General features: G+C 42.8%; 49 protein-coding genes, 5 tRNA genes, 6 rRNA genes, 1 other RNA gene and 1 other annotated feature (1 of these 62 running past the window's edge). Of the genes, 7 read left to right on the top strand and 54 right to left on the bottom strand.

The window, feature by feature from the left end; all coding sequences use genetic code 11:
- The 10 genes from purR to metG form a co-directional block, all read right to left on the bottom strand.
- On the bottom strand, positions 1–749 hold the 5' portion of the coding sequence (gene purR, locus MHI23_RS00305) for a pur operon repressor (RefSeq protein ID WP_024425638.1). 85 nt of this gene lie to the left of the window's left edge; only the first 749 of its 834 coding nucleotides appear in the window; it begins with the start codon at positions 747–749; its stop codon lies beyond the left edge, outside the window.
- Positions 750–804: 55 nt separating this feature from the next.
- Positions 805–1674, bottom strand: coding sequence for a 4-(cytidine 5'-diphospho)-2-C-methyl-D-erythritol kinase (gene ispE / locus MHI23_RS00300; protein ID WP_019743558.1), 870 nt, complete (start codon positions 1672–1674; stop codon positions 805–807).
- 146 nt (positions 1675–1820) lie between these two features.
- Positions 1821–2006: a small, acid-soluble spore protein, alpha/beta type gene (locus MHI23_RS00295; protein ID WP_017366434.1), complete on the bottom strand. Its 186-nt coding sequence runs from the start codon at positions 2004–2006 to the stop codon at positions 1821–1823.
- Between the two features lie 163 nt (positions 2007–2169).
- The gene (locus MHI23_RS00290; protein ID WP_024425637.1) at positions 2170–2427 is read right to left on the bottom strand and encodes a Veg family protein; all 258 of its coding nucleotides are present in this window, start codon (positions 2425–2427) and stop codon (positions 2170–2172) included.
- A 213-nt stretch (positions 2428–2640) separates the two neighbouring features.
- Entirely contained in the window at positions 2641–3525 is an 885-nt protein-coding gene (gene yabG, locus MHI23_RS00285; RefSeq protein WP_125587541.1) for a sporulation peptidase YabG, read from the bottom strand.
- 134 nt (positions 3526–3659) lie between these two features.
- Positions 3660–4538 (bottom strand): 16S rRNA (adenine(1518)-N(6)/adenine(1519)-N(6))-dimethyltransferase RsmA, encoded by an 879-nt coding sequence (gene rsmA / locus MHI23_RS00280; protein ID WP_025093515.1) that lies wholly within the window; start codon positions 4536–4538, stop codon positions 3660–3662.
- Positions 4531–5091 (bottom strand): ribonuclease M5, encoded by a 561-nt coding sequence (rnmV, locus tag MHI23_RS00275; protein WP_017359323.1) that lies wholly within the window; start codon positions 5089–5091, stop codon positions 4531–4533. The genes rsmA and rnmV overlap by 8 nt, the downstream gene beginning before the upstream one ends.
- A gap of 161 nt (positions 5092–5252) precedes the next feature.
- Positions 5253–6455: a G5 and 3D domain-containing protein gene (locus MHI23_RS00270; RefSeq protein WP_125587540.1), complete on the bottom strand. Its 1203-nt coding sequence runs from the start codon at positions 6453–6455 to the stop codon at positions 5253–5255.
- A gap of 244 nt (positions 6456–6699) precedes the next feature.
- The gene (locus MHI23_RS00265; protein WP_125587539.1) at positions 6700–7467 is read right to left on the bottom strand and encodes a TatD family hydrolase; all 768 of its coding nucleotides are present in this window, start codon (positions 7465–7467) and stop codon (positions 6700–6702) included.
- An 81-nt stretch (positions 7468–7548) separates the two neighbouring features.
- Positions 7549–9549, bottom strand: a complete 2001-nt coding sequence (gene metG, locus MHI23_RS00260) for a methionine--tRNA ligase (protein ID WP_125587538.1) — start codon at positions 9547–9549, stop codon at positions 7549–7551.
- 520 nt (positions 9550–10069) lie between these two features.
- On the opposite strand from metG, the gene MHI23_RS00255 reads away from it, so the two are divergent.
- Complete coding sequence (locus MHI23_RS00255) at positions 10070–10360, top strand: AbrB/MazE/SpoVT family DNA-binding domain-containing protein (protein ID WP_087975202.1); 291 nt, start codon at positions 10070–10072, stop codon at positions 10358–10360.
- A 44-nt stretch (positions 10361–10404) separates the two neighbouring features.
- Here MHI23_RS00255 and rsmI read toward each other — a convergent pair whose 3' ends face one another.
- The 25 genes from rsmI to tadA all read right to left on the bottom strand — a co-directional run bounded on the left by rsmI (position 10405) and on the right by tadA (position 29450).
- Positions 10405–11286, bottom strand: coding sequence for a 16S rRNA (cytidine(1402)-2'-O)-methyltransferase (gene rsmI, locus MHI23_RS00250; RefSeq protein ID WP_024425632.1), 882 nt, complete (start codon positions 11284–11286; stop codon positions 10405–10407).
- Positions 11261–11560 carry a GIY-YIG nuclease family protein gene (locus MHI23_RS00245; protein ID WP_041105706.1) on the bottom strand — a complete coding sequence of 100 codons (300 nt, stop codon included), beginning with the start codon at positions 11558–11560 and terminating at the stop codon, positions 11261–11263. Before MHI23_RS00245 ends, rsmI begins: the two co-directional genes overlap by 26 nt.
- Positions 11547–12290, bottom strand: coding sequence for a tRNA1(Val) (adenine(37)-N6)-methyltransferase (locus tag MHI23_RS00240; RefSeq protein WP_024427205.1), 744 nt, complete (start codon positions 12288–12290; stop codon positions 11547–11549). The genes MHI23_RS00245 and MHI23_RS00240 overlap by 14 nt, the downstream gene beginning before the upstream one ends.
- A gap of 55 nt (positions 12291–12345) precedes the next feature.
- Positions 12346–12699 carry a DNA replication initiation control protein YabA gene (gene yabA, locus MHI23_RS00235; RefSeq protein ID WP_024425629.1) on the bottom strand — a complete coding sequence of 118 codons (354 nt, stop codon included), beginning with the start codon at positions 12697–12699 and terminating at the stop codon, positions 12346–12348.
- Positions 12700–12713: 14 nt separating this feature from the next.
- On the bottom strand, positions 12714–13541 hold the full coding sequence (locus MHI23_RS00230) for a stage 0 sporulation family protein (RefSeq protein ID WP_024425628.1): 828 nt from the start codon (positions 13539–13541) through the stop codon (positions 12714–12716).
- 2 nt (positions 13542–13543) lie between these two features.
- The gene (gene holB, locus MHI23_RS00225) at positions 13544–14533 is read right to left on the bottom strand and encodes a DNA polymerase III subunit delta' (RefSeq protein WP_024425627.1); all 990 of its coding nucleotides are present in this window, start codon (positions 14531–14533) and stop codon (positions 13544–13546) included.
- Positions 14534–14544: 11 nt separating this feature from the next.
- Complete coding sequence (locus tag MHI23_RS00220; RefSeq protein ID WP_024425626.1) at positions 14545–14985, bottom strand: YaaR family protein; 441 nt, start codon at positions 14983–14985, stop codon at positions 14545–14547.
- Positions 14986–14997: 12 nt separating this feature from the next.
- Positions 14998–15327: a cyclic-di-AMP receptor gene (locus MHI23_RS00215; protein WP_024425625.1), complete on the bottom strand. Its 330-nt coding sequence runs from the start codon at positions 15325–15327 to the stop codon at positions 14998–15000.
- A gap of 79 nt (positions 15328–15406) precedes the next feature.
- The gene (gene tmk, locus MHI23_RS00210) at positions 15407–16045 is read right to left on the bottom strand and encodes a dTMP kinase (protein WP_024427207.1); all 639 of its coding nucleotides are present in this window, start codon (positions 16043–16045) and stop codon (positions 15407–15409) included.
- Positions 16042–17451 (bottom strand): aminotransferase class I/II-fold pyridoxal phosphate-dependent enzyme, encoded by a 1410-nt coding sequence (locus MHI23_RS00205; protein WP_342492190.1) that lies wholly within the window; start codon positions 17449–17451, stop codon positions 16042–16044. The genes tmk and MHI23_RS00205 overlap by 4 nt, the downstream gene beginning before the upstream one ends.
- A gap of 77 nt (positions 17452–17528) precedes the next feature.
- Complete coding sequence (locus tag MHI23_RS00200) at positions 17529–18593, bottom strand: toxic anion resistance protein (RefSeq protein WP_342492189.1); 1065 nt, start codon at positions 18591–18593, stop codon at positions 17529–17531.
- An 18-nt stretch (positions 18594–18611) separates the two neighbouring features.
- Positions 18612–19226 (bottom strand): 5-bromo-4-chloroindolyl phosphate hydrolysis family protein, encoded by a 615-nt coding sequence (locus MHI23_RS00195; RefSeq protein WP_024427210.1) that lies wholly within the window; start codon positions 19224–19226, stop codon positions 18612–18614.
- Positions 19227–19354: 128 nt separating this feature from the next.
- Positions 19355–19546 (bottom strand): sigma factor G inhibitor Gin, encoded by a 192-nt coding sequence (locus tag MHI23_RS00190; RefSeq protein ID WP_024425620.1) that lies wholly within the window; start codon positions 19544–19546, stop codon positions 19355–19357.
- 172 nt (positions 19547–19718) lie between these two features.
- Positions 19719–19834 (bottom strand): 5S ribosomal RNA (gene rrf, locus MHI23_RS00185).
- Positions 19835–19895: 61 nt separating this feature from the next.
- A 23S ribosomal RNA gene (locus tag MHI23_RS00180) occupies positions 19896–22826 on the bottom strand.
- A 98-nt stretch (positions 22827–22924) separates the two neighbouring features.
- Positions 22925–23000 (bottom strand) — tRNA-Ala (locus MHI23_RS00175).
- Positions 23001–23014: 14 nt separating this feature from the next.
- Positions 23015–23091 (bottom strand) — tRNA-Ile (locus MHI23_RS00170).
- 95 nt (positions 23092–23186) lie between these two features.
- Positions 23187–24735: ribosomal RNA gene (locus MHI23_RS00165) — 16S ribosomal RNA — on the bottom strand.
- The 16S, 23S and 5S rRNA genes sit together here with 2 tRNA genes alongside, the layout of an rRNA operon.
- 319 nt (positions 24736–25054) lie before the next feature.
- The gene (locus MHI23_RS00160; RefSeq protein WP_024425765.1) at positions 25055–25318 is read right to left on the bottom strand and encodes a pro-sigmaK processing inhibitor BofA family protein; all 264 of its coding nucleotides are present in this window, start codon (positions 25316–25318) and stop codon (positions 25055–25057) included.
- 66 nt (positions 25319–25384) lie between these two features.
- Complete coding sequence (locus MHI23_RS00155; RefSeq protein WP_024425764.1) at positions 25385–25609, bottom strand: YaaL family protein; 225 nt, start codon at positions 25607–25609, stop codon at positions 25385–25387.
- Between the two features lie 18 nt (positions 25610–25627).
- Positions 25628–26224, bottom strand: coding sequence for a recombination protein RecR (recR, locus tag MHI23_RS00150; RefSeq protein ID WP_003218094.1), 597 nt, complete (start codon positions 26222–26224; stop codon positions 25628–25630).
- A gap of 15 nt (positions 26225–26239) precedes the next feature.
- Positions 26240–26563: a YbaB/EbfC family nucleoid-associated protein gene (locus MHI23_RS00145; RefSeq protein ID WP_008342011.1), complete on the bottom strand. Its 324-nt coding sequence runs from the start codon at positions 26561–26563 to the stop codon at positions 26240–26242.
- Between the two features lie 26 nt (positions 26564–26589).
- The gene (dnaX, locus tag MHI23_RS00140) at positions 26590–28302 is read right to left on the bottom strand and encodes a DNA polymerase III subunit gamma/tau (RefSeq protein WP_342492188.1); all 1713 of its coding nucleotides are present in this window, start codon (positions 28300–28302) and stop codon (positions 26590–26592) included.
- Positions 28303–28632: 330 nt separating this feature from the next.
- Positions 28633–28897, bottom strand: an RNA gene (ffs, locus tag MHI23_RS00135) — signal recognition particle sRNA large type.
- Between the two features lie 76 nt (positions 28898–28973).
- On the bottom strand, positions 28974–29450 hold the full coding sequence (tadA, locus tag MHI23_RS00130) for a tRNA adenosine(34) deaminase TadA (RefSeq protein ID WP_024426741.1): 477 nt from the start codon (positions 29448–29450) through the stop codon (positions 28974–28976).
- 79 nt (positions 29451–29529) lie between these two features.
- Here tadA and MHI23_RS00125 point away from each other — a divergent pair, with 79 nt between their 5' ends.
- From MHI23_RS00125 to MHI23_RS00110, 4 genes are all read left to right on the top strand, one after another.
- Positions 29530–30084 carry an isochorismatase family cysteine hydrolase gene (locus MHI23_RS00125; protein WP_024426742.1) on the top strand — a complete coding sequence of 185 codons (555 nt, stop codon included), beginning with the start codon at positions 29530–29532 and terminating at the stop codon, positions 30082–30084.
- A gap of 45 nt (positions 30085–30129) precedes the next feature.
- Positions 30130–31431, top strand: coding sequence for a glycoside hydrolase family 18 protein (locus MHI23_RS00120; protein ID WP_025092701.1), 1302 nt, complete (start codon positions 30130–30132; stop codon positions 31429–31431).
- 85 nt (positions 31432–31516) lie between these two features.
- Positions 31517–32140, top strand: coding sequence for a deoxynucleoside kinase (locus tag MHI23_RS00115; RefSeq protein ID WP_342492187.1), 624 nt, complete (start codon positions 31517–31519; stop codon positions 32138–32140).
- Positions 32137–32796, top strand: coding sequence for a deoxynucleoside kinase (locus tag MHI23_RS00110; RefSeq protein WP_003218104.1), 660 nt, complete (start codon positions 32137–32139; stop codon positions 32794–32796). Before MHI23_RS00115 ends, MHI23_RS00110 begins: the two co-directional genes overlap by 4 nt.
- Positions 32797–32886: 90 nt before the next feature.
- On the opposite strand, the gene MHI23_RS00105 is transcribed toward MHI23_RS00110, so the two are convergent.
- The 5 genes from MHI23_RS00105 to pdxS form a co-directional block, all read right to left on the bottom strand.
- A tRNA-Ser gene (locus MHI23_RS00105) sits at positions 32887–32979 on the bottom strand.
- Between the two features lie 325 nt (positions 32980–33304).
- Positions 33305–34135 (bottom strand): methyl-accepting chemotaxis protein, encoded by an 831-nt coding sequence (locus MHI23_RS00100; protein ID WP_326136798.1) that lies wholly within the window; start codon positions 34133–34135, stop codon positions 33305–33307.
- Positions 34136–34236: 101 nt separating this feature from the next.
- Positions 34237–35511, bottom strand: a complete 1275-nt coding sequence (gene serS / locus MHI23_RS00095) for a serine--tRNA ligase (RefSeq protein WP_342492186.1) — start codon at positions 35509–35511, stop codon at positions 34237–34239.
- A gap of 49 nt (positions 35512–35560) precedes the next feature.
- Positions 35561–35777: a binding site (T-box leader), on the bottom strand.
- A gap of 53 nt (positions 35778–35830) precedes the next feature.
- Positions 35831–36421 carry a pyridoxal 5'-phosphate synthase glutaminase subunit PdxT gene (gene pdxT / locus MHI23_RS00090; RefSeq protein WP_025092700.1) on the bottom strand — a complete coding sequence of 197 codons (591 nt, stop codon included), beginning with the start codon at positions 36419–36421 and terminating at the stop codon, positions 35831–35833.
- A 20-nt stretch (positions 36422–36441) separates the two neighbouring features.
- Positions 36442–37326, bottom strand: coding sequence for a pyridoxal 5'-phosphate synthase lyase subunit PdxS (gene pdxS / locus MHI23_RS00085; RefSeq protein WP_024425756.1), 885 nt, complete (start codon positions 37324–37326; stop codon positions 36442–36444).
- Between the two features lie 246 nt (positions 37327–37572).
- Between pdxS and MHI23_RS00080 the strand changes: the two genes are divergently transcribed.
- A complete protein-coding gene (locus MHI23_RS00080; RefSeq protein ID WP_024425755.1) occupies positions 37573–39051 on the top strand; it encodes a PLP-dependent aminotransferase family protein in 1479 nt (492 codons plus the stop codon).
- A gap of 42 nt (positions 39052–39093) precedes the next feature.
- Here the strand turns inward: MHI23_RS00080 and MHI23_RS00075 are convergent, their stop codons facing one another.
- Both MHI23_RS00075 and guaB read right to left on the bottom strand, forming a co-directional pair.
- Positions 39094–40419 carry a D-alanyl-D-alanine carboxypeptidase family protein gene (locus MHI23_RS00075; protein ID WP_342492185.1) on the bottom strand — a complete coding sequence of 442 codons (1326 nt, stop codon included), beginning with the start codon at positions 40417–40419 and terminating at the stop codon, positions 39094–39096.
- A gap of 160 nt (positions 40420–40579) precedes the next feature.
- Complete coding sequence (gene guaB, locus MHI23_RS00070) at positions 40580–42046, bottom strand: IMP dehydrogenase (RefSeq protein ID WP_025092697.1); 1467 nt, start codon at positions 42044–42046, stop codon at positions 40580–40582.
- Positions 42047–42167: 121 nt separating this feature from the next.
- On the opposite strand from guaB, the gene MHI23_RS00065 reads away from it, so the two are divergent.
- Entirely contained in the window at positions 42168–43136 is a 969-nt protein-coding gene (locus MHI23_RS00065) for a YaaC family protein (protein ID WP_025092696.1), read from the top strand.
- A gap of 11 nt (positions 43137–43147) precedes the next feature.
- On the opposite strand, the gene rrf (MHI23_RS00060) is transcribed toward MHI23_RS00065, so the two are convergent.
- The 12 genes from rrf (MHI23_RS00060) to dnaA form a co-directional block, all read right to left on the bottom strand.
- Positions 43148–43263: ribosomal RNA gene (rrf, locus tag MHI23_RS00060) — 5S ribosomal RNA — on the bottom strand.
- A gap of 61 nt (positions 43264–43324) precedes the next feature.
- Positions 43325–46255 (bottom strand): 23S ribosomal RNA (locus tag MHI23_RS00055).
- Between the two features lie 98 nt (positions 46256–46353).
- A tRNA-Ala gene (locus tag MHI23_RS00050) sits at positions 46354–46429 on the bottom strand.
- A gap of 14 nt (positions 46430–46443) precedes the next feature.
- A tRNA-Ile gene (locus MHI23_RS00045) sits at positions 46444–46520 on the bottom strand.
- A gap of 95 nt (positions 46521–46615) precedes the next feature.
- Positions 46616–48164, bottom strand: a 16S ribosomal RNA gene (locus MHI23_RS00040).
- A 364-nt stretch (positions 48165–48528) separates the two neighbouring features.
- The gene (gene gyrA, locus MHI23_RS00035) at positions 48529–51033 is read right to left on the bottom strand and encodes a DNA gyrase subunit A (protein WP_285706748.1); all 2505 of its coding nucleotides are present in this window, start codon (positions 51031–51033) and stop codon (positions 48529–48531) included.
- Positions 51034–51265: 232 nt separating this feature from the next.
- Entirely contained in the window at positions 51266–53182 is a 1917-nt protein-coding gene (gene gyrB / locus MHI23_RS00030; protein ID WP_024424077.1) for a DNA topoisomerase (ATP-hydrolyzing) subunit B, read from the bottom strand.
- A 57-nt stretch (positions 53183–53239) separates the two neighbouring features.
- On the bottom strand, positions 53240–53485 hold the full coding sequence (locus tag MHI23_RS00025) for an extracellular matrix/biofilm biosynthesis regulator RemA family protein (RefSeq protein ID WP_056766786.1): 246 nt from the start codon (positions 53483–53485) through the stop codon (positions 53240–53242).
- A gap of 17 nt (positions 53486–53502) precedes the next feature.
- Entirely contained in the window at positions 53503–54615 is a 1113-nt protein-coding gene (gene recF, locus MHI23_RS00020; protein WP_056766784.1) for a DNA replication/repair protein RecF, read from the bottom strand.
- Between the two features lie 16 nt (positions 54616–54631).
- Positions 54632–54847 (bottom strand): S4 domain-containing protein YaaA, encoded by a 216-nt coding sequence (gene yaaA / locus MHI23_RS00015; protein WP_008360916.1) that lies wholly within the window; start codon positions 54845–54847, stop codon positions 54632–54634.
- A 150-nt stretch (positions 54848–54997) separates the two neighbouring features.
- Entirely contained in the window at positions 54998–56134 is a 1137-nt protein-coding gene (gene dnaN / locus MHI23_RS00010) for a DNA polymerase III subunit beta (protein WP_024424074.1), read from the bottom strand.
- Between the two features lie 196 nt (positions 56135–56330).
- Complete coding sequence (dnaA, locus tag MHI23_RS00005) at positions 56331–57671, bottom strand: chromosomal replication initiator protein DnaA (RefSeq protein ID WP_024424073.1); 1341 nt, start codon at positions 57669–57671, stop codon at positions 56331–56333.

Raw genomic sequence — 57671 nt, 5'->3', positions numbered from 1 at the left:
AACAACGAGACATATTCATCGACAAGACGTTCATCTACGCCTTCATCTTCTAAAAGAACACCGATCCCTGCAACATTTGCATTAAATTCCTCAAGCAAATTCATCATGCCGTTAATGGTTCCGCCCGCTTTCATAAAGTCATCAATGATCAACACATTGGAGCCTTTATCTAAGCTTCGCTTTGCAAGGGACATGGTTTGAATTCGGTTAGAAGAACCTGACGCATAATTAATACTGACAGTTGATCCTTCGGTTACCTTATTATCTTTTCTAACGATCACAACAGGCACATTTAAATAACCCGCAACAGAATAGGCAATCGGAATACCTTTTGTCGCAACGGTCATGACGACATCAATCGCACGGTCCGCAAAGATGGTCGCAAACAGCTTACCGATTTTCGCAAGTATCGATGGATTGCCTAAAACATCGGTTAAATATAAATAACCGCCAGGAAGTACACGTTCAGGAGTTGATAATGCCTCTCCGATATCGTTTACTACGTCATCTGCTTCTTTTAGGTGTATTTTTGGAATATATTTCACTCCGCCAGCAGCGCCAGGTACAGTAAGCAATGTGCCTATTCCCTGCTGTTCGAAGGTCTGTTTGATAATCGTTAAGTCTTCACTAATGGAGGACTTTGCAGATTGATATCGCTCTGCAAAAAAAGTTAAAGGTACTAGTACGTGCGGGTGGGCTAACAAATAATTTGTTAAGTCCACCAATCTGCCGCTTCGACGAAACTTCATGAACTTACCCCCAGAACCCGAATAATTTATGAATAATATAACTTAATATACGGATTTAATCAAGGGCATTTTGTTCGCCGATCATGCGGACAGCGTATACTTGATCACAAAATCCTCTCAGTCCGTTATATATTCTTTGTACCTTCGATTCATATTGAATCAAGCCAAATACCGTTGGGCCGCTTCCACTCATTAATACAGCATCAGCACCGAAACGCTTCATCTGTCTTTTGATCATATCTACTTCTGGATACATCTTTAATGTCACTGACTCCAGAACGTTACCGAGTGAGCCGCACATCTCTTTATAATCTTTCGCTTCAATGGCTTCAATCATACGCTGTACATTTGGATGTTCTACTTTGCTTGCGTCATATTGTCTATAAACTTCAGCTGTAGATACCCCAATCACCGGCTTCGCTAAAATCACCCAGCAATGCGGCGGTGTCGCGATATGCTTCAGTTTTTCTCCACGTCCTGTCGCTAGTGCTGTGCCTCCGTGTACACAAAAAGACACATCTGAGCCGATCTCCGCTCCAAGCTCAGCCAGTTCATCTAACGTGAGATTCAACTTCCACAAACGGTTTAAACCGCGAAGCGCTGCGGCAGCATCACTGCTGCCTCCAGCTAAACCTGCTGCAACAGGGATTGCTTTTGTGATGACAATCGATACTCCTTTTTGAATACCGAACCTTGTTTTGAGTAATTTAGCTGCCTGATAAGCCAAGTTACGCTGATCATCTGGCACAAATCGATTATGAGATGATACACGGATTTCGTCTTTATCCAGCTCCGTCAGCTCAAGTCGATCTGCAAGGTCTATTGTTGTCATCACCATCTCTACTTCGTGATATCCATCCGGTCTTTTTCCATGGACATCAAGTGAGAGATTAATTTTTGCCGGTGCTTTTTCTAAAATACGCAAACATTTCACCTACTTCTCCATCTAAACATAAGTATCAATATTGTATCACATTTGATGGATCTGATGAATATTGGCTTTTACGCCCAGCACACTGACTTTTCCAACAAAAAAAGCCAGAGACACCTGAGGTATCCCTGACCATTTTTCTATCGTTGATTCTCTTCCTGAGCCATGTGCTGCTGAGCTAATTCGATGGCACGTTTGACCATATTCCCTGCGTCACGCGCACGAATTTCTCCCCAGCCTCCATTTTTGACGGTATCATAAAATCCAAGATCCTTCGCCAGCTCGTATTTGAACTCATCTGACATAATGCCTCGGCGTCTACCCAAACGAAACAGCCCCTTTAGTCGAGAATTCGAATCAGTGCCACTGCTTTTGTGGCTTTCTTATTTTGTATCGAATCTTTTCTTTTACCCCTTTCAAAAAATGGACAGACTCCCATTCAGAAAAAAAGGCAAAACAAAAAGCAGTAAACAAGAAGTTCACTGCCCATTAATAGGCGACTGAGCTAGCGGCATCATCGAACGTTAATTCGACCGTCTCAGTCAGTATATCTGCATAACTGTAAGAAACTCTTTCAAACGAATTCTCATCTTGATCTAATTGAATCACAAATACAGAAGGGTACGTTTCAGCTAAAATGCCCGAACGCTCAATTGTTTTACGGCGGCCTCCGTTAGCCTTTAACGTCAAACGTTTACCTAAGTTACCATCAAGCGATCTTTTGATGTCGGACAAAGTCTTCGCCATTGCATCCACCTCACTGAGATAATTATACAACAACGGCCCATTTTTGTCAAATAAAAATTAAATTATATCAACCAACACGAGCCATTGTCAACAAAATAATTTTGACAAACTTCTACCTTTTCTCCTCCCTATTTTTCTCAAATTCCGGTGAAATATGTATCCGTTTGAAATTTCTTTTTACACATAAAAAAAACCAGACTGAAATCAGTCGGGTTATGTCGATTCATGGTCTTTTTTATATGGCATACCTACCCTTAAAACACCCTTCGTCTCGATGCCTCCGAGACCTTTTTCTCTTGTTAATGTATTACGAAGCACATCCCATACGTTGATTCGATCTACAAATGGAGTGAAGCTGATCTTCGCAACGATATAGACGGGATCGAGCGCATGGATGTTCACACGTGAAGGTGAGCTTGCAAAATTGGCACCTGCTTGGATCAATGATTCGAAATGAGATTGACAGGCGCCTGCAAAGATCACAAGCTGATCTAAATGAGGAATTTTCTTTCTTGCTTTTTGAACCGTCTCAACGAAATGACGAGAATGGCGATAGGCACCGATATCATTTACGCCGCCCTTTTGCTTGGAATACGCATCATGCCCTGTAATGACCAAAATATCAGGCCGATATTGATCAAGTAACGAATCGATCACGCTTGGCATTTTCTTCTCATGGCAATGCACTCCATATACAGGCACACCAATTCGTTCATATACATCTAAGCATTTCTTTAAGTATGAAGCATCTCCATCTAAATGAAGGACCCTTCCAGGCATGTGAAAATACTGCTCCTGATGCTGATATTGTCCAGAAGTATAATACTCTTGTTTTTCACGCAGCAGCTGATAATCCTGTCTTAGTAAGTCGAGCGATTCGTTAATTTTCCGTTCGTCGTCCTTCTCCCTTGTCAGCTGCTCCTCTTTTTGAATCAAGACGAGATCCGACATCTTAGCATCAGCAATCAGCCTTACTTCATTCCCATGCAATATGGCAGTGGCTTCGTGCTGATCTGTCTCATCAATTCGTATGATTCGAAACATAATATCCATTTGATAGGATGCCCTCGTCACCATATCTCCTATTTGAAATTGCATGCTGTTCACTCCACAATCAGGCTCATATCCTGTTGGTATCGTCTTGCACTACACATGGTCGTCTTTCATATGTGCTGTTCTTTCTAGCCTATGCCCGAACAGTTGAAGTGGTGAAAAACAAAAGAAAAAAGCCCTTACGAAAGGGCTTTTTGTAAAACATTCGACAAACGGGCAAATTCCTCAATGGATAATGATTCTCCGCGGCGCTTTCCATCAATATCTGCTGTTTGAAGTGCTTCTTCGATGATCGCTTTATGTTTTTTTCCATCAGGTAGATTATTCATCAAATTATTCATCAATGTTTTCCGGCGCTGGCCAAAGCTCGCTCGGATCAATTGAAAGAAAAACGCATCATTTTCTACTGAGACAGCAGGCGTTTCACGAACAGTCAGCTTAATCACAGCCGAATCGACATTTGGCTGAGGAACAAAAACCGTTTTAGGCACAACCATCACCGTTTTTGCTTCTGTGTAAAATTGAACTGCGATAGACAGTGAATTGTATTCCTTAGATGAAGGGACAGCTGCCATACGATCTGCTACTTCTTTTTGCAGCATGACCACAATCCCTTTCAATGGAAGGTTTTCTTCAAGCAATTTCATAATAATCGGTGTTGTCACATAATATGGAAGGTTGGCTACGACCATCACTTCTTTACAGTCAGCAAAATTTTCCTCGATGACCTTTCTCACATCCGCCTTTAATACATCTTGATGAATGATCGTGACATTATCATATGGAGAAAGCGTATCGTTTAAAATAGGCAATAAACGCTGATCGATTTCAAAAGCGGTGACTTTCTTTGCACGTTTAGCGAGCTGCTCTGTCAATGCGCCGATACCAGGCCCAATTTCAATGACGCCGGTCTCATCTGTAACCTCTGCGTGATCGACAATGCGATCTAAAATATTTGTATCAATTAAGAAGTTCTGCCCTAAGCTCTTTTTAAAAGAGAAACCGTACTTCTTCAGTATTTCCTTCGTTCTGACGGGTGTCGCAATATCTTTATTCATCGGCTTCCTCCTGCATGACGGTCTTTAAGGCCGCAATAAAATCATGTTTGGTTATTTGGAACATGTGAAGGCGCTTTTGCAGCTGCTTCGCATTGGTGTATCCTATATTTAAAAGCACTCCTAGTCGTTCGCGGCGGCGTTTCGATGCTTCGCCTCCGATAAGGCCTGCGTCAAATAAGTCGTCTAATGTAATGTCACTTTCCGATTCTTCCATTTCTTCATGGACATGGGCAAGACATTCCCGAATACTGTCCAGGGAAGCATGCTCGACACCAATTCCTTTATCCCGCTTCGCCTTCGCAAGATGTTTTGGCAAAAAAGCGTGCTTACAGCCAGGAACTGCCTCTGCGATGGTTTTACGGATCTTCTCACCAGGAAAATCAGGATCTGTTAAAATAATGACCCCTCTCGTCTCCTGCGCAAGACGCACTTGTTGAATGACTGTATCGCCAATGGCGGATCCGTTTGTTTCGATCGTATCTGCATCAACCGCCATCTTCACTCTGGCAGTGTCATCACGACCCTCCACCACAATGATTTCTTTGATTTTCATGTATTCCTCCGCTTGCAAAAACAATCTACATTTTTTGGTTAAAAAAACGAAACCTTTCATGCTGCTTTTGCGTCTAATTAATTAGAAAACAGTGCTTCTATTATAACCAAAAAAACAGAGGGTGCGCAAAGCCCTCTGTTCATATAAATGATTTGATGTGTTTATTTGAGTACTCTAATCTTCACTCGTTTATTTCCCCATTGATAAGCTGCCGACTTACTTGGGACGAACACATCAATTTTATTCCCTTTTATAGCAGATCCAGTGTCTGATGCAACGGCATATCCATAGCCTTCCACATACACTTTTGAGCCCAGCGGAATGACACTCGGATCAACTGCTATAACCTTTGCACCTGGATTTGCTTTTAAATTAAAGCCTGTAGACGTTCTGCCCGTACATCCAGCACAGCTCGCTGTATAGGCTGTTGACGCCACATAAAATTCTTTTCCTGACGATTCATTGCTTCGTGAAACCGCAGGGGACGCTGTAGGCTCCTTTTTGGCCACTTGTGTACCAATAGCCACTAATCGGTCCTTACTATCTTTTTCGGTCACTTCTTTAATCAATTCTTTAGACACCACTTTGCCGTTTTCTTTCACAATGGCATAGTGCTTCTTCAATTTACCTTCTTCACCTTTTTTAAGTACCTTCTCTTTCCCTTTTTCAAGAGAATGATCCTTTTTATGTTTGGTATCAAAAGCAATTTTCTCTTCCACTACATCGGTGACTTTTTCCACCCGAGTGATCTTTATATCTGCGCTCTTTTTAGAAAGGTTACTATGTAACGCAGGCTTGATCTTATCGTGCTTCTTGAGCTTTAGCTCTTGTTGCTTTAAAAAGTCAGCGACCGTAGTCGAAGTGGTCCACACTTTTTTATCTTTTCCTCCATCATTTAAGCTGACCTGGAAGGCCTGCTGAATCACAAGATTCATATCCTTTGTTAACTTGTCATTCTTTCCTGGAGTTACTTGATCGTGCTTCCCAATATCTATTTTCTCATTCTTCAATAATGCTCCAACCGTCTGATCTGTTGTCCATATCGTTTTCTCTTTCCCGTCTAGGGTCAGATGAACCGGTATAGCCGCATCATACACAATGTTCATGTTGTCTTGAATCTTTGTATTTAGACTTGGAGAGATATGATCCTCCGCCTTGGTCCTTATGCCAAGGTCTGAAAGCAGCTGAGCTACTGTCTCTTCATGTGTACGAATTGTCTTCTCTTTACCATTGATTGAAATGGTAATAGACTGCTTAGTGAGCTCATGCGCACCGTAAGCCGTTCCAGTTCCAGCTAAAAGCAAGCAAACAACGAGTAATAAAATCTTGCCTTTTCCTAGCTTCACAGAAAACAGATTTTTCATTTTTTGTACGATGAAAAACGCCTCCTTCTCCTCGGAGAGATTATATAGAGTATCTCAAAACCTGTCAACCCTTCCACCCACTGTACAAAAATGCTCGATTGTAAACCTATTATGGGAGATTTATGGAAGGAAGGGAAGAAAGACTTATCGACAACTTATCCTATGAGGAGGCGCAAACGTGTAGAACTTTTTCGTTATGTTTCACAATTGGACAAGCTTAAACAAGGATTGACATCATATACTGTCAGTTTATACGGAAAACTTTTTTTGCATTTATTGTTGTCAATTCAGCAAGCTCTTCAAAGCTGATTTCTCTCAGCTCCGCAATCTGTTCTGCAATATATTTGACATAACTTGGCTCATTACGTTTCCCTCTAAATGGCACTGGCGTTAAGTATGGGCAGTCTGTTTCAATCAAAAGCTTGTCACTCGGTATCTCCTTTACAACTTCCTTTGGCTTTTTGGCATTTTTAAATGTCACGGGTCCACCGAATGAAATATAAAAGTTCATCTCCATACACGCTTTTGCAGTTTCTAGACTGCCAGTAAAGCAGTGCATAATACCTCCAACTTCAGCTGCTCCCTCTTCCTTTAAAATCGTCACGACATCTTCCGTTGCGTCACGATTATGAATAACGATTGGAAGATTCACTTCCTTCGCAAGAGCAATTTGGCGTCTAAAGACTTCCTTTTGCACATCTTTTGGCGACTTGTCCCAATAGTAATCCAGACCCATTTCACCAATCGCAACCACTTTTTCGTGTTGAGATAAATCTTTGATCCAAGCCAAATCCTCATCTGTCATATCAATAGCATCGACTGGATGCCAGCCGATAGCTGCATATATGAAATCATACTCTTCAATCAATTCCATCGCTCTCGTAATTGTTGGGCGGTCAAACCCTACCACCACGATTTTCTCAACTTTTTCGCTTTTCGCTCTTTCGATCACCTGTTCTAAGTCTTCATTGTATTGTTCTGCATTCAAGTGGGCATGTGTATCAAATAACATGGTTGATTGCTCCTTTCGACAATTCTGCTAAAAAACAAAAGGTGTTCGACGAAATGTTACACGTGGAACACCTTTGTTGATTTATAAAATTTTTGTTCCATTTGCTAGAGTTTGATCTACTTCAAGAACCTGCAATTTCCCGCCTGTTTCTCCAGTTAAAATCATTCCCTGGGAAATTTCCCCTCTGAGTTTAACTGGGGTAAGATTTGCTACGCAAACGAGCTTTTTCCCTACTAATTCTTCTGGTTGATAGTGCTTGGCAATCCCAGAGACGATTTGTCTTTTTTCAAATCCAAAATCAAGCTGAAGCTTTAAAAGACGATCGGCTTTTTTCACTGGGGCTGCTTCCAATACCTGTGCAACTCGAAGATCAACTTTTGAGAAATCATCAAATGCAATTTCTGCTCCCAGCTCAGGTAATTCCGTTTCTTCGATTTCCACTTTCTCTTCTTCTACCTTAGGTGCACTTCCCTGCATTTTTTCTTTAATGTAGGCTACTTCTTCTTCAACCTCTAAACGCGGGAACAAAGGCTCTCCCTTTTGTACCGTTGCTTGTTGAATCGCACCAAATGATAATATACTATCCCAGCTTTTGAGCTTATCTTCTTCAATTCCAAGCTGGAAGAAGATTTTCTCAGGTGTTTTCGTTAGGAACGGCGTTAAGAGTACTGCAGTGATTCGAAGTGATTCTGCTAAATGATACATAACAGAATGCAATTCTTTTCGTTTTGTTTCATCCTTTGCCAGCACCCACGGAGCTGTTTGATCAATATATTTATTGGTTCTGCTGATTAATGTCCAAACATTTGAAAGAGCCACAGAGAATTCAAGATTTTCCATCGCTTCTTCATAGGCTTTGACTGTTTGTTCAGCTACTGCTTTCAGCTCTTCATCGAACTCATTAACAGGGCCTTTATAGCTGCTTAATGTGCCGTCAAAATATTTTTGGACCATCGCAACTGTACGATTAAGCAAGTTACCTAAATCATTGGCAAGGTCATAGTTTACACGTTCCACGAATCCTTCTGGTGTAAACACACCATCTGCACCAAATGGTACTTCGCGAAGCAGGTAATAACGAAGGGCATCGAGGCCATAGCGATCAATTAATGTGACCGGATCTACCACATTCCCTTTTGATTTAGACATTTTGCCATCTTTCATGAGCAGCCAGCCGTGTGCGAAAATTTGTTTCGGCAGAGGCAGATCTAATGCCATCAACATAATCGGCCAATAAATCGTATGGAAGCGTACAATTTCTTTTCCTACGAGATGTACGTTGGCAGGCCAATATTTTTTATATTTTTCATCTTGATCTGTTCCATAGCCAATCGCAGTTAAATAGTTGAATAACGCATCAATCCATACATAAATGACGTGCTTTGGATTGTTAGGAACTTTAATTCCCCAATCAAAGGTTGTTCTTGATACTGCTAAATCCTCTAAACCTGGTTTAATGAAGTTATTAATCATTTCATTCTTTCTTGATTCAGGCTGAATAAACGATGGATTCTTTTCGTAATAATCGAGCAAACGATCCGCATACTTACTCATACGGAAGAAATAGGATTCCTCTTTAATTAATTCAACGGGGTGGCCGCTGTCAGGGCTTTTCCCGCCAATGACTTCCCCTTCCTCATTACGCTCAACATCAACGAGCTGTGTTTCTGTATAGAATGTCTCATCAGGAATACTGTACCAGCCCTCATATTGATCTAAATAAATATCGCCTTGATCGAGCAGTTTTTGGAAGACTTGCTCAATGATTTTCGTATGTCTTTTTTCTGTTGTACGGATGAAGTCATCATTCGAAATGTCGAGTTTCTTCCATAATGATTTAATGTCTTCAACGACTGGATCTAAATACTCGATCGGTGTGATATTTTGTTCTTCAGCTTTTTGCTGAATTTTTTGTCCGTGCTCATCTGTACCTGTTAAATACATCACATCATAGCCTTGAAGACGTTTATAACGAGCCATAGCATCTCCTGCTACTGTCGTATAAGCATGTCCAATATGTAATTTTCCGCTCGGATAGTAAATAGGTGTTGTCAGATAAAACGTTTTTTTCTTTTCCGGCATGTCGGAACCTCCTGCGTGTGTGTAAATGTCAAAAACTCCCGCCCAATGGACGAGAGCGGTTATCATCATTACATGAAAATGTGTCAGATCAATTCATTCAATTTTGCACTTGTGCTTTCTCTATGATACCATCTTAGCCTTTAAGATCAAGCATATATACATAGAACAAGCTGAAATGATCGAAAAAGATGAGTTTTTCGAAAAAAACGACAAACCCGTCGACATTTTGTCGAATATTGTCGTATGAAATCTATTTCCAGATTTACAATTGGCTAAATTAGGGCAAAAGTCTTGTTAATCTGATCTCGTCATTTCTTATATTTTCATAGGAAAAGCCTACAAAATCCTTATACACCAGTAGTTTCAAGGTCTTTTGACTTTAAGAGTCATATTTTACAAACAATAGTAAACAAAATGATTGACGATTTATGGAAACCTTGTTATGCTAGGAATGTAAGGAATTTGTCGAATAATGACGAAGATAATATTATTTTAAGAATAAGAACTTTTTGGGAGGAGAATGAAGATGAAATCTACAGGTATTGTACGTAAAGTTGACGAATTAGGACGCGTGGTGATTCCAATCGAACTTCGCCGTACGCTAGGAATCGCTGAAAAAGACGCTTTGGAAATTTATGTTGATGATGAAAAAATTATCTTAAAAAAATATAAACCAAACATGACTTGCCAAGTAACAGGTGAAGTATCAGACGATAACCTTAAGCTTGCTAATGGTAAATTAGTTCTTAGCCGTGAAGGTGCAGAGCAAATCATTAACGAAATCCAAAACCAACTTCAATCACAAAAATAAGGTTCATATAAAAAGGTTCTTGCACCGTTTGCAAGAACCTTTCTTTATTGTTCAATATGATAGGCATCGTATATCGTGCGCTTTGGCACACCACGTTCGACAGCTGTACGTTTAATGGCTTCCTTCGACGTTAATCCTTCCTCTATGTAATGGATCACATGTTCTTTTTCAGATAAGGACGTCCACCAAGCTTCTTCATTCAGCTCTTCTTCAGCTTGATCATTTCCTTGTACCACAAGACAGAACTCACCTCGAATTTGATTCTCCGCAGCCCATGTCAGCACAGATTCTAAATCCCCACGAATAAACTCTTCGAATTTTTTCGTCAGTTCTCTCGTAATCGCGATGTTCCGATTCCCCCACACTTCCTTCATTAAAGTCAGCGTTTCTTTTAACCGATGGGGCGCTTCATAGAAAATGATCGTTTCTTGACGTTTTTTCAAGGCTTCAAGCTGCTTTTTCTTTTCTTTTTTTTGACGGTCGAGAAAACCATAAAAGAAAAATGGCTGAGGTGCGATTCCTGATGCAATGAGTGCCGTTAGTGCAGCATTTGCGCCAGGTAACGGAATGACATAGCCTCCGATGCTAGTAAAATCTCGAACCACTTCAGCCCCTGGATCTGAAATCGTCGGTAAACCGGCATCACTCACGAGTGCGATACTTTTCCCTTCTTTTAGCCATTCGATTAACTTGTGGCCGCTGCTGTCTTTGTTATGCTCATGATAACTGGTTAAGGGTGTATCAATTTCGTATACATGACAAAGCTTTTTTGTTTGCCTTGTATCTTCTGCGGCAATATAGTCTACATCTTTTAATGTTTGTATCGCTCGGAACGTCATATCTTCTAGATTTCCGATCGGGGTTGGGACAAGATAAAGAATACCCATGCCAGATTGACCATCAAAGCTTTTCTGTGTCTTTTTCATGTGCCGCCTCCTTTTCCATTCGCATTTCTTCTATATAAATGTCTTTCTTTTTCCGCGTCCACGTTTTGAAACGATATTCTTGCTGCATGGCTTCTCTTTTGGTTGCAAAACATTCATGATAAAAAAGCTCAACCGGCCGTCTCGCTCTTGTATACTTTGCTCCCTTTCCACTATTGTGGGTCATCAATCTCTTTTGTAAATCATTTGTATAACCCGCATACAGGCTGCCATCTGCACATTTTAATACATAGAAGTAATGATTATGCTTCTCCATACAGTATCGTCCTGATTTCATCTGTATACTCCTGGTCTTCCCCATAAACAAAAAGAGGCGGGAGAATTTTCAGATCTGGTTTTCCATCTTTTATGCCTTCTACCAAAATGGTATTGGCTTCTTTCCCTTGTTTGGGATAAACAAATTGAATTCGTTTCGGTTCAATTCGGTATTTTTTCATTAATTCCACAATCTCAAGCAGCCGTCCTGGTCGATGAACCATCGCCAATTTCCCCCCTTGCTTTAGCAGCGTGGAAGAAACACGAATAACATCTTCTAATGTACAATGAATTTCATGCCGTGCAATCGCCAAATATTCATTTTCATTGATTTCATCCTTAGAAGGTGTTTTAAAATATGGCGGATTACATGTAATCACATCAACTTTATGGTTGCCGTAGCGTTCCGGCATATCATTCAAATCACCATGAATCAATTCGATCTGGTGCGCAAGTTGATTATACTCCACACTTCTTTTTGCCATATCAAACAGCCGTTCTTGAATTTCAACACCCGTAATCGAGGCCTTAGATCGAGTTGAAAGCAGTAATGGCACGATGCCATTTCCGGTACAAAGATCAATGATCTCTCCTTTTTGGATTGGCACATACGCAAATTTAGCTAATAACACCGCGTCCAATGAAAAGGCAAACACCGTTTTACTTTGAATAATCTTCATATCTTCGGCGAGCAGGTAATCTAAACGTTCATCTTCTCTTAACGAAACCATGATGTATCCTTTCTTTTCCTGTGAAAAAGGCTCCCGATTCAGCGGAAGCCTTTTCTCATTTTTTATTTAAAAATGACAGACAGAACAAACAGTCTCCCTCTTTACGAATGCTCCCATAATGTACATTACAAATATGGAAGCCCTCCTGATATAACCGGGCCAGGTTATCATGACCTTCTCCTATATCAGAATGACTTGGCTTCTGGGCAGAATCATTCTCTGCCTCAGACGATTTGTCTCGATCGGACTGATCCAGACGTTCACGCAAGTGCTGATTCTCCATCTGCAGCTGATGATTTTCTTCAATCACTTCACCGATATGATTTTTCAAATCACCTAACTGGCGATAAAGAGAACCGATTTGTTCTTCTAAATTAATCACCGTATCAAATAGTTCCTTTTTATCCAAGGTGGCACACCTCGTTACTCAGTTGTTTGTGCAGATACAACGCCTTCTTGTAATAATTCTTCCCATGTATATTCTATCACTTTTTCTTGCCCGGTTAATTCAACTTGCAAAATTCGTTCTAAAATATTGAGCCCTACTACCTTTGCAGAGCCATTAGACGTCTGAATCGTTTCACCGATATCCGGTAATTGTTCCTTCGCTGTTTCATACTCATCATTCTCATATTTCAAGCAGCACATCAAACGGCCGCATAGTCCTGAAATTTTTGTCGGATTTAACGACAGGTTTTGATCCTTTGCCATCTTAATAGACACTGGTTCAAAGTCTCCTAAGAATGTCGAACAGCAAAGCATTCGCCCGCAAGGACCAATACCGCCAAGCATTTTTGCCTCGTCTCTTACGCCAATCTGGCGAAGTTCAATTCTCGTTTTGAAGATTGATGCAAGATCCTTCACTAGCTCACGGAAATCAACTCTGCCATCTGCTGTGAAGTAGAAGATGACCTTGTTTCGGTCAAATGTAAATTCAACATCAACCAATTTCATTTCTAGCCCATGTTCACTTACCTTCTGAAGACATGTATCAAAGGCTGTCATCGCTGCTTCTTTGTTTTCCTCAACGATGAGCCGGTCTCGTTCGTCTGCTACACGAATGACTTTACGCAGAGGGAGAACCACATCGTGTTCATCTACTTTTTTGTTGGCGATGACCACTTGTCCGTACTCAACCCCTCTGACCGTTTCTACAATGACACAACTATCATTTTCTATATGAAATCCATTAGGATCGAAATAATAGATTTTGCCCGCTTTTTTAAAGCGAACACCAATTACGTTGTACAAGCTTATCCCTCCTGCAACATCAACACCAATTGCTCCATCAGCCCTTGGGCATTCACGTTGGATTGAAGTCTCTTTTTCGCTTCTAATACAGCAAGGATCTGGCTGGTCACCATCTGCTGTGTGGAATGCAGCGCATGCTGCTTCATTGTCTGGAATAAGTCTTGATAAATGACTTTATCTTCATTTCCTATTTGAATCGACAATACATCACGATATATAAATAAAAGCATATCCAGACCTGTTTCTTGAAGGTCTTTCTCTTTGAAAAAAGGCATCCATTGATCCTGTATATAAAAAAATGCATGTTCTTTTCGCTGGTGTAAGACTTCATACAATTTTATCACTTTCGCTCTAGACTCTGCAAACTGATCATTTCGACTTAATTCGAGTGCTTCTGCTAAATTATTGGTTAAATTCGACAAAAGCCTTGCGAGATGCTGAGATACGCCTTCTTGTAAAAGCTGCTGCTCTAAGGATTGTGGCTGCAGCGGCTGAAAGCTGAGCATCTGACATCTTGAAATAATCGTATCCAGCATTTTATGCGATTGCTCAGTGATTAAAACCGCCATCGTTTCCCGATTAGGCTCCTCTAGGAACTTCAATAAACTGTTCGCGGCATTGACCGTCATTTTGTCCGCATGAAGAATAATATACATTTTCCGGTGAGATTCTACACCTGCTTTTGTAAATTCCTCTTGCAATGCCTGCACTTGCGCCTTTTTAATTGATTGGCCATCGGGCTGCACAAGATGTAAATCGGGATGGTTTCCTGATGCAATCCTTTTGCAGTTTTGACAGGATTCACATGGTTTCACTCCTGATTCCAAACAAAAAAAGCTCTTAGCCAAAAGCATCGCTGCATCCAGTTTTCCGGTTCCTTTTTTTCCTTCAAATAAGTAGGCGTGCGCAAGTCGGTCTTTATCAATACTATTAAAAATCAGCCGCATGACGCGCGGCTGCAAATCATTCATGTCATCCCAGCTAATTGCCATGTTATCACTCTCTATGTGTAAAGGTTAATCAATAAACCTTTTATTTCTCCAATACGTTCAAGCAAATCAATAGATGGTTTCTCTTGATCCATCATTTCCTCGGTTAATTCAATCAGCTTTTCATCTAAGGCTTTGACCAAAGCAAGTGTACGTGTGTTGCCATAAATGTCAAAGCTCCTTGATGTTTCTATATTTAGTCCATTATCGACTGTCTCTTTCACAAAGCGCTTCACCAGTCCTTTAAACCTAGCCAAATCCTTTAGGTTTCGTGACTTTGCGAGCTTTTTTCCGAACACTTCGATATCACTCAGCATGACCGTCAGCTGTTCTAAGCGCAGTTTGCCGCTTTGCGTTTCCATCGAAGCTTTAAAGGAGGCAGATGTCTGGCTTCCTTTCATCGCTTGAAGTTCACGCTTTTCTAAACGCAGCCGCATATCTTGATTAATTTTCACAGCAACCCATCCTTAAAATTGATGAAATTGTTCAACTGGCAGAATAAAAACAGTAGCTCCGCCAACTTCAACCTCAACAGGGTATGGTACGTATGAATCTGCATTTCCGCCCATTGGGGAGACAGGCGCGATCATTTGATCACGTTTACGGCAATTTTCTTTTATAAGCTGTAATGCTTTATCCACCCGGACATCATCACAACCAATAATAAAAGTCGTATTCCCAGACTTTAAAAACCCACCAGTTGAAGCTAATTTTGTCACGCCGAAATGATGTTCAGTCAATATTTTCAACAACTTGCTGCTATCTTGGTCCTGTACAACGGCAACAATTAATTTCATTTGATTGGCCTCCTTTATTTTAGGCACAGATGACATGCCGATGTCTTCCTCTATATTATAACAACGATTGGGAATTAGGTCATATTTGATTTTGCTTTAATGTGTCCTGAATCAATTGAAGGACTTCTTCATAGACAGCCTGCATCGGCTGAGACGCATCCACTACACGGAATCGTTCTGGCGATTGTGCAATAAGCAGTTCATAGCCTTCTCTGACAAGCTGGTGGAAATTCAGCGTCTCCATGTCTAATCGATTCTTTTCTCTTCCCTGGTTGGCATCAATTCGCTTTAGCCCTTCCTCAGGTGTAATTGAAAAATAAATGGTCATTTGCGGCATCGTGCCATTGATAGCAAAGTCGTTAATTGACTTTACTTCTTCAATCCCAAGCCCTCTCGCATAGCCTTGATAAGCAAGGGAGCTATCGACAAAACGATCACATAAAACCGTCTGCCCGCGCTGTAATGCCGGTTCTACCTTCTCAGCCAAATGCTGCCTTCTTGCGGCTGCATACAGCAAAGCTTCTGTTTTCGCATCCATTTTTGTGTTTTTTTCATTTAAAATGACTTCACGAATCTGCTCTGCTATGTCAATGCCGCCAGGCTCACGTGTCGCCATCACTGCATATCCTTGGCGTTCCATTTCTTCATACACTTTTCGAATCACTGTCGTTTTTCCAGCACCCTCTGGCCCTTCAAACGTAATAAACATACCGCTCATAGTGTCTCCTCTTCTATATAAACATATAATTTTCTCTGATGAATCACCTGACTGGCTTGAACATGAACCTGATGTCCAAGCAAACGGCTTAAAGCCGCAATCTGATCGATTTCAATACGCTCTCCCTTAACGATCAAAGGAATACCCGGTGGATATGGAATCACCGATTCTGCACTAACCCGTCCTGCTGCATGTTCAAATGGGACGGCTTCTATATCCTGTCTATGCTCCTCGTTGTCATCAGCCAGCGATTCTCTTTGGAAATGATCTTTTCCTTTGAGCAATGAATTGCTTTGATTAAGGGCCTGCTCTATCCGTTTAAAAGGGATATCCTTCTTCTGTTCTAAACCAAAGACAAGTAAAACCTGATGTTCGTCCGCAAGCTCTGGGTGAACCTCCACTGATTCAAGTACTCGTTTTAGTTCATAACCAGTCAGTCCTTTTGTTGATCGAATCACACATTTTAATGGATCGTTAGAAAGCAATTCAGACTCGACCACTTCAAGCTGAGGTATACGATTGAACTCATTTTTCAGCTCTGCCAGCCCTTTCATGATTCCATCCAAAATCCCTTTTTTCTTGATCTCCTCGACATAGGCCCTTGCCACATCTAATGAGGCCATAATTGGATAGGATGGAGAACTGCTTTGAAGCATCGTGAGGAATGTTTTCAAACGTTTGGCATCCATTCGCCCTCCCTGTAGATGAAGGTAGGATCCCATCGTCATGGCCGGAAGGGTTTTATGTGCTGATTGTACCACCACGTCAGCTCCATAGGAAAGAGCAGATGGAGGAAAAGCGCCGCCTAATACAAAATGTGCCCCATGTGCCTCATCAACTAAAACGATCATGCCTGCTTCGTGGCACATGTCAATCAGCTTTGATAAATCAGCTGCATGTCCGTAGTAGTTTGGATAAGTCAAAACGATCGCCCTGCAATTAGGATGTTTGGCAATGGCTTTTTTGACTGTTTCATCCGTCACATGTGTTGGAACATGCAGGTGTGGATCTACCTCAGCTTCTACCATAATAGGCGTTGCTCCTGCAAGCTCAATCGCATGGTAAACAGACTTATGACAATTTCGCTGGACGAAAATCTCATCTCCCGCACGACAGGCTGCCATCACCATCGCTAAATTTCCGACAGTTGTCCCATTCACAAGAAAAAAGCTATGATCTGAACCATATAGCTTTGCCAATAAATGTTCAGCCTCTTGAATCACACCAGTTGGATGATGGAGATCATCTAACCCTTCAAGTTCTGTTACATCCAGCTGAAGAATTGAGTCATAATAAGTCCGTGCCTCATCAAAAAAGACATCTCCATTGTGATGTCCTGGAACGTGGAAAGAATAAGGTTTCTTTTCCGCATGTTGTGCTAATGCTGTATATAAAGGTGTTTTCAAACAAATCGACCCTTTTCACTTTAACGATATCTTATGTCTATTATAACGTTCATACAAGGGAACCGAAAGATGGATTCTCATTCCTTTATTGGCTGGTGATTTGCCAGCTGCTGTTCTGCCTCATACATACTGTTTTTCAATTGGGCTCGCTCTTGGCTTCCATGCTCTTTCACCTGTAACGTTTCCTGTAAGGTTTCAGCTAATTGGCGTTGAACCTTTTTCAACGTATCTATAGGTGCAAAAGCTGCCTCTTCAAGAAGCTCCCCCTGCTGCTTTGATACCTTTTCATATGTTTTTTGGATTCGATTCTCAAGAGCTGAATTGGCACGCTGTTGAATATGCGTTAATGCAATCGACATTTGGTTAATCCATAGAGGAATAGATGCAGAAACTGTTGATTGAATGTGATTGGCCAATGTATGATTCGTATGCTGGATCATTCGAATTTGGGCATTACATTGCAGCGCAATTTGCCGGCTTAGCAGCAAATCATATTTCCGTTCTTTCAACCTCTCCATATATTCTTCTGCATTGACTTCCTGACTCATCAATTGCTCCTCTATAGTCCGATTACCAATCTGCTCCGCTTCTGATATGATCTGCTTCTCTAAAGTGGTCATTTTCGCTTCAACTGCTGCAACCTGCAGTGTCATCTCTTGGAAAAAAGTTTGATTTTCTTCAAATAAACGCTCTAATAACATATGATCCGAAATTAATCCGCCTTTTGCGTAACGAAGCCTTGCTGATAATCTCTCGATCTGTGATTTTGCATGTTGAAAACGCGAGATGATTTCCTGAGTAGAACGCTTCTCCCGCCGAAATAACGTCGAAAAAAAGCCCTGCTTCTTTGGCAGTAAGTCCTCCGGTTCTACTACATGTAGCTGGTGCAAAAAGGCCTCAAGCACGTCTCCTATTTGATCGATATCTTTTTTCTCAACATATTTCATCATTTGTTGTGATTGTTCCAATAATCGTTCCTGCACACGTGTACCATAGAAAAGCAGCTTTTGCGGATTGTCAGGGATCTGCTCAGCACGCTGCAAGGCTTCTTGTTTCTCCTCATCAGATAAGGTATCAAACACCTGAAACTGAAGATCTGTAGTGGAAGCAGATGATGTTGGGATGTGATCTTCTGGTTTCATTACGTTTGACTCCTTTCATTATTTCTTTATCATCTTATCTGCCACTTCAAGCTCAATATGAAGGGCTTCTATGTCTCTTCCTAATACTTGCTGCAAATCATTCGTCAATTGCTTTTGCAGTTCTGTCAGCGTCACTCGAGTTTGACTGAGTGTCATTTCCAGCTCATGACTGCGATCAGGCTGATTATACAATAGTGCATATTTTTCAGTTAGTTCAACGACAGAATCCAAGCTTTCAAAATAAAAACGCTGTGCATCATAAAATCGGGTCGGCTCTTTTTTTGTAATCGTATAGATTCGCCGTGCAAGTCGGAGAATTTCATAATTATGTTTGATCGTCTGTACGTTCTTCACAGCAAATAAAGCCTTCTTTAAACGTACGAGCTTTTGTCCTGCTTCTTTTAAATGCTGTTTGATATATACATAATCACTACGAGACAGTCCGTGTTTCTTTAAAAACAACTGGAAAGCAATCCATCTGCTCCCTGCAAACATCACGCCCCACCCCACCATCGCATACAGTATCGATAATCCAACATGATGATGGAAAACCCCAATACTGACGGTTAAAATCACAAGCGAAAAAAAAGTAGAGAGGATGGCCCATATAAATGTATAAAAGATTGATTTCATGTTCATCGACTCCTATGAATAATCAGGCTCTCTGTTTATCTTATTATTAATTACGGATGATGTCCAAACTAAGTTCCAAAAAACAGGCCCAATCCTCCATAGCTCATAAAAAAAGACCATCTAATGGTCTATGAATACAAAGGCGGCGTATGAAGATTTTTTAGCTTTCTAACATAATCAGCATAGCTAGGATCCGAGGTCGATGTAGAAATTAACTTTCTCTCACATTCTCGGCACAAAAACTGATGATATAAATAAATTCCCTTTGTTTTTTTCTCTTCACAAATCAAACAAATCGCTTCTCGCTCTTTTTTGCTCATTGTGACACCTCCACTTATAGCTTCAGTATGCCCTAGCGCTTTCAATTGTATACAAAATTAAGAATGTTTTAGATGGTAGTTTAGTATATGTATCCATGTCAGATCGAGTGTTTGTTCCTTTTCTTAAAAAAACAAAAAAGACCAGTTCCGACTGGAACTGATCCTTATAGAAGCTTGGCGGCGTCCTACTCTCACAGGGGGAAACCCCCAACTACCATCGGCGCTGAAGAGCTTAACTTCCGTGTTCGGTATGGGAACGGGTGTGACCTCTTCGCTATCGCCACCAAACCTGATGGAGAGAATGTTCTCTCAAAACTAGATAACAATGTTCATGCTTCACATTAGAATATAGGTTAAGTCCTCGATCTATTAGTATCTGTCAGCTCCACGTGTCACCACGCTTCCACCTCAGACCTATCAACCTGATCATCTTTCAGGGATCTTACTTCCTTGCGGAATGGGAAATCTCATCTTGAGGGGGGCTTCATGCTTAGATGCTTTCAGCACTTATCCCGTCCGCACATAGCTACCCAGCGATGCCCTTGGCAGAACAACTGGTACACCAGCGGTGCGTCCATCCCGGTCCTCTCGTACTAAGGACAGCTCCTCTCAAATTTCCTGCGCCCGCGACGGATAGGGACCGAACTGTCTCACGACGTTCTGAACCCAGCTCGCGTACCGCTTTAATGGGCGAACAGCCCAACCCTTGGGACCGACTACAGCCCCAGGATGCGATGAGCCGACATCGAGGTGCCAAACCTCCCCGTCGATGTGGACTCTTGGGGGAGATAAGCCTGTTATCCCCGGGGTAGCTTTTATCCGTTGAGCGATGGCCCTTCCATGCGGAACCACCGGATCACTAAGCCCGACTTTCGTCCCTGCTCGACTTGTAGGTCTCGCAGTCAAGCTCCCTTGTGCCTTTACACTCTGCGAATGATTTCCAACCATTCTGAGGGAACCTTTGGGCGCCTCCGTTACATTTTAGGAGGCGACCGCCCCAGTCAAACTGCCCACCTGACACTGTCTCCCTGCCCGATAAGGGCAGCGGGTTAGAAGGTCAATACAGCCAGGGTAGTATCCCACCGATGCCTCCACCGAAGCTAGCGCTCCGGTTTCCAAGGCTCCTACCTATCCTGTACAAGCTGTACCAACATTCAATATCAGGCTGCAGTAAAGCTCCACGGGGTCTTTCCGTCCTGTCGCGGGTAACCTGCATCTTCACAGGTACTATAATTTCACCGAGTCTCTCGTTGAGACAGTGCCCAGATCGTTGCGCCTTTCGTGCGGGTCGGAACTTACCCGACAAGGAATTTCGCTACCTTAGGACCGTTATAGTTACGGCCGCCGTTTACTGGGGCTTCAATTCGCACCTTCGCTTACGCTAAGCGCTCCTCTTAACCTTCCAGCACCGGGCAGGCGTCAGCCCCTATACTTCGCCTTACGGCTTCGCAGAGACCTGTGTTTTTGCTAAACAGTCGCCTGGGCCTATTCACTGCGGCTTCTCGGGGCTTTAACACCCTAAGAAGCACCCCTTCTCCCGAAGTTACGGGGTCATTTTGCCGAGTTCCTTAACGAGAGTTCTCTCGATCACCTTAGGATTCTCTCCTCGCCTACCTGTGTCGGTTTGCGGTACGGGCACCTCTCACCTCGCTAGAGGCTTTTCTTGGCAGTGTGGAATCAGGAACTTCGCTACTAAATTTCGCTCGCCATCACAGCTCAGCCTTTATGGGAAACGGATTTGCCTATTTCCCAGCCTAACTGCTTGGACGCGGATATCCAATACCGCGCTTACCCTATCCTCCTGCGTCCCCCCATTGCTCAAATGGTGAGGAGGTGGTACAGGAATATCAACCTGTTGTCCATCGCCTACGCCTTTCGGCCTCGGCTTAGGTCCCGACTAACCCTGAGCGGACGAGCCTTCCTCAGGAAACCTTAGGCATTCGGTGGACGGGATTCTCACCCGTCTTTCGCTACTCATACCGGCATTCTCACTTCTAAGCGCTCCACCAGTCCTTCCGGTCTGGCTTCACAGCCCTTAGAACGCTCTCCTACCACTGTTCGTAAGAACAGTCCGCAGCTTCGGTGATACGTTTAGCCCCGGTACATTTTCGGCGCAGAGTCACTCGACCAGTGAGCTATTACGCACTCTTTAAATGGTGGCTGCTTCTAAGCCAACATCCTGGTTGTCTAAGCAACTCCACATCCTTTTCCACTTAACGTATACTTTGGGACCTTAGCTGGCGGTCTGGGCTGTTTCCCTTTCGACTACGGATCTTATCACTCGCAGTCTGACTCCCAAGGATAAGTCATCGGCATTCGGAGTTTGACTGAATTCGGTAACCCGGTAGGGGCCCCTAGTCCAATCAGTGCTCTACCTCCGAGACTCTTACCTTGAGGCTAGCCCTAAAGCTATTTCGGAGAGAACCAGCTATCTCCAGGTTCGATTGGCATTTCACCCCTACCCACACCTCATCCCCGCACTTTTCAACGTGCGTGGGTTCGGGCCTCCATTCAGTGTTACCTGAACTTCACCCTGGACATGGGTAGATCACCTGGTTTCGGGTCTACGACCACGTACTCATGCGCCCTATTCAGACTCGCTTTCGCTGCGGCTCCGCATCTTCTGCTTAACCTTGCACGGGATCGTAACTCGCCGGTTCATTCTACAAAAGGCACGCCATCACCCGTTAATGGGCTCTGACTACTTGTAGGCACACGGTTTCAGGATCTATTTCACTCCCCTTCCGGGGTGCTTTTCACCTTTCCCTCACGGTACTGGTTCACTATCGGTCACTAGGGAGTATTTAGCCTTGGGAGATGGTCCTCCCGGATTCCGACGGAATTTCACGTGTTCCGCCGTACTCAGGATCCACTCTGGAGAGAACAACATTTCAGTTACAGGGCTGTTACCTTCTTTGGCGGGCCTTTCCAGACCTCTTCGCTTATATCGTTCCTTTGTAACTCCGTATAGAGTGTCCTACAACCCCAAGAGGCAAGCCTCTTGGTTTGGGCTGTTCCCGTTTCGCTCGCCGCTACTCAGGGAATCGCATTTGCTTTCTCTTCCTCCGGGTACTTAGATGTTTCAGTTCCCCGGGTATGCCTTCTCATACTCTATGTATTCAAGTATGGATACTACTCCATTACGAGCAGTGGGTTTCCCCATTCGGAAATCTCCGGATCAAAGCTTGCTTACAGCTCCCCGAAGCATATCGGTGTTCGTCCCGTCCTTCATCGGCTCCTAGTGCCAAGGCATCCACCGTGCGCCCTTTCTAACTTAACCATTTCTTACTTTAGAAAGAATCACTATGTGTGATGAACTTTGCATTGCATTCAATGTGAATGTATTACTTATTGTTATCTAGTTTTCAAAGAACACGTTGGTGGAGCCTAGCGGGATCGAACCGCTGACCTCCTGCGTGCAAGGCAGGCGCTCTCCCAGCTGAGCTAAGGCCCCGATTTAATAGAAGATGGTGGGCCTGAGTGGACTCGAACCACCGACCTCACGCTTATCAGGCGTGCGCTCTAACCAGCTGAGCTACAGGCCCATCTTTCATATCGAAGATATGATGTTGTAGGATCTTTTGCAAGTTCCTTCAAAACTAAACAAGACGAAAACGCACGCTGCTCCATATATCCTTAGAAAGGAGGTGATCCAGCCGCACCTTCCGATACGGCTACCTTGTTACGACTTCACCCCAATCATCTGCCCCACCTTCGGCGGCTGGCTCCATAAAGGTTACCTCACCGACTTCGGGTGTTGCAAACTCTCGTGGTGTGACGGGCGGTGTGTACAAGGCCCGGGAACGTATTCACCGCGGCATGCTGATCCGCGATTACTAGCGATTCCAGCTTCACGCAGTCGAGTTGCAGACTGCGATCCGAACTGAGAACAGATTTATGGGATTGGCTAAACCTTGCGGTCTTGCAGCCCTTTGTTCTGTCCATTGTAGCACGTGTGTAGCCCAGGTCATAAGGGGCATGATGATTTGACGTCATCCCCACCTTCCTCCGGTTTGTCACCGGCAGTCACCTTAGAGTGCCCAACTGAATGCTGGCAACTAAGATCAAGGGTTGCGCTCGTTGCGGGACTTAACCCAACATCTCACGACACGAGCTGACGACAACCATGCACCACCTGTCACTCTGTCCCCGAAGGGAAAGCCCTATCTCTAGGGTTGTCAGAGGATGTCAAGACCTGGTAAGGTTCTTCGCGTTGCTTCGAATTAAACCACATGCTCCACCGCTTGTGCGGGCCCCCGTCAATTCCTTTGAGTTTCAGTCTTGCGACCGTACTCCCCAGGCGGAGTGCTTAATGCGTTAGCTGCAGCACTAAGGGGCGGAAACCCCCTAACACTTAGCACTCATCGTTTACGGCGTGGACTACCAGGGTATCTAATCCTGTTCGCTCCCCACGCTTTCGCTCCTCAGCGTCAGTTACAGACCAGAGAGTCGCCTTCGCCACTGGTGTTCCTCCACATCTCTACGCATTTCACCGCTACACGTGGAATTCCACTCTCCTCTTCTGCACTCAAGTTTCCCAGTTTCCAATGACCCTCCCCGGTTGAGCCGGGGGCTTTCACATCAGACTTAAGAAACCGCCTGCGAGCCCTTTACGCCCAATAATTCCGGACAACGCTTGCCACCTACGTATTACCGCGGCTGCTGGCACGTAGTTAGCCGTGGCTTTCTGGTTAGGTACCGTCAAGGTGCGAGCAGTTACTCTCGCACTTGTTCTTCCCTAACAACAGAGCTTTACGATCCGAAAACCTTCATCACTCACGCGGCGTTGCTCCGTCAGACTTTCGTCCATTGCGGAAGATTCCCTACTGCTGCCTCCCGTAGGAGTCTGGGCCGTGTCTCAGTCCCAGTGTGGCCGATCACCCTCTCAGGTCGGCTACGCATCGTCGCCTTGGTGAGCCATTACCCCACCAACTAGCTAATGCGCCGCGGGTCCATCTGTAAGTGACAGCCGAAACCGTCTTTCATCCTTGAACCATGCGGTTCAAGGAACTATCCGGTATTAGCTCCGGTTTCCCGGAGTTATCCCAGTCTTACAGGCAGGTTACCCACGTGTTACTCACCCGTCCGCCGCTAACATCCGGGAGCAAGCTCCCTTCTGTCCGCTCGACTTGCATGTATTAGGCACGCCGCCAGCGTTCGTCCTGAGCCAGGATCAAACTCTCCGAGGTATGCAGGATGCATATCACACATGCGTTGCTACACGATGTAGCGAACTTAGCATGTGATCATTTCCTGCCTCGCCAGTTTGACTGACTACCTATGAAGTATCATAGGATTTTTTATAAAAAACTCGAATTAACAGGTACGTTTTGTCTTGTTTAGTTTTCAAAGAACTTGTTTACCGCTTCAGAAGCGACTAGAACATCTTATCACATCCAAGTTGTTAGTGTCAACAACTTTTTTATTGTTATGTTTTTTCGTTTCTTCGTCATCAGCGACGTATATTAATTTACCACCCTATCGAATCAAAGTCAATAATATTTTTCATTAAATAATAAACTTTTCAATAACGATTAAAGCTGCTACGCCCGGAATACCCAATAAACCACTAATTCCACTCGTTACAGGGTTAATAGAGACATGTAATCCTAGACTCTCGCCAAATAGGTTGAGGCAAAATAAAAAAAGAGCACCTGCTATAAACTTCACTCCGATAAGCCCTAACCATTTGAATGGATTCGCCTGCACACCTGACATAAACAACAATAGCACAGCTAGCAAAATTGACCCGATCACAATAACAGGTTCCATAATCCTCTCATCTCCTCTTCATATGAATAGTACAAGCATATGAGAGGACTATGTATAATAGACCTGCTATTTCCAGTTGTTTAAACGTAAATTCCTCTTTTTCGCTTCTCTCAGATAGAAAAAGTACTTCGCTTGAGCAAGCTTTAATTCGAATAGAATGTCCGGTGAAGGCTCAACGCTATTTGCGACAAGCTTTTTTTGTCTGTTCCATTCTTCCTTTTGCTTAAAAAGCTGTTGAATTAATTTCTCATCGAATTCTTTTCGAATTGATTTTCTGCGAAGAAAACCCATGTACCGTACTTCTCCTTCCTACATCTCACGTCTGCCTTCTAGAGCCTTAGACAGTGTAACTTCATCCGCATACTCTAAATCCCCGCCTACTGGAAGTCCGTGAGCAATGCGAGAGAGTTTAATTCCTGATGGTTTTAACAATCTGGAGATATACATGGCTGTTGCTTCTCCTTCAATGTTTGGATTGGTTGCAAGGATCACCTCTGTCACTTGATCGTCTTGCAATCTTTTTAATAGGTCAGGAATTTTAATATCCTCTGGGCCAATTCCGTCCATTGGCGAAATGGCACCATGAAGCACATGATATAAGCCGTTGTATTCTTTCATTTTTTCCATTGCGATTACATCTTTTGGATCCTGCACTACACAGATAACAGATTGATCTCTTCTTGTATCTTCACAAATATAGCAAGGATCTTGGTCTGTGATATGACCGCATACCGAACAATAAGTTAAATTACGCTTTGCATTTACAAGCGCCTTAGCAAAATCTAGTACGACATCTTCCTGCATACTAAGAACAAAAAAAGCCAGACGGACCGCAGTTTTCGGTCCGATTCCTGGCAATTTCATAAAGCTGTCAATCAGCTTTGATATTGGTTCAGGATATTGCATCTTCAGTTATTCCTCCTAGAATAAACCTGGCATGTTCATTCCTTTTGTGAATTGACCCATCGTTTCATTCGTTAGCTCATCGACTTTTTTCAATGCATCGTTTGTCGCAGCAAGTACAAGATCTTGAAGCATATCGATATCTTCTGGATCAACAACTTCTTCATTAATTGCTACATCAACGACTTCTTTTTGTCCATTTACTTTGACAGTGACCATACCGCCACCAGCTGTACCTTCAAGAACTTTTTCTGCTAGCTCTTCTTGAGCCTTCGCCATATCCTTTTGCATTTTTTGCATTTGTTTCATCATTTTTTGCATATTTCCCATTCCACCGCGCATATGAACACCACTCTCTTTCATTTTTATTAATCTTTAATTTCAATTAAATCAGTTCCTACTAATTTTTTTGCTTCCGCAATCAATGGATCCTCTTCAGTAGAAGTTCCCTGACCATCTGCTTGTTCATCCGGCTGATGATCTCTTAAAAATTCTTCTCTTATTTTACCCCATTGAGCGTCAGGAACGCCAACTAATTCCACTCTTTTTCCTAACATAGACTCTAGCAGTTGTTCAAGATTGGTCCGAACACCGCTTTTATCTTCAGCAACCATTTTACAATGTATTTCAAATTTGAATTTTAAAACAAAGGCATGCGAAGCAGCCGCAACTGGCTCACTGTCCGTTAATAACGCAGCGTGAGACACCTTATTCTGCTGTTTCAACTGGGCAAGAAGCTCTCCCCATTTGCCTTTAATTTTTTCTAACTCAGTCCGTTTCGCTTCTTTTAGAATCTCATGAATTCGGCCGACAGGAGCACGATAGCCATTTTTGTTACTCGTTTGTGGTCGAGGCGCTTCCTTTTTTTCTTGAGGGCTATGAGATGGAGACATTGGTACACCTTCGGCTCTTAGCCTCGATAGTTCCTGTTCCAGCCTGTTTATTTTATCTGTTAGCGCCGTTAAATCAGCGTCAGCATGGCCTTGTGTCAATCCTGCTGTTGACTGACACAGCTTTACAACAGCTACCTCAAAGAAAATCCTTGGATGATTTGTCCATTTCATTTCTTGGTGGCTTTTATTCAGGACTTCAATGGTTTCATACAGAAACTGAGGTGTCACACGATCTGACAGCGCCACGAAACTTTCGTCGACCTTTACCTTTTCAAGGACCCCCTCGAGATTTGGTGCCGTTTTATAAAGCAGCATATCTCTAAAGTAAAAAATCATATCCTCTATTAATTTAGCAGCATCTTTCCCCTGCTGGAGCAATTCATTTAATGTATCTAACGCTGTGGCAATATTTTGATCAAAAATTGCTTCAGCAAGCTGACTAATGAAATGCTGAGATACAGCACCTGTAATGAGCAGCGCATCATCAATTGTCAATTGTTCACCACTAAATGAGATCGCTTGATCCAAGAGACTTAGTGCATCACGCATACCGCCATCAGCTGCACTAGCAATAATCTCGAGCGAACCCTCCTGTACGTCAAGGCCTTCTGCATCTACAATTTTCTCCATTCTTCCAACAATATCTTTACTCGTGATTCGTTTAAAATCAAATCGCTGACAACGAGATATGATGGTAAGAGGAATCTTATGGGGCTCTGTGGTAGCCAAAATAAAGATACAATGAGCAGGCGGTTCTTCCAGCGTTTTAAGGAGAGCATTAAATGCACCGATAGAGAGCATATGTACTTCATCTATAATATAAACCTTATATGTAACCGCCGAAGGAGCAAATTTCACTTTATCACGTATATCCCGGATTTCATCTACCCCGTTATTCGAGGCAGCATCTATTTCAATCACGTCTGAAATTGAACCGTTTGTAATCCCTTTACAGGCATCACATTCATTACACGGCTCGCTAACAGGTGACTTTTCACAGTTCACTGCCTTAGCAAAGATTTTGGCAGCACTTGTTTTACCTGTTCCTCTAGGACCTGAAAATAAGTAAGCATGAGAAAACTTTTTCTGCAAAAGGGCATTTTGCAACGTTTTTGTGATGTGTTCTTGTCCAACAACATCCTCAAAAACTTGAGGTCTGAACACTCGATATAAAGCTTGATAACTCACAAATACGCCCTCCTCCATTTATCATCCTTTTCATTATACATGATGCACCGATCAATTCAAAAGCACACCTTTATTTTCTAATATGCCAAAAAGATGATTTCAACTAGAGATTTTCTACTTTCTATGTATTAAAAACGTATTTTCTAGCTTTGTAAAAAGACCTGAAACTCCAAACAGAACAGCAGTTCTTTTTGCGGTTAGTGAAAAAAACAAATGGCTCCAAAAAGACTTTTTATCTATTTGTATAACCAAAGCAGTTAAGCTATTCTTTGAACAGCAACAAAAAACTCACCTAGTTAAACTAGATGAGTTACATTTAATATTGATTTACCGTGCACCTTCTGTCGATTCGCTACCCCAAGCGTTACTTAAACAGTTAGCTCGGCCCAGGCAACCCTGCGGCACATGAGAGGTTTCACTTAATGCTGCTTCCTTCCGGACCTGACATGGTTCATGAATTCCCATTGCGCAGGACCCAGACGTCAACACCACTTATTTAAGGCAGACCTTGAAGTAAACGAACCTCGAGAAGGGATTCGGCCTCGCTAGAGCGGATTGCGAGTACAGGGCACCGCTACCTCCCCGCTTAGCACGGCAAAATGAATATTAAATTGTTAGTGACGCAGACATAAGTATACCTTCTTATAGCTCAAATTGCAAACGACATCCATTCATTTACTTTTGGCTTGTTTCTTTCGCTGACGGAGATTTCGGAAGAACTGACTTAACAGCTCACCACACTGATTTTCAAGTACACCACCGATGACCTCAGACTGATGATTGAACCGTTCATCATCCAGTAAATTCATTAAAGTACCTGCGCATCCACCTTTTGGATCGTATGCACCAAAAACGACCTTTTTCACTCTAGAGAGAACAATAGCACCCGCACACATTGGGCATGGCTCAAGCGTAACGTAAAGCACAGCATCTTCTAAACGCCAGCTCCCTGTCGCTTTACATGCTTCATCAATAGCAAGTAATTCTGCATGTGCAATCGAACGCTGCTCACTTTCCCTTAAATTATGAGCCCGGCTCACGATTTGATCATCAACAACAATGATCGCACCAATCGGCACTTCCCCTATTTGTTCTGCTTTTAAGGCTTCAGAAATGGCTTCTTGCATAAACTTTTCATCTTTCGTCATGGCACGGCTCTCTTTTCATGTTTTTTAAAAGGAAATTGAGGTTAACATATTATCACAATCTTTTAAAGGGGGTCTTATTTTGTCAAAGCAAAAAAAGGCGCTGCTTATTATCGACATGATTAATGATTTTGATTTTGAAATGGGACATGTGCTTGCAGAAAAAACAGAGCAAATGACCAATAAAATTTTAGCTCTTAAACAACATGCTTTCAAGGAAAATTGGCCAATCATTTATATCAACGATCACTACGGACTTTGGAAGGCTGATATCCAAGCTGTTATGGAAACATGCAAAAACGAAAGAAGCGCTCCTATTTTAGAGAAAATGACACCATCTAAAGATAATTACTTCTTAATTAAACCTAAGCATTCTGCCTTCTACGGTACTGCACTAGAGACACTCTTAAATGAATTAGGTGTTGAGGACATTATTCTAACCGGGATTGCCGGAAACATTTGCGTTTTGTTCACTGCAAATGACGCATACATGCGAGAATACAATCTAATTGTACCTAAAGATTGTATCGCTTCAAACGACGACAGAGATAACGACTACGCTTTAACGATGATGGAGAACGTTCTTCTAGCCAAAATCACTACCGCTAAGGAAATCACGAATGAAAATCAAACATGATTTAGCTATAACCCTCATAAATTGTTAGCAATAACAAAGGGGGCGTTGACTATTCAAATTTATGTTGTCAAAAGAGGAGATACTTTAAACGACATTGCTATGCGTTTTAAAACGACAGTCAATGAAATCATCCGTACTAACGAAATCGAAACACCAAATCAACTCGTCATTGGACAAACAATTGTCATTCCAATTAGAGGTCAATTTTATGAGGTCAAACAAAATGACACACTATATCAAATTGGTAGACGGTTTCAAATCTCAGTGGAAGAATTGGCACGCGTGAACAGAATTCGGCCTGAAGCGATACTGCCTATTCGTTTCTTGCTCTATATTCCACAAAGACCGAAAAGGAACATTAATTCCAATGCTTATATTGAACCACGGGGAAATCAAGTCAGTGAAAACTTAAAGCAGGCAGCTAGAGAGGCCTCCCCATACTTAACCCATTTAGACGTCTTTAGTTTTCAAGCACAAAGAGATGGGACACTGCGAGAACCACCGTTAGACCAACTACCCCAGATTGCCGCTCAGAACAGAACTGTATTAACCATGGTGGTGACAAATCTAGAGAATGAAAAATTCAGTGATGAACTTGGGCGTATTCTTTTAACTAACCAATCTGTCAAAACGGCATTTTTAAATGAAATTGTTCGTGTTGCCAAAAAGTATCAATTCAAGGAAATCCATTTTGATTTTGAATATTTACGCCCTGCTGATAAAGACGCTTATATTCAATTTTTAAGAGAAGCAACAGCCCGTTTCCATCAAGAAGGATGGACAATATCTGTTGCACTTGCACCAAAAACAAGTAGTCAGCAAAAGGGCAAATGGTATGAAGCCCATGACTATGAAGCGATCGGTAAGATCGTCGATCACGTTGTATTGATGACCTATGAATGGGGGTACAGCGGCGGCCCTCCACAAGCTGTCTCTCCAATTGGACCTGTCCGCCAAGTCATTGAATATGCACTAACTGTCATACCTGCCAATAAAATTGTAATGGGGCAGAATTTATACGGCTATGATTGGACACTTCCTTTCGTCCAGGGCGGTCCCATAGCCAAAGCCGTCAGTCCTCAACAAGCAATTGCACTTGCTAGAGAGCACAATGTCTCTATCTTATACGACGAAACAGCACAAGCACCCCATTTTCGTTATACAGATGCCAACAACAAAGAGCATGAGGTCTGGTTCGAAGACGCTAGATCAATTCAAGCAAAGTTCAACCTCATCAAAGAGCTAAATTTGAACGGCATTGCTTATTGGAAATTAGGTCTATCTTTCCCACAAAATTGGCTCTTATTATCAGATCAATTTAATATTGAAAAAAGAACGACATCGTAATCCATTCACTCTATCTATTAGAAGGGGTATGGTACAATATACATTGGTTTGACAACTTTAACTTTATAGATAGAGGAGAACGCCTATGTATCCTGCCCCTTTTATTGCAGTGGAAGGCCCGATTGGAGCCGGAAAAACAACTTTGGCTACAATGCTTGCGAAGGAATTTCGATTTCCTTTAGTAAAAGAGATTGTAGAAGAAAATCCATTCTTAGATAAATTTTATGAAGATATGGAACAATGGAGCTTTCAGCTTGAGATGTTCTTTTTATGCAATCGGTTCAAACAGTTAGAATCAATTGAAGAAAACTATGTGAATAAACAGCAGCCAGTTGTCACTGATTATCACGTCTATAAAAATATGATATTTGCAGATAGAACATTATCAAAAAAGCACATGGATAAATACAGAAAGATCTATCACCTGCTAACAGACGATCTTCCTAAACCAAATGCCATGATCTATATAAAAGCCAGCCTTCCCACCTTACTTGAAAGAATACAGATGAGAGGACGCTCTTTTGAAGAAGACATCGACCCAGCTTATTTAAAAACACTCATTGAAGATTACGAGCTGGCTATTGAACATTTAAAACAGACTGAGCCAGGGCTTCCTATCATTACAATTGAAGGAGATCATACAGACTTCGTTTCCTCACAGCAAGATTACCAGCAAATTGTACAGAACATAAAGGAGCAAGTGCTATGAACAATATCGAAATACCAAAGGACGCAGTCATCACAATTGCCGGGACTGTTGGTGTCGGCAAATCAACTATGACCAAAACAATAGCGGACAAGCTAGGGTTTCAAACCTCTCTTGAAAAAGTAGATGATAACCCATATTTAGAGCCTTTTTATTCAGATTTCCAAAGATGGAGCTTCCACTTACAGGTCTATTTCCTAGCTGAGCGTTTTAAGGAGCAAAAGCGGATTTTTGAATCTGGCGGAGGATATGTACAAGATCGTTCCATTTATGAGGATACTGGCATTTTTGCAAAAATGCATGCGGACAAAGGTACGATGTCTGAGGTTGATTATGAAACGTATACAAGCCTATTTGAGGCGATGGTGATGACACCTTACTTCCCTCACCCTGATGTCCTCATCTATCTACACGGGGATTTAGATCATATTTTACATCGTATTGAGGAACGCGGCAGAGAGATGGAAACTCAAACTGACCGGGCTTATTGGGAAGAAATGTACACTCGATACACGGAATGGATCGAACAATTTGATTTATGCCCAGTGATTAAAATTAATATTGAAGATTACGACTTACTTCATGATGAAAGCTCACTTGATCCCATTCTTCATGAAATAGCTTCTGTTATTCAAAAAAATCGCTCTAAAACAAAATAAAAAAAACCGCTGCATTCGCGAAATGCAGCGGTTTGACAATTTCCAATTTTTATGCTTGCGTTCAATTCAACTAAGGTAAAAAAATCAATATGGCGGAGGAAGAGGGATTCGAACCCCCGCGGGCTTTGACACCCCTGTCGGTTTTCAAGACCGATCCCTTCAGCCGGACTTGGGTATTCCTCCGTATCGACAAGAATTAATATACCATATCATTTTATTTGAAGTCAACATCTTTTCGAAAAAAATTTCAATATGTGATTTCGGCATGATATTTGCCTATAAAAAAGCAGCCATTGATGGCTGCTCCAGATTGTTGACAAAGGGCTAAAATGATTTTGATTTTAGCCCTTTGTCTTCTTTTCAGCGTGATAGAAAACCTTTGCAGTCTACGAAGGGCGAGCACCGGAGCGGAGCGAATTTGACATTCGTGAGCACCGAAGCGCAGACCTGACAACGAATGCGAGGGTTTGTCTACACGCTGAAGCAGCCATTGACGGCTGCTCTTGATCTATTTCGTATCCTGTCTAATTTCTTCAATAAACTGATTCATCTCTACTTTAAACTCATTTAATGACTCGATAATCTTCGTAAAGTCTGTCACTTGTTTGGCTTGTTCATTTGTTGAACTGCTGATTTGTGAGATGTTTTCAGACAAAGTGCCAATGCTGTCTTGGATTTCTTTTAAAAATGTATTAATGGTTTCAGCCGCTTCCTTCGAGCCATCTGATAATTTGCGAACTTCATCAGCAACGACAGCAAACCCTTTTCCGTTCTCGCCTGCTCTTGCGGCTTCAATTGCAGCGTTTAAACCGAGCAGATTTGTTTGTCTAGCGATCCCGCCAATGGTTTTGACGACTTCTTCAATATTCGCAGATTTCTCTTCCGCTCTGCCTGCCTGTTCGCTTATTTCTAAACTTGTGGCAGCCAGTTCTTGAGAATGTGCAGCAATTTGCTCAATTCCACCTTGGAGTTCTTTCGCTACTTTATTGATTTGCTCCATATAACCGCTTAATTTCTTTTCACGATGATGTGAAAATGCCACTAAAAAAGAGCCAATTACTTTTCTCTCTTCATCAAAAATCGGGTAACCTTTTACAGCAATTTCATAGCCATATAAATGCTCTGGTAAATGACCGTCATATTCTTGTCCTCTTAATGTCGTCGCCACATTTTGGTCTTCTGGGTTCAATGGGTCTCCAACTTTCATACCAAAATCTATTGTGTTAGACGGGTAATAACAAAGTATCTTCTCTGTATCTGTGATGCCGAAAAGAATACTTTCATCTAGTACCTTTCTAAGTAAATGAGCCATTTCAACATAATAGTCAAGCCTATTCAAGGTTATTCCTTCTTTCCTAGAAGCTTTTAATTTTTTTATCGGCTAAATTTAGGAAAACTGTAGGACTTTTGGTAAAAAGAAAAAGATGCCTTGACGGCATCTTATTTCATCACTTCTTTATTTCCCATATAAGGACGCAGTACTTCAGGAATGATCACTGTGCCGTCCTCTTGTTGATAGTTTTCTAAAATAGCCGCTACGGTTCTTCCTACCGCTAATCCAGATCCATTTAATGTGTGGACATGTTCTGGCTTCGCTTTAGGTTCTGGACGGAAACGAATGTTTGCACGTCTTGCCTGGAATGCTTCGAAGTTACTGCAAGAAGAAATTTCACGGTACGTATTCTGGCTCGGAATCCACACTTCGATATCGTATTTCTTCGCAGCTGTGAATCCTAAATCTCCCGTACACATGCTCATGACACGGTATGGCAGGTTCAATAGCTGAAGAACTTTTTCTGCTTGATTTGTTAGTTTCTCTAATTCTTCATAAGAATCTTCTGGTCTGACAAATTTCACAAGCTCTACCTTGTTAAATTGATGCTGACGGATGAGTCCACGTGTATCTCTTCCAGCAGATCCAGCTTCTGATCTAAAGCAAGCACTGAATGCTGCATAGTTGATTGGCAGCTGTTCACCTTCGAGAATTTCGTCGCGATGCATGTTCGTAATTGGCACTTCAGCTGTTGGAATGAGGAAGTAATCTTCTTCACGTATTTTAAAGGCATCCTCTTCGAATTTTGGAAGCTGACCAGTTCCTGTCATGCTTGCTCTGTTGACCATATAAGGTGGAAGCACTTCAGTAAAACCAAACTCATCCACATGTAAATCGAGCATAAAGTTATACAATGCGCGCTCTAAGCGGGCGCCAAGCCCTTTATAAAAAACGAAACGGCTTCCTGTCACTTTTCCTGCACGTTCAAAATCAAGGATTTTTAGTTCATCAGCTACGTCCCAATGTGGTTTTGGCTCAAATGAGAAGGCTGGCTGTTCGCCCCATTTTCTCACTTCCACGTTGTCGTCTTCTGTTTCACCAACTGGTACAGAGTCATGAGGGATATTTGGAATTGAGAACAGGATGTGCTGCAGGCTTTCTTCTACTGTTCTTAGCTCTTCATCCAGCTTCTTGATCTCATCTCCTACCTCACGCATTTCTTGAATAATGTGATCGGCGTCTTTCTTTTCTCTTTTTAGAACGGCCACTTGCTGTGATACTTCATTTCTTCGGCTCTTTAATTCTTCTGTTTTCCCGATTAATTCTCTTCTTTTTTGATCTAGCTCACCAAACTTATCAAAATCCGCTAAATCTTCGCCTCGGTGTGCTAATTTTTCTTTGATTTGATCAAAGTCCGTGCGCAGTTGTTTAATATCAAGCATGTGTAACACTCCTTTTTTTATCGAAAAATAAAAAGAGCCCTCATCCCATGAAAGGGACGAGAGCTCTCGCGTTGCCACCCTGATTGAAAACATGCAGAAGCACGCTTTCCTCTTTCCTCTGTAACGGTATCACCGTAAATGCTTACTTCTCGTGTTTCAGCATTTCGCTCAAGGATGGATTCAGAATGCATCTTTCACCGATTCTCACCAACCATCGGCTCTCTGAGAAAGAGGGGCTTCTTACTATTTCCCGTCAACGCTTTTTCGATCTTTGATTGTGATTTTAATGTACTATAAGTTTTACCTCTTTTCAACCGTTTTATACAGCAAGCTTCGTTTTGTAGGACTTCACCATGTCTACAAACAGCTGTGTTAACCGGTGATCGTCTGTCAGCTCTGGATGAAAAGAGCAGCCTAAGATATTGTTTTCTTTCGCCATCACAATCCTGCCATCATATTCAGCCATGATTTCTACGTCATTATCTGCGCTGATGATATGAGGCGCACGGATGAATACCCCTGTAAACGGCGCATCCAGTCCTTTTACTTTTAAATCTGCTTCAAAACTGTCTACCTGTCTGCCAAAAGAGTTCCGTGCAACAGATACATTTAACAGGCCAAGATGAGCATCTTCTCGATCTTCGATATGCTTAGCCAGCATAATCAAACCGGCACATGTCCCGAAAATCGGTTTCCCTTTAGCAGCGAACGCTTTGATTGGTTCAATGAATTGATACGTATCCATAAGTCTCCTCATCGTCGTACTTTCTCCACCAGGGATAATCAAACCGTCAACGGATTCTAGCTCTTCTACACGTTTGATGATCTTTCCTTCTGCGCCGCAGGCTTCAATCGATTGAATATGCTCTCTCACCGCTCCTTGAAGCCCAAGTACACCAATTGTCAGCATGTTCGTTTGCGCTCCCTTAATTACCAGCCACGCTCTTGCATACGTTCTTCTGGCAGTAGATTTGAAATTTCAATTCCTTTCATAGCTGTTCCAAGCTCTTTTGAAAGGTCTGCAATGAGACGGTAATCAGTGTAATGAGTCGTTGCTTCAACAATTGCTTTTGCAAATTTAGCTGGATTGTCTGATTTGAAAATACCAGATCCGACAAATACACCGTCTGCTCCAAGCTGCATCATTAACGCAGCATCTGCTGGTGTCGCAACGCCTCCTGCAGCAAAGTTCACAACTGGCAGCTTGCCATCTCTTTTGATTTGCAGCAATAATTCATAAGGCGCGCCAAGATTCTTGGCTTCTGTCATCAATTCATCTTCACTCATAGCCGATACTTTACGAATCTGAGCATTGACCTTTCTCATATGACGCACAGCTTCTACGATGTTGCCTGTCCCAGGTTCTCCTTTTGTACGAAGCATAGAAGCGCCTTCTGCGATACGGCGGGTTGCCTCACCTAAATCGCGGCATCCACAGACAAAAGGTACTGTGTATTCATTTTTATTTAAATGGAATTCCTCATCTGCGGGCGTCAGCACTTCACTCTCATCGATATAATCAACACCAAGTGCTTCAAGAACACGAGCCTCGACGATGTGGCCGATACGTGCTTTTGCCATGACTGGAATCGTTACTGCATTTTGTACTTCCTCTACGATTCTTGGGTCTGCCATACGGGCAACACCGCCTGCTGCACGGATATCAGCTGGTACTCGTTCTAGTGCCATGACTGCCACCGCACCTGCTTCTTCTGCAATTTTTGCCTGCTCCGCATTGACAACATCCATAATGACGCCGCCCTTTTGCATTTCTGCCATTCCACGTTTCACTCGTTCAGTTCCCTTATTGCTCACAATAGTTTCCTCCCATTTGTCTATTCGATTCATTCAACATCTTTATCATACAAGCGAGGAAGTATAACAATAAAGAGAATAGTATAACAATTCAACCAGCGGATAAAAAAGAATAAACCCTTGTATATAAAGGATTTTTAGCTAAAAACATGTCATTTTCTCTTTCAAGTGTGATTTACATGCTATAATGCAACTATAACAATTAAAATTCATGTATAACAATTTTGCATTCTATGGAGGGATTTCATGCATATTGATATCCATCGACACTCTGATACATCTCTTTCAAATCAAATTTACTTTTCAATCATCGATCACATTCAATCGGGTTTGCTTCAGCAAGGAGAAAAGCTGCCAACTGTCCGTGATTTAGCTAAGCAGCTCAATGTGAGTCTTGTCACGGCAGCTAAGGCATATACCCGATTAAAGGACGATGGATATTTAACGACAGTGCAAGGTAAAGGAACTTTTGTGGATGAGCAGCAAGAGCAGGCAGAAACCCCGGTTCCATCATCTACTTCTTTCGATTGGCAGTTATCGATTCCAGATTATTTACCACGGTCTCAATTCGCCCAGTATCACTATGTCGAAGAAGCCATTAACCTTTCTTCCTCTATGATCGATCCAGGTCTTTTGCCAAACCGGTATTTAGAAAAAGAAATGCAGCATGTGCTAGCCAGGCATCCTCAAATCATGTCGAAGTATGGTGAAATACAAGGTGATCTTCAGCTGCGACAAGTCATTCAGTCCTTTTTAGAAAAGTTGGATGTGCCGTCTACCCCTGAAAATATCCTTGTAACAAGTGGTTCTCAGCAAGGGCTTGATTTGGTGGCACGTACGTTTATTGGGCCGGATGATGTGGTTGTCATGGAAGCACCGACCTATCCCGGGGCCATTGATGTCTTTATGGGCAGAGGAGCAAGAATCATTACCGTCCCTGTCGATCATGAAGGAATGAACATGAAGCAGCTTCAAAGCATTTGTGATAAATATAAACCGAAGCTGATCTATACGATTCCTACTTTCCACAGTCCGACAGGGGCCAGTATGTCGATGAAACGCAGAAAACAGCTTCTCTTACTGGCTCAAAGCATAGATTGTCTCATTGTAGAAGATGACCCATATCGTGAGCTTTATTTTGAAAAGAAGCCGCCAGCACCTATTAAAAGCTTGGATCATGATGGACACGTCATTTATTTACGAGGATTAAGTAAAACACTGGCTCCAGGATGCAGAATAGGGATTATCACCGCTTCAGGCTCGATATTTAACCGTTTATTAGCTGCAAAGGCCAATAATGACTTAGGCAGCCCTCTCCTCACACAAAAGGCCATATTGCCGTTTCTGACATCGAAGAAAATGATTGATCATACGAAGAAGCTAAGAACCGCCTTGAAGGTGAGACGCGATTTGATGATGGATGTGTTAACGAAGCACGCACCGAAAGATGTAACGTGGCAAATTCCACAGGGCGGGCTCAATTTATGGCTCAGCTTTCCTTCATGGGTCGATACACGAGCACTTTTGCATGAAGCACGTAAGCAGCAAATTACTTTTCTGCCTGGCTCTGTCTGCTATCCTGGAGAGCCGAAACAGAATTATATCCGCCTCAGCTTTTCCTATGTGAATGAAAAAGCACTGACCGAGGGCGTGGAAAAGTTATGTGGTATTTTTCAGCAAGCCTTGTCCACTCCTCAAAATCAGAAGCAATCGCTCTTCTTTTAACGATAAAAAAACTGCTCTCATGAATAGAGAGCAGTTTTTTTATTAGAACCAGCCTTTTACTGTGTCCACGATTCCGTCCCAAATGCCAGCGAAGAATCCACCTACACCGCGCATTGCAAGGATGAACCAGTTTGCTTTTTCATCGCCTGTTTTCGTCACAAGCTCAACACCTGATTGGTCTTTATTTAAATAGCCGTAGTCCTTCTCATCACCAGAATAAGAAGTCGTCAGCATGCCAACTTTCGTTCCTTTTTTAATAGGAGCTTCTAGGTTCTTTTTCTCGATATTTACTTTTGCTTTATAGCTCTTTTCGTCACCATTTTTTACTGGTACAGAAAATGCTTCTTTCGTCACAACAGGTACTTCTTTATCTTTGCCTTTATCCACTTCGATGTTTTCATGTCCTTTAATTTGTTGACCTTTTTTGTACATTTCTTTCATCGTGAAGTTTTTAAACGCATAGTCGAACAGTTTTTTTGCCACGTCGAAACGTGCTGTATGAAGATTACCTTTTGCATTCAAGATAACTGCGATGACACGCATGTCACCTTGTTTTGCTGTACCTGTGAAGCTAGAACCGGCTGAATCTGTAGATCCTGTTTTCAGACCGTCAACACCTTTATATTCCTTCACAAGTCCTTTAAGCATGAAGTTCCAGTTAGGCATGTCCATTTCATCGTCCGTGCCTTCTCTGAACTTTGTTTTCGCAATACTTGCTGTTTCAAGAATTTCTGGATGGTCTTTGATGAGATGCTGTGCAAGCAAAGCCATATCTTTTGCAGATACTTCACTTTCTTCATCAGGACCTGTACCTTTTGGCTGTTGGCCATGTAAGTCTTTATTTTCCAGACCAGTTGCATTCACGAATTTGTAGTTTGTTAAACCAAGTTCTTTTGCTTTTGCGTTCATTTTTTCAACAAACTTTGATTCTGATCCAGCGATCACTTCTGCTAAACCAATCGCTGCTGCATTTGCCGAATAAATAGCCGTTGCTTGATAGAGTTCTTTTACTGTATACGAACCATCTTTTCTCAAAGGAACGTTGGATAAGCTGCGGTCCTGAGAAATTTCGTATACATAATCATCTGGCGTATACTTTTGATCCCATTTCACTTTTCCTTCAGCAATTGCCTCTAGTAATAGATACTCTGTCATCATTTTTGCCATACTTGCAATAGGCAGTCTTTGATCTGCGTTTTTACTATAAAGAATTTTACCTGTAGAAGCTTCAATAAGGATCGCTGCTTTCGCATTCACACTGAATGGATCTTCAGCAGCTTTTGCTTTGGACATTGGTGTAAACGCTGTAACAATCAATGCCAATGCAAGGATAGAGACCATAAGCTGTTTCAACATCTTGCTGTTCAATCGTCATACCTCCGTATTCATCTTTTTTCGACGTTTTTCATATATATGTAATCCACAAGGGCTTATCTCAACACAACAGTATAAATTTTATCACAATAAAGACAAAAAAAATAGACAGAGTCATAGACCCTGTCAAATGTAATTTGATTGTCACAATTTATCAAGAAATTGTGTAGTTTGGTGATTCTTTTGTAATTTGTACATCATGTGGATGACTCTCACGAAGTCCTGCACCCGTCATACGAATAAACTGTGCTTCTTCTCTAAGAGTGCGTAAATCCTTTGTTCCACAATAACCCATACCAGAACGAATACCGCCAACTAGTTGATACACTGTATCAACGACTGGCCCTTTGTATGGTGTACGGCCTTCAATACCTTCAGGAACGAATTTTTTATTATCTTCTTGGAAGTAACGATCTTTACTTCCTTTTTCCATTGCAGCGACAGAACCCATACCACGATAAACTTTGAATCGTCTACCTTGGAAAATTTCTGTTTCTCCTGGGCTTTCAGATGTACCAGCTAGAAGGCTTCCCAGCATAACAGCATGTCCGCCAGATGCTAATGCTTTCACGATATCACCTGAATATTTAATTCCACCATCTGCAATAATAGCTTTACCATGTTTTCTTGCTTCTGTTGCACAGTCATAGATCGCTGTGATTTGTGGTACACCGACACCTGCAACAACACGTGTTGTACAAATAGATCCTGGTCCGATACCGACTTTCACAATATCTGCTCCTGCTTCAAACAATGCTTTTGTTGCTTCGGCTGTTGCAACATTACCAGCAATGATGTTAAGAGAAGGATACGTTTCACGGATTTTCGATACAGTGTTTAGAACACCTTGAGAATGACCGTGTGCTGTATCAATGACAATGACATCCACATTGGCTTCAACTAATTTTTTCACACGTGTCATTGTATCGCCAGTGACACCAACAGCGGCACCAACAATTAAACGGCCATGTGCATCTTTAGAGGAGTTAGGGAATTCAATCACTTTTTCAATATCTTTGATTGTGATGAGACCTTTTAGTGTTCCTTCGTCATCTAAAAGAGGTAATTTTTCAATCTTGTACTGCTGTAGGATTTTTTCAGCTTCTTCTAACGTTGTACCAACAGAAGCTGTCACAAGTTCCTCTTTTGTCATCACGTCGCTAATCTTCATTGAATAATCCGAAATAAAACGAAGGTCACGGTTCGTAATAATACCAACAAGCTTTTGGTCTTGTTCGTTGTTGACAATCGGCACACCTGAAATACGGTATTTACCCATCAAATGCTCTGCATCAAATACTTGATGCTCTGGTGTTAAGAAGAATGGATTTGTAATAACACCGCGCTCTGAACGTTTTACTTTATCCACCTGTTCTGCTTGCTGTTCAATGGACATGTTCTTATGAATAATACCAAGACCACCTTGACGTGCCATTGCAATCGCCATTTGTGATTCCGTCACTGTGTCCATTCCCGCACTGATAATTGGAATGTTTAGCTTTAATGTGCTTGTTAGCTCCACTGATAAATCGACATCACGCGGAAGTACTTCAGACTTTGCTGGAACAAGCAAAACATCGTCAAACGTCAAACCTTCTTTTGAAAATTTACTTTCCCACATTAGTAAATCCCCCTCTTTTCGGCAAAATATTATATGTAGATTATCAACTAGCAAACAGCATGTCAAGGAAGCAACAAACAGTTGCAATTTTTAGAAAATATAAAGAGAGTTGAGGAAGAAGATGAAAAGTTCAGGATGGAAGGATTTAAAACGTTTTTACTCGCTCGAAACCTCCCAAAAGTTTCTATTTCAACAATATGAAAAACGGAACATTCAAGATGCAAACCAGCAAGCCTATAAAAACTGTGAACGATTTATTTACTTTCTAAAACATGGCCACACGTTTTATGAACAGGCTGCGATCGCGCCTCTAGAACTTAAACCCATTTTATTGTTTTATGGAATGGCACAGCTGCTAAAAGCATGTTTGTTGACAGTGGACCCCCATTATCCTTCTCAAACCTCTGTTTTAGCTCATGGCGTAACATCGAGAAAGAGGAAGAAACAGCATTACCGTTTTAGTGAAGATGAGGTGAAAATCCAAAGAAATGGGCTGTGTATGCATGTGTTAAAGCATCTATTTCAATTAAATGGTCTTGAAGATGAGCGATTTACGATGATCCATCTCCTGTCTAAAATACCTGAAATGAGTCATATTCTAGAGTTTCAAAAGCAGCCTTCGACTTTAGTTAAAGTAGAAAAGGCTAATGGAATGATGATTCAAGATCATATTCCATTACTTTATAATATGTCTGCTGAACGGTTTATTGAATACTTTGAGTTTCATACAAGCTGGAAACTCAAACAGAGAGAGGCTAAAAAACTGACGTTTGATGTATTTCTTGAAGAAAACCCAGCACTTGCTACTCATCTTCATTATGATTTAGAAATGGATCAATGGTTTATACCGTCAACACGAGATGCTTTTCTAGGGATTCCTGAGATCATCAGCCATTACTTATTGATGTATAACCTTAGTATGATTGCCCGCTACGAAACAGAATGGTGGTACGAGCTGCTGTCTCAGTACATTAGCGATGATTACGTCATGATTGAACGCTACATGGAGATTGCAGAAGAGAAGTTCCCAGCTTACATCATGATGCTGTTAGAAGAAAACACAAAAAAGACCAGTTCCGACTGGAACTGATCTTTATAGAAGCTTGGCGGCGTCCTACTCTCACAGGGGGAAACCCCCAACTACCATCGGCGCTGAAGAGCTTAACTTCCGTGTTCGGTATGGGAACGGGTGTGACCTCTTCGCTATCGCCACCAAACCTGATGGAGAGAATGTTCTCTCAAAACTAGATAACAATGTTCATGCTTCACATTAGAATATAGGTTAAGTCCTCGATCTATTAGTATCTGTCAGCTCCACGTGTCACCACGCTTCCACCTCAGACCTATCAACCTGATCATCTTTCAGGGATCTTACTTCCTTGCGGAATGGGAAATCTCATCTTGAGGGGGGCTTCATGCTTAGATGCTTTCAGCACTTATCCCGTCCGCACATAGCTACCCAGCGATGCCCTTGGCAGAACAACTGGTACACCAGCGGTGCGTCCATCCCGGTCCTCTCGTACTAAGGACAGCTCCTCTCAAATTTCCTGCGCCCGCGACGGATAGGGACCGAACTGTCTCACGACGTTCTGAACCCAGCTCGCGTACCGCTTTAATGGGCGAACAGCCCAACCCTTGGGACCGACTACAGCCCCAGGATGCGATGAGCCGACATCGAGGTGCCAAACCTCCCCGTCGATGTGGACTCTTGGGGGAGATAAGCCTGTTATCCCCGGGGTAGCTTTTATCCGTTGAGCGATGGCCCTTCCATGCGGAACCACCGGATCACTAAGCCCGACTTTCGTCCCTGCTCGACTTGTAGGTCTCGCAGTCAAGCTCCCTTGTGCCTTTACACTCTGCGAATGATTTCCAACCATTCTGAGGGAACCTTTGGGCGCCTCCGTTACATTTTAGGAGGCGACCGCCCCAGTCAAACTGCCCACCTGACACTGTCTCCCTGCCCGATAAGGGCAGCGGGTTAGAAGGTCAATACAGCCAGGGTAGTATCCCACCGATGCCTCCACCGAAGCTAGCGCTCCGGTTTCCAAGGCTCCTACCTATCCTGTACAAGCTGTACCAACATTCAATATCAGGCTGCAGTAAAGCTCCACGGGGTCTTTCCGTCCTGTCGCGGGTAACCTGCATCTTCACAGGTACTATAATTTCACCGAGTCTCTCGTTGAGACAGTGCCCAGATCGTTGCGCCTTTCGTGCGGGTCGGAACTTACCCGACAAGGAATTTCGCTACCTTAGGACCGTTATAGTTACGGCCGCCGTTTACTGGGGCTTCAATTCGCACCTTCGCTTACGCTAAGCGCTCCTCTTAACCTTCCAGCACCGGGCAGGCGTCAGCCCCTATACTTCGCCTTACGGCTTCGCAGAGACCTGTGTTTTTGCTAAACAGTCGCCTGGGCCTATTCACTGCGGCTTCTCGGGGCTTTAACACCCTAAGAAGCACCCCTTCTCCCGAAGTTACGGGGTCATTTTGCCGAGTTCCTTAACGAGAGTTCTCTCGATCACCTTAGGATTCTCTCCTCGCCTACCTGTGTCGGTTTGCGGTACGGGCACCTCTCACCTCGCTAGAGGCTTTTCTTGGCAGTGTGGAATCAGGAACTTCGCTACTAAATTTCGCTCGCCATCACAGCTCAGCCTTCACGGGAAACGGATTTGCCTATTTCCCAGCCTAACTGCTTGGACGCGGATATCCAATACCGCGCTTACCCTATCCTCCTGCGTCCCCCCATTGCTCAAATGGTGAGGAGGTGGTACAGGAATATCAACCTGTTGTCCATCGCCTACGCCTTTCGGCCTCGGCTTAGGTCCCGACTAACCCTGAGCGGACGAGCCTTCCTCAGGAAACCTTAGGCATTCGGTGGACGGGATTCTCACCCGTCTTTCGCTACTCATACCGGCATTCTCACTTCTAAGCGCTCCACCAGTCCTTCCGGTCTGGCTTCACAGCCCTTAGAACGCTCTCCTACCACTGTTCGTAAGAACAGTCCGCAGCTTCGGTGATACGTTTAGCCCCGGTACATTTTCGGCGCAGAGTCACTCGACCAGTGAGCTATTACGCACTCTTTAAATGGTGGCTGCTTCTAAGCCAACATCCTGGTTGTCTAAGCAACTCCACATCCTTTTCCACTTAACGTATACTTTGGGACCTTAGCTGGCGGTCTGGGCTGTTTCCCTTTCGACTACGGATCTTATCACTCGCAGTCTGACTCCCAAGGATAAGTCATCGGCATTCGGAGTTTGACTGAATTCGGTAACCCGGTAGGGGCCCCTAGTCCAATCAGTGCTCTACCTCCGAGACTCTTACCTTGAGGCTAGCCCTAAAGCTATTTCGGAGAGAACCAGCTATCTCCAGGTTCGATTGGCATTTCACCCCTACCCACACCTCATCCCCGCACTTTTCAACGTGCGTGGGTTCGGGCCTCCATTCAGTGTTACCTGAACTTCACCCTGGACATGGGTAGATCACCTGGTTTCGGGTCTACGACCACGTACTCATGCGCCCTATTCAGACTCGCTTTCGCTGCGGCTCCGCATCTTCTGCTTAACCTTGCACGGGATCGTAACTCGCCGGTTCATTCTACAAAAGGCACGCCATCACCCGTTAATGGGCTCTGACTACTTGTAGGCACACGGTTTCAGGATCTATTTCACTCCCCTTCCGGGGTGCTTTTCACCTTTCCCTCACGGTACTGGTTCACTATCGGTCACTAGGGAGTATTTAGCCTTGGGAGATGGTCCTCCCGGATTCCGACGGAATTTCACGTGTTCCGCCGTACTCAGGATCCACTCTGGAGAGAACGACATTTCAGTTACAGGGCTGTTACCTTCTTTGGCGGGCCTTTCCAGACCTCTTCGCTTATATCATTCCTTTGTAACTCCGTATAGAGTGTCCTACAACCCCAAGAGGCAAGCCTCTTGGTTTGGGCTGTTCCCGTTTCGCTCGCCGCTACTCAGGGAATCGCATTTGCTTTCTCTTCCTCCGGGTACTTAGATGTTTCAGTTCCCCGGGTATGCCTTCTCATACTCTATGTATTCAAGTATGGATACTACTCCATTACGAGCAGTGGGTTTCCCCATTCGGAAATCTCCGGATCAAAGCTTGCTTACAGCTCCCCGAAGCATATCGGTGTTCGTCCCGTCCTTCATCGGCTCCTAGTGCCAAGGCATCCACCGTGCGCCCTTTCTAACTTAACCATTTCTTACTTTAGAAAGAATCACTATGTGTGATGAACTTTGCATTGCATTCAATGTGAATGTATTACTTATTGTTATCTAGTTTTCAAAGAACACGTTGGTGGAGCCTAGCGGGATCGAACCGCTGACCTCCTGCGTGCAAGGCAGGCGCTCTCCCAGCTGAGCTAAGGCCCCAATTTAATAGAAGATGGTGGGCCTGAGTGGACTCGAACCACCGACCTCACGCTTATCAGGCGTGCGCTCTAACCAGCTGAGCTACAGGCCCATCTTTCATATCGAAGATATGATGTTGTAGGATCTTTTGCAAGTTCCTTCAAAACTAAACAAGACGAAAACGCACGCTGCTCCATATATCCTTAGAAAGGAGGTGATCCAGCCGCACCTTCCGATACGGCTACCTTGTTACGACTTCACCCCAATCATCTGCCCCACCTTCGGCGGCTGGCTCCATAAAGGTTACCTCACCGACTTCGGGTGTTGCAAACTCTCGTGGTGTGACGGGCGGTGTGTACAAGGCCCGGGAACGTATTCACCGCGGCATGCTGATCCGCGATTACTAGCGATTCCAGCTTCACGCAGTCGAGTTGCAGACTGCGATCCGAACTGAGAACAGATTTATGGGATTGGCTAAACCTTGCGGTCTTGCAGCCCTTTGTTCTGTCCATTGTAGCACGTGTGTAGCCCAGGTCATAAGGGGCATGATGATTTGACGTCATCCCCACCTTCCTCCGGTTTGTCACCGGCAGTCACCTTAGAGTGCCCAACTGAATGCTGGCAACTAAGATCAAGGGTTGCGCTCGTTGCGGGACTTAACCCAACATCTCACGACACGAGCTGACGACAACCATGCACCACCTGTCACTCTGTCCCCGAAGGGAAAGCCCTATCTCTAGGGTTGTCAGAGGATGTCAAGACCTGGTAAGGTTCTTCGCGTTGCTTCGAATTAAACCACATGCTCCACCGCTTGTGCGGGCCCCCGTCAATTCCTTTGAGTTTCAGTCTTGCGACCGTACTCCCCAGGCGGAGTGCTTAATGCGTTAGCTGCAGCACTAAGGGGCGGAAACCCCCTAACACTTAGCACTCATCGTTTACGGCGTGGACTACCAGGGTATCTAATCCTGTTCGCTCCCCACGCTTTCGCTCCTCAGCGTCAGTTACAGACCAGAGAGTCGCCTTCGCCACTGGTGTTCCTCCACATCTCTACGCATTTCACCGCTACACGTGGAATTCCACTCTCCTCTTCTGCACTCAAGTTTCCCAGTTTCCAATGACCCTCCCCGGTTGAGCCGGGGGCTTTCACATCAGACTTAAGAAACCGCCTGCGAGCCCTTTACGCCCAATAATTCCGGACAACGCTTGCCACCTACGTATTACCGCGGCTGCTGGCACGTAGTTAGCCGTGGCTTTCTGGTTAGGTACCGTCAAGGTGCGAGCAGTTACTCTCGCACTTGTTCTTCCCTAACAACAGAGCTTTACGATCCGAAAACCTTCATCACTCACGCGGCGTTGCTCCGTCAGACTTTCGTCCATTGCGGAAGATTCCCTACTGCTGCCTCCCGTAGGAGTCTGGGCCGTGTCTCAGTCCCAGTGTGGCCGATCACCCTCTCAGGTCGGCTACGCATCGTCGCCTTGGTGAGCCATTACCCCACCAACTAGCTAATGCGCCGCGGGTCCATCTGTAAGTGACAGCCGAAACCGTCTTTCATCCTTGAACCATGCGGTTCAAGGAACTATCCGGTATTAGCTCCGGTTTCCCGGAGTTATCCCAGTCTTACAGGCAGGTTACCCACGTGTTACTCACCCGTCCGCCGCTAACATCCGGGAGCAAGCTCCCTTCTGTCCGCTCGACTTGCATGTATTAGGCACGCCGCCAGCGTTCGTCCTGAGCCAGGATCAAACTCTCCGAAAAAGTACAAAACCGAAGTTTTGCTTTTCGCCAGTTTGACTGACTACCTATGAAGTATCATAGGATTTTTTTATAAAAACTCGAATTAACAGGTACGTTTTGTCTTGTTTAGTTTTCAAAGAACTTGTGTGTCACTCTCTCAAAGCGACCACTTAAATATATCATATATCTCTATCAGCAGTCAACATTTTTCTTGAAAAACATTTTATTTTTTTAAGAAGTTTCCACTGTAAAAGAGATAAAAAATAGAGCCTCTTTTTGCTCCTTTGAAAGATTAACACATATCTATGAAAAAAGCATTATAAATTTCAAAAAAACTCATGTTTTTTTAGAAAAAAATAAAGCCGGTGAAGAACCGGCTTTATTTTTACTCAGATTGCTCTTGATCTGACTCTATAGTTTCTACGTTTTCTTCACTATTCTCTTCATCATCTTCTTGTGATTGTTCAACTAATGCCACTGTAGCGACATGTTCATCATCACCTAGACGAATCAGGCGGACACCTTGAGTGACTCGACCTGTTGTTGAAATATCTGAAACGGCCATACGAATGATCACGCCGCTTCCTGTAATAATCATCAAGTCCTCTTCAGCTTCAGCATTCGTCGCCTTCACTGCGACAAGCGGACCGTTGTTGTCAGTGATTTTACATGTTTTAAGACCTTTACCGCCCCTACTTTGAACACGGTATTCTTTTTCAGGTGTTAACTTACCATACCCTTTTTCGGTGACGATCAATACGTTTGCATCTGGCTCAAGGATTTCCATCCCAACGACGATGTCATCTTCAGAAAGCGTAATTCCTTTCACGCCAGCTGCCGTACGCCCCATTTCACGAACATCTGTCTCGTCGAAACGAATCAGCATACCTTTTTTCGTTCCAATGATGATTTGTTTTTCTCCATTGGTTAAACGGACAGCCATCAGTTCATCTTCGTCACGAAGACTTAATGCGATAAGTCCATTGTTTCGAATGTTGGCAAACTGAGACAATGACGTTCGTTTTGATACACCGTGTCTTGTTGTAAAGAAGAGATACGAATCTTCATCAAATTCGCTTACCGGAATAATGGCATTAATCCACTCTCCCTTTTCTACTTCAAGCAGGTTAATAATCGGAATCCCTTTCGCTGTCCGTCCGAATTCAGGAATCTCATATCCCTTCGCACGATAAACCTTCCCTTTATTAGAGAAGAAGAGGATTGTATCATGGGTAGATGTTGAAATCAGCTGTTCTACGAAATCATCCTCATTGGTTCCCATCCCTTGAACACCTTTACCGCCTCTTTTTTGACTGCGGTATGTTGATGCAGGCAGACGCTTGATATAACCATTATGAGTCAGCGTAATCACGATGTTCTCAACAGGAATCAAATCTTCGTCTTCAATTGTTTCAATACCCGCTGTCACAATTTCAGTACGGCGCGTATCATTGAAACGTTCTTTGATTTCTGTTAATTCTTCTCTAATGATTTCAAGAACTTTCTCATTGTCTGCTAAAATGGATTTCAACTCAGCAATCAAATCAACAAGTCCTTTGTATTCTTCTTCTATCTTTTCTCTTTCCAAACCAGTTAAGCGCTGAAGACGCATATCAAGAATGGCCTGTGCTTGTTTTTCGGACAAGCTATAGTTCTCCATTAAGCCATTTCTCGCGATTTCAGCAGTTTGAGAGCTTCTAATTAATGCAATGACTTCATCTAAGTGGTCAAGAGCGATTCTTAAACCTTCTAGAATATGAGCTCTTGCTTCGGCTTTACGAAGTTCATATGCTGTTCTTCTGCGAATAATCACTTTTTGATGCTCTAAATAATATTCAAGACATTGTTTGAGGGACAAGACTTTCGGCTGTCCATCAACTAGTGCCAATAAGTTGATCCCAAATGACGTTTGAAGTGTCGTTTGTTTATAAAGATTGTTTAATAGAACGTGGGCGTTCGCGTCTCTTCGCAGTTCAATCACGATCCGCATTCCATTACGATCAGACTCGTCACGGAGATCTGTAATGCCATCGATCTTTTTATCGCGCACAAGATCAGCGATTTTTTCGATCAAACGTGCTTTGTTGACCTGATATGGAATTTCATTGATGACAATCCGCTGCTTACCGCTGGATGTTTCTTCGATGATAGACTTTGCACGTAATGTAATAGAACCTCGGCCTGTTTCATATGCTTTGCGGATTCCGCTTCGGCCAATGATTTGTCCCGCAGTTGGGAAGTCTGGTCCTGGAATGATCTCCATTAGTTCCTGTGTAGTCATTTCTGGGTTTTGACTTATCGCCAGTACCCCATCAATCACTTCACCTAGCTGGTGAGGCGGAATGTTTGTTGCCATCCCTACAGCGATACCTGTTGCCCCGTTGACTAATAAGTTCGGGAAACGAGCAGGCATGACGATTGGTTCTCTTTCACTGCCATCGTAGTTATCTTGATAATCAATCGTATCCTTAGTGATATCACGCAGGATTTCCATTGAAATTTTAGATAGACGCGCCTCAGTATAACGCATTGCCGCTGCACCGTCTCCATCGACAGAACCAAAGTTCCCGTGGCCTTCAACCAGCATATTTCGATAGTTGAAGTCTTGCGCCATACGAACCATCGCTTCGTATACAGCGCTGTCACCGTGAGGGTGGTACTTACCGATAACTTCCCCAACGATACGTGCAGATTTCTTAAATGGTTTATCACTTGTCATACCTAGGTCATTCATCGCATACAAAATTCTTCGATGCACGGGCTTCAAGCCATCTCGCACATCTGGTAATGCACGCGAAACAATAACACTCATTGCATAATCTAAAAAGGACGTACGCATTTCTTGACTAATATTTACTTCGCGTACATTTGGTGTATGTTGTTCACTCACTATAAGAACCTCCCTTTACGTATCACATGAAATAAATTATGTGGGAGTAAAATATGTATTTATCTTCACAAGACTATTCTCCATTATATCAATAATCTCGGCTTTATACACATTAATTTACTAGAAAATCAACGAAAACACGGAAAACCAGGACATTCGTTACACGCCCCTATTTCTTGAAAAACAACCTTATTCCAAACAAGAAATAAGGTTGTTCTCAGGAGGGATCTATCTAAATATCAAGGTTTTTCACGTATTGCGCATTTTCTTCGATAAAGTTTCGTCTCGGTTCTACTTTATCTCCCATCAGCATTTCAAATGTCTCATCAGCATCGATCGCATCCTCAAGTGTGACTTGAAGAAGTGTTCTCGCATCAGGGTCCATTGTTGTTTCCCAAAGCTGAGCAGCATTCATTTCTCCAAGACCTTTATAACGCTGAAGTCCAGGCTTTGGTGTTTGAGGAAGTGATTTTAACAGCTCATCCAGCTGTTTATCGTTATACACGTACTCCACACGTTTTCCTTGCTGCACTTTATATAAAGGCGGCTGCGCAATATACACATAACCGTTTTCAATGATTTCACGCATGTAGCGATAGAAGAATGTTAAGAGCAGCGTTCGAATGTGTGCTCCATCCACATCGGCATCTGTCATGATCACAATTTTGTGATAGCGTGCTTTCTCTAAAGTAAAGTCTTCTCCGATTCCAGTTCCTAATGCTGTAATCATTGAACGAACCTCGTTGTTCGATAAAATTTTATCTAAACGAGCTTTTTCTACGTTTAGGATCTTCCCTCTTAACGGTAAGATCGCTTGGAAGTGGCGATCACGGCCTTGCTTAGCAGATCCGCCCGCAGAATCTCCCTCTACAATATAGAGTTCAGAGATGGAAGGATCTTTAGAAGAACAGTCCGCTAGTTTCCCAGGTAAGCTGGAGACTTCCAGTGCACTTTTACGTCTTGTCAGCTCACGAGCCTTTTTGGCAGCCATTCTTGCACGAGCTGCCATCAGTCCTTTTTCCACAATTTTTTTCGCAGAATCAGGATTTTCAAGCAAGAATTTCTCAAGTGCTTCAGAGAAAAGGGAGTCTGTGATGGTTCTCGCTTCTGAGTTCCCAAGCTTTGTCTTCGTTTGTCCTTCGAATTGAGGGTCTGGATGTTTGATGGAGATAATGGCTGTTAAGCCTTCTCGCACATCTTCACCACTTAAATTCGCATCCCCATCTTTGAATACGCCATTTTTACGAGCATAGTCATTGATGACACGCGTTAGACCGGTTTTAAAACCAGCTTCGTGTGTTCCGCCTTCATACGTGTTGATATTGTTAGCGAAGGAATAGATATTGCTTGTATAGGAATCGTTATATTGTAATGCTACTTCAACGGTGATTCCGTCTTTCTCACCTTCGATGTACACAGGTTCTTCATGAACGACTTCTTTTGAACGGTTTAAATGTTCTACATAGCTCTTAATACCGCCTTCGTAGCAGTATTCATTTCTCCGCTCTTTGCCTTCACGCAAGTCTTCTATGATGATGTTTACACCTTTTGTTAAGAAAGCTAACTCACGAACACGGTTAGCAAGTGTATCGTAATCAAATTCAATGGTTTCCGTGAAAATTTCTGGATCTGGCACAAAGTGAGTGGTTGTCCCGGTTACATCAGTTTCACCAATAACCTCTAAATCTCCCACTGGAACGCCGCGTTTGAACTGCTGATAATGGATTTTCCCGTCACGGTATACAGTCACGTCTAAGGTAGTAGATAATGCATTTACAACAGATGCCCCTACACCATGCAGACCGCCTGATACTTTATAACCGCTGCCGTCAAATTTACCGCCAGCGTGAAGAACAGTCATAATGACCTCTACGGCAGGACGCCCCATTTTCTCATGAATTCCAACAGGAATCCCGCGGCCATTATCTTTTACTGTAATGCTGTTATCTTTTTCAATTTGCACTGTAATGTCTGTACAATAACCAGCTAATGCCTCATCAATACTGTTGTCGACAATTTCCCATACAAGATGGTGAAGCCCTTTTGCATTGGTTGACCCAATGTACATTCCTGGACGTTTTCTAACAGCTTCTAATCCTTCAAGCACCTGTATCTGATTTTCATCATAACTATTATGTTGCTGTTCCATTGCCACGTACATTCACCTACACTTTTCTTAAACGATATATTTATATGAATTGAGTTTTTAGACTTCAATTTCAACCACAAACGAAGCACGTTTTTTGAGCGTGCTTGAGGAAAGAGGAGAGTAATAAACAGATTCAGTTGTGACGACAATGGATTTGGGTGTCCCTTGTGATAACGAAATGATATGTTTCTCCTGTTTTTGTAGAAATTCTTCTACAACAGAAGACGACCTCATTTTGTAATCAACAATTGCGACAATCTCTCGTGTAGAAACAACACAATCATCACCTAAATGAATATACAAGACTCACACCTCATTTATCAGTCAATTACTTTTCCACTGGCTACTCTGAAAATTTCCGCTTCTTTCAGGGTGGCGTGATCAATGCCTTCAACACTTGTTGTAGTGACGAAGGTCTGTACACGACCTTGAATGGTATGGAGCAAATGAGACTGTCTGTAATCATCAAGTTCAGATAACACATCATCAAGTAGAAGAATGGGATATTCTCCGATTTCTTCATGTATCAGATCAATTTCTGCCAGCTTTAGTGAAAGAGCTGTTGTTCTTTGCTGCCCTTGAGAGCCATATGTCTGAACATCCCGACCATTCACAAAGAAAAGCAGGTCATCTCTGTGAGGCCCCCACAGTGTCACCCCTCGGTCTATTTCTCTGTCTCTTAGTTTCTGAAACGATTCTTCATAGCTATTCTTTATTTTCGACAAGTCTGACGCTTCTGATACCTCTATTGCCGTCTGGTATTGGAGCGTAAGTGTTTCTAGCTCTCTAGAAATCCCAAAATGCAGCGGCTGCGCCCATTTTTCGAGCTGTTTCGTAAAAGTCAGTCGTCTTTTGACCACTTTCGCTGCCGCATCAATCAACTGCTCTGTTAAAATCTCCAGCATCGCTTGATCCGATTGCTTTCTTGTCTGCAATTGTTTCAAGTAATGATTCCGCTGAGAAAGGATTTTTTGATAGAGCGATAAATCATGCAAGTAGACAGCAGAAACTTGTCCAATCTCCATGTCGAGGAATCTTCTGCGGATTTGCGGGCTGCCCTTCACAAGACTTAAGTCCTCTGGCGCAAACATGATGGTGTTTAACGCACCAACATAATGACTGAGCTTCTGTTGTTCAATGTGATTGACCTTGCCCTTTTTCCCTTTTTTTGAGATCACGAGCTGCATTGGGAGTGGACCATTTTTTTTAATGACTCTACCTTCTATTTTAGCATAGTCTTGGTCCCATCGGATAAGTTCTTTATCATTTGACGTACGATGAGACTTTGCCATCGACAATACATAGATCGCTTCCATCAAGTTCGTTTTACCTTGGGCATTCTCACCGATCATGACATTCACCTTATTGTCGAATTGAAGCTCGGTGTGTTCATAGTTTCGGTATGAAGTTAACGCCAGACTTTGAATGTACATGTATTGTCACCCGTTTCTAATTCACAACTTGAAATGTGCCGTAACCTTCAATCTCGACAACATCTCCTGGGTATAGTTTGCGTCCCCGTCTATTATCTGGCTCTTGATTAATGAACACCTCATGTTCACTTAAAAACCATTTCGCCATTCCGCCAGATTGGATGACTTCGGCTAATTTCAAAAACTGCCCTAATGTAATCATTTCTGTTTCAATGGTTATAAGATTAGGCATTGTATCGACCTCTTTCAATATCACTAATATCTAATTGTACTAAAAAACAAGACAAGAAGGAAAGGGGGAAAGCGAACTGGGATGAAAGAAAGCATGGAAAACGAGAAGAAAAGCTGCTGTGCACTCACACAGCAGCCATTTTAGATTGAATTAATACGTTCTTACCGGAAGAATCAATTGCAAGATAGAATCATCATTCGGCGTACGCAGCAGGAACGGTCTCATTGCACCAGTGAAGCTTACATGAATATCTGTTCCCTCTAATACTTTTAACGCATCCAGCATATATTTTGGACTGAAGGAGATTTTAAGATCTTCCCCTTTAATGTCATCTGCTTGAACCGTCTCCACCACTTTACCGATCTCAGGCGAGTTAGAAGAGATTTCAAGGCTTTGTTCAGGATCAGCTGACAGTTTCACGACATTATTACGTCCTTCTCTTGCCAAAAGTGATGCACGATCAATGGCTTGAAGGAACTCTTTCGTGTTGACCACGACATCCGTTTTACTTTCTTGCGGGATCAGACGGGCCGTATCTGGATAATTTCCATCCAGCAACCTTGAGAAGAACAGTACGTTTTGTGCTTTAAAAAGAACTTGTGTTTCTGTAATGACGATGCTCACAAGATCTTGTCCATCATCAAGAATTTTACTTAGCTCAGTTAAACTCTTCCCTGGAATCACGACATTATACGAACTTTCCTCGTTAATATCTAACTTCGCTTTTCTTAAAGCAAGACGGTGGCTATCCGTTGCTGTGCATATTAATTCACCTTTTTCAACCTTCCAGTTTACACCTGTCAAGATAGGTCGTGTTTCTGAGGTGGACACTGCAAAAACAGTTTGACGAATCAAGTTTTTAAGCAGATCTGTCGGAATTTGAAATGCATGATGCTCTTCAATTTGTGGAAGATGCGGATATTCTTCAGCATCTAAGCCGTTTAAGTTAAATTCCGCTGAACCAGAGCGGATGATAGTCAGGTGATTTTGTTCTACTTCAATTTCGACAGTAGACATAGGCAGTTTCTTTACAATTTCACTAAAAAAGCGGGCTTGAAGCACAATACTTCCCGGACGATCAATGGTGATAACCTCTAAATCTCCATCTCTTTGAGGAATGAAAGATTCAATTGAGATATCAGAATCGCTTCCTGTTAGAGAAACCCCTTCATCAGACGCAACAATTTTAATCCCTGTCAAAATAGGAATCGTTGTTCTAGAGGATACGGCCTTTAATACATCTTGGACACTTTGGACAAGACGATCTTTTTGAATCGTGAATTTCATAGTGGTCCTCCTAAATTTTCTTAATGACATGTATATATATTTTATTAATAAAAATCGTAGAAGTAATAGTAGGGCTTGTGAATATGTGGATAAGTCGAGAAAAAGAAAGGAAAGACAGCCTATCCACATGTGGACAGACTGTGTATGACTATGCTCTAGTTATTCACATTTTCCCGTACTCATTATATCAGCTTGATTATTTTAATTGTTCTTTGATCTCTTTGACATGCTGCTGAAGCTGTTCATCTTCAACAATTAATTTCGAAATCTTCTCATGAGCATGAATGACAGTCGTATGATCACGACCGCCAAATTCTTCTCCGATTTTAGGCAGAGAGGAATCGGTCATTTCTCTAGAGAGGTACATGGCAATTTGTCTTGGATAAGCAACTGACTTTGTACGTTTCTTTGCTTTGAAATCCTCTAATCGAATATTAAATTGCTGCCCTACAATTCTTTGAATATCTTTAATTGTAATGACCTTAGGCTTTGACGAAGGAATGATGTCCTTTAGCGCCTCAGCTGCTAGATCTGCATTAATGTCTTTATTAATTAAAGATGAGTAAGCAACGACACGAATCAAAGCACCCTCCAGCTCACGAATGTTGCTGTCGATTTGATTGGCAATGTACAGCATGACTTCATTTGGAATGTCTAAGCCTTCTGCTTTTGCTTTTTTTCGCAGTATCGCGATACGCGTTTCTAGATCTGGCGGGGTAATGTCTGTAATTAAGCCCCATTCAAATCGAGAGCGTAATCTGTCTTCAAGTGTCGGAATTTCCTTCGGAGGCCGGTCACTAGAAATGACGATTTGCTTACTTTCTTCGTGAAGTGTGTTGAATGTATGGAAAAACTCTTCTTGTGTTTGTTCTTTTCCTGCTAAAAATTGAATATCATCTATCAAAAGCACATCTACATTCCGATAGCGGTTACGGAAGTCGACAGCTTTGTTATCTCGGATTGAGTTGATAAATTCATTAGTAAATTTTTCAGATGATAGATAGACCACTTTGGCTGATGGATTATGGTCGATCACGTAATGACCAATCGCATGCATCAAGTGAGTCTTTCCTAAACCAACGCCCCCATAAATAAAAAGCGGGTTATATGCTTTTGCTGGTGCTTCCGCGACTGCAAGTGAAGCGGCATGAGCAAAACGGTTGCCTGAACCAATAACAAAAGTATCAAATGTATATTTTGGATTCAGCATATTTTGTGGAATGTCAACGGGCTCTTCTTTAGACATTTTTTTGATAGGAGACTTTGGCATGGCTTCCTCTTCATCCTGATTTTGAGGAATAATAAATTTAATGCTGAGCTCTTCACCTGTTAGTTCATAGATGGTATCAGCAATTAAGTGAAGATATCTTGACTCTAGCCAATCTCTAGCAAATTCATTAGGTGCCGTAATTGTAAGCGTATCTCCCTGAAGAGAATGGGCTTTTGTCGATTTCATCCATGTCTCAAAACTGGGTTTGCTCAATTTTGTCTCTATTTTTTGAAGTGCTTTATTCCACAGATCCAAAATATTTTCCAT

This window comes from Bacillus sp. FSL M7-0003 (assembly GCF_038628485.1).
Taxonomy (GTDB): domain Bacteria; phylum Bacillota; class Bacilli; order Bacillales; family Bacillaceae; genus Bacillus; species Bacillus safensis.
This window is presented reverse-complemented; position numbering and strand designations above follow the sequence as displayed.

Excerpts from the sequence above, each read along its gene's own strand:
- tmk (WP_024427207.1), bottom strand. The coding sequence starts at position 16,045 with ATGAGCGGTATGTTTATTACGTTTGAAGGGCCAGAGGGTGCTGGAAAA.
- MHI23_RS00190 (WP_024425620.1), bottom strand. The coding sequence starts at position 19,546 with ATGAGCAAAAAAGAGCGAGAAGCGATTTGTTTGATTTGTGAAGAGAAA.
- recF (WP_056766784.1), bottom strand. The coding sequence starts at position 54,615 with ATGTACATTCAAAGTCTGGCGTTAACTTCATACCGAAACTATGAACAC.
- holB (WP_024425627.1), bottom strand. The coding sequence starts at position 14,533 with ATGGCAATTAGCTGGGATGACATGAATGATTTGCAGCCGCGCGTCATG.
- rsmA (WP_025093515.1), bottom strand. The coding sequence starts at position 4,538 with ATGAATAAAGATATTGCGACACCCGTCAGAACGAAGGAAATACTGAAG.
- MHI23_RS00115 (WP_342492187.1), top strand. The coding sequence starts at position 31,517 with ATGTATCCTGCCCCTTTTATTGCAGTGGAAGGCCCGATTGGAGCCGGA.
- MHI23_RS00065 (WP_025092696.1), top strand. The coding sequence starts at position 42,168 with ATGAAAAGTTCAGGATGGAAGGATTTAAAACGTTTTTACTCGCTCGAA.
- rsmI (WP_024425632.1), bottom strand. The coding sequence starts at position 11,286 with ATGAAAAAGACACAGAAAAGCTTTGATGGTCAATCTGGCATGGGTATT.
- guaB (WP_025092697.1), bottom strand. The coding sequence starts at position 42,046 with ATGTGGGAAAGTAAATTTTCAAAAGAAGGTTTGACGTTTGACGATGTT.
- MHI23_RS00290 (WP_024425637.1), bottom strand. The coding sequence starts at position 2,427 with ATGGCGAAGACTTTGTCCGACATCAAAAGATCGCTTGATGGTAACTTA.
- MHI23_RS00080 (WP_024425755.1), top strand. The coding sequence starts at position 37,573 with ATGCATATTGATATCCATCGACACTCTGATACATCTCTTTCAAATCAA.
- MHI23_RS00200 (WP_342492189.1), bottom strand. The coding sequence starts at position 18,593 with ATGAAACCAGAAGATCACATCCCAACATCATCTGCTTCCACTACAGAT.
- rnmV (WP_017359323.1), bottom strand. The coding sequence starts at position 5,091 with ATGAAAATCAAAGAAATCATTGTGGTGGAGGGTCGTGATGACACTGCC.
- yaaA (WP_008360916.1), bottom strand. The coding sequence starts at position 54,847 with ATGCCTAATCTTATAACCATTGAAACAGAAATGATTACATTAGGGCAG.
- MHI23_RS00160 (WP_024425765.1), bottom strand. The coding sequence starts at position 25,318 with ATGGAACCTGTTATTGTGATCGGGTCAATTTTGCTAGCTGTGCTATTG.
- dnaA (WP_024424073.1), bottom strand. The coding sequence starts at position 57,671 with ATGGAAAATATTTTGGATCTGTGGAATAAAGCACTTCAAAAAATAGAG.
- MHI23_RS00240 (WP_024427205.1), bottom strand. The coding sequence starts at position 12,290 with ATGGTTTCGTTAAGAGAAGATGAACGTTTAGATTACCTGCTCGCCGAA.
- MHI23_RS00265 (WP_125587539.1), bottom strand. The coding sequence starts at position 7,467 with ATGTTATTTGATACACATGCCCACTTGAATGCAGAACAATACAATGAA.
- yabG (WP_125587541.1), bottom strand. The coding sequence starts at position 3,525 with ATGCAATTTCAAATAGGAGATATGGTGACGAGGGCATCCTATCAAATG.
- dnaN (WP_024424074.1), bottom strand. The coding sequence starts at position 56,134 with ATGAAATTCACGATTCAAAAAGATCGTCTTGTCCAAAGTGTCCAAGAT.
- pdxT (WP_025092700.1), bottom strand. The coding sequence starts at position 36,421 with ATGCTGACAATTGGTGTACTTGGGCTTCAAGGAGCGGTGAGAGAGCAT.
- MHI23_RS00245 (WP_041105706.1), bottom strand. The coding sequence starts at position 11,560 with ATGGAGAAGCATAATCATTACTTCTATGTATTAAAATGTGCAGATGGC.
- MHI23_RS00155 (WP_024425764.1), bottom strand. The coding sequence starts at position 25,609 with ATGGGTTTTCTTCGCAGAAAATCAATTCGAAAAGAATTCGATGAGAAA.
- gyrB (WP_024424077.1), bottom strand. The coding sequence starts at position 53,182 with ATGGAACAGCAACATAATAGTTATGATGAAAATCAGATACAGGTGCTT.
- MHI23_RS00270 (WP_125587540.1), bottom strand. The coding sequence starts at position 6,455 with ATGAAAAATCTGTTTTCTGTGAAGCTAGGAAAAGGCAAGATTTTATTA.
- serS (WP_342492186.1), bottom strand. The coding sequence starts at position 35,511 with ATGCTTGATATTAAACAACTGCGCACGGACTTTGATCAAATCAAAGAA.
- MHI23_RS00145 (WP_008342011.1), bottom strand. The coding sequence starts at position 26,563 with ATGCGCGGTGGAATGGGAAATATGCAAAAAATGATGAAACAAATGCAA.
- metG (WP_125587538.1), bottom strand. The coding sequence starts at position 9,549 with ATGCCGGAAAAGAAAAAAACGTTTTATCTGACAACACCTATTTACTAT.
- MHI23_RS00215 (WP_024425625.1), bottom strand. The coding sequence starts at position 15,327 with ATGAAATTAATTGTTGCCGTTGTACAGGACCAAGATAGCAGCAAGTTG.
- tadA (WP_024426741.1), bottom strand. The coding sequence starts at position 29,450 with ATGACGAAAGATGAAAAGTTTATGCAAGAAGCCATTTCTGAAGCCTTA.
- MHI23_RS00195 (WP_024427210.1), bottom strand. The coding sequence starts at position 19,226 with ATGAAATCAATCTTTTATACATTTATATGGGCCATCCTCTCTACTTTT.
- MHI23_RS00255 (WP_087975202.1), top strand. The coding sequence starts at position 10,070 with ATGAAGATGAAATCTACAGGTATTGTACGTAAAGTTGACGAATTAGGA.
- recR (WP_003218094.1), bottom strand. The coding sequence starts at position 26,224 with ATGCAATATCCTGAACCAATATCAAAGCTGATTGACAGCTTTATGAAA.
- MHI23_RS00110 (WP_003218104.1), top strand. The coding sequence starts at position 32,137 with ATGAACAATATCGAAATACCAAAGGACGCAGTCATCACAATTGCCGGG.